Source organism: Streptomyces sp. CB01580 (assembly GCF_001905795.1).
GTDB lineage: Bacteria > Actinomycetota > Actinomycetes > Streptomycetales > Streptomycetaceae > Streptomyces.
The window spans coordinates 1-56,984 of record NZ_LIXJ01000036.1; the positions used below are offsets into that span (position 1 = coordinate 1).

The following is a 56,984-nucleotide window of genomic DNA, read 5'->3' on the forward strand; positions in this document are numbered from 1 at the left end:
CCGCGGACCTCGGCGACCATGCGCACCGCACGTCGGCGCAGCTCAAGCGGGTAACGGGAAGCTCGTCAATAACAACTCGAACTGACACAAGCCGGATCACGAGACACTAGTGCCGAGCAGAGCCATACTCTTTCCCCTCTGCGCACAACAGTTCTTCTCCGGGTGCACAGCAAGGCCGCGAGCTCTGTCCGGGACGCGGGTCGGCGTCGGCGTCGGCGTCGGAAGGAGCTCGGTGGCTTCCCGGCCCGGCGCCCGAGGCTTCGCCGGCCGGTCGGCGGTCAGCTGCCGGACATCTGTCGGGGGCGGGAGGATGTCGAGGACCGCCATCATGCCCATGTCCTCGTGGTTGAGGATGTGGCAGTGCAGAACGGTCCTGCCTATGAAGTGCGTGAAGTGGACGCGGATGACGATGGAGCCGCGCCTGGGGATGTTCACCGTGTCGTACACGCTGTGGGAGGGGTCCTGCAGGTGGAAGCTGTGGTCCTCGTCGCTGTCGTTGCGAATGGTCCACTCCTCGACGGTGCCGAGAGTCGAGGTGAAGTCGGTCCGGTTCGCATCGAACGTCCGGCCGTTGATGTAAAAGACCGTGCCCGCCGCGTTCTCCGTGTAGACCATCGTCTTGCCTGCGGAGATCGTCGCGCGACTCAGGTCCTCCTGTGGGGCGAAACGGCTCGGGATCGTCGCCCGGCGCATGGGTGTTCCGCCGGTGATGAGGGTCGCGAGGTCGGCCCGGGGGAATTGGTTGCCTGCCGGGCCGGTGTTGTACGGAAGCGTTTCCAGGCGGGCGGTGCCGGGAGCGCCGCCCTGGACCAGGACATCGAAGCGTGCGGCGGCGGGGATGAGCCGCGTGTCCTCGGCGTGGATCCTGCGGACCGGAACGCCGTCCTGGGCGATCACGTGGAAGCGGGTGCCTGGCAAGTGGAGCTTGTAGTAGATGTTGGCGCCGATGTTGGCCAGACGCCACAGCTGGGTCTCGCCCGGCCGGATGCGGATCACGGGGTTGTGCTGGCCGTCGACGGTGCGGTTGGTGGGGGCACCGATGCTCAGGGGATGGGTCTTGATCGCGTCGCCCTCGACCTGGAAGTCCTTGAGCGCGATGGTGTGCTCGGTGACGTGGCGCAATGACGGGGGCAGGTGTCGGTTCAGGCCGTCGACGACGATGATGCCCGATTCGCCGCCGTCGACCTGGGCGGCGGAGAGCATGTCGGCGTGTGAGTGGTACCAGTAGGTGCCGGTGGGGTGGTCACGCGGGAGCTGGTAGGCGTAGTGGTAGGACTGCCCGTACTTGATGGAGATGAAGATGTCGTCGGCGGGGGCGCGGGGCGAGACCACGAGTCCGTGCGTGTGCAGGTTGGTGTACTTGTCGGTCTTGTTGGTCATGGTGAGGTCGATGCGGTCGCCCGGTCGCACGCGCAGCGTGGGCGGCATGTAGGCGCCGTTGTAGGTCGTCGCGTACAATTGCCGGTCGCCGACCTGGACCTTGCGCCGCTCCACGACGATGGTCGCCCGGAGCACGCCGCTGCGGCTGACGAGCTCCGGCGGATCCCGGAGCAGGGGGCCGACGCCCTCCGGGGAGGGGTCGCCCTTCGCCGCGAGACCGTACGCGGCACGTGAGTGCTCTCTCGGCGTGTGCCCCACGTCGGCGGACAGTCCGGCCACCGTCAGCGCCAGGCCGAGCACCGACGAGGTCAGGGGGAAACGGATGTTGGTCCGAGTCACGTCGCTCCCAGGGAATCCGTGCGACCGTGCGGGGTGACTGCCCGGCCGAGATCAGTGTCGGAGTACGGACAGTCCGCGGAATCCGAATCGTACGAGTGACGGATGGGCCGACAAGGCGGGCGGGCCGCATCCGGACGGTGCCGCCCTCCACTCGAACGCCCCGCAGCAGCCCCCACCCTGAACAGGGCTCCAGTCCTCCGGGAAAGCAGGGGACGGCCACGACGGTTTCGTCCTCGGCTCTCTCCCCCGCCTTCCGTGTCCGGGTTCGGGACGGCGCCCCGGCATCGCCAGGTCCAGGGCTGGAACGCCAGTCTTTTCAGTCGGCGAAGGGCTGTCACCTCCAGGCGCGCGGAAGGGTGAATCGTGGCGCTGGTCGTTCGAGCCGGCTTCAGGTCGTGCGCTGCGGGCCTCCCGGCGCACCGGGCGTCGGCCGCGTTACGGACGGCCCGCGGCCGAGACGGGGATGGTGACGCGCCGCCTCCCGTGCTCTCCGTGGCGCACGTCCTGCTGGAATCCCGGCCTCGCACTCCCCCTGAAGCCGGGATGTCCGCCCTAGCGGGCCAGTCGTAGTGGCGACGTGAGGAGACCTACGTACGCTTGGTCGCGGAGGAGGACAGACTTCCTGCTCCGAGGGGGCTACTGCGCAGTGCTTTCACAAGGAGACCGACGTGCCAGTTCCCCCCGAGGGTTCCCGACGTCCGGAGACCGACGCCACTGGATTCACGGCCTCGCCGCAGTTGACCAGATCGTTGCAGCAGATCGTGGTGGATCTCGTCGAGCTGCACCTCCAAGGCAAGCAGGCCCACTGGAACGTGGTCGGTCACAACTTCCGGGACCTGCACCTGCAACTCGATCAAATCGTTGACGATGCACGCGAGTCGGCCGACGTCATCGCCGAACGCATGCGCGCTCTCGCGGCCTGGCCGGACGGCCGCTCCGACACGGTGGCGGCGAGCACCACACTTCCCGGGTTCCCGGAGGGGGAACTGAGTGTGAGCGCCGTCGTCGATCTCGTCACCACGCGCCTGCGCGCCGCCGTCGATACGGTGCGCACCCATCACGATCAGGTCGACAGCGAGGACCCCTCGACCGCCGACCTGCTGCACACGATCATCGACTCCCTCGAGAAGCACGCCTGGATGGTCAGCGCGGAGAACCGGACCCCCTGACACCGTTCACCGCATCGCCCCCGGAGACGGAGGCGAGCTACCGGGAGAAATACGATACCCATCGATCCGACGGCAACCTCGATCACCGAGGTGGTGCAGAAGACCTTCGAAGGCGCGGAGGACGAACGCGTCAAGGAGTTGTTCATCCGCCTGGTGCAGCACCTGCACGACTTCACGAGGGAAGTGCGGCTGACCGGTGAGGAGTGGTTCAAGGCGGTGGACTTCCTCGAGCGTGTGGGCAAGACCTGCACTCCCACTCGCCAGGAATACGTCCTCCTGTCCGACATCCTGGGCGTGAGTGTCCTGGTGGACCTGATCCACCGTCCGGATGGTGGATCGGTGACGGATTCGACGCTGCTGGGCCCCTTCTACGTGGAAGGCCGGCCGAAGGCGGAGAACGGATCGGACATCTCCGGTGAGGTCACAGGGACTCCGATGTTCTTCAACGGCCGGGTGCTCGACTCGGACGGCACCCCCGTGGCCGGTGCCAGGGTGGACACCTGGCACAGCGACGGGGAGGGCTCCTACGACGTGCAGATGCAGGACAGGCTGCAAGGTGAGCCGGCCATGCGTGCCCTGCTCACCACCGACCACGACGGCCGGTTCTGGTTCCGGTCCGTGTCCCCGCGGTATTACCCGGTCCCGGACGACGGGCCGTGCGGGGAGATCCTGCGCGCCGCGAACCGGTCGCCGATGCGCCCGGAACACTTGCACTTCTGGCTGCATGCCGAGGGCTTCGAGCCTCTGATCAGCATGCTGGTCCGCGGTGACGACCCCTATGTGGAGCGGGACGCGGTCTTCGGGGTCAGGCGGTCGCTGGTGGTGGACTTCGTCCGGCACCCAGCGGGGGAAACCGCTCCGGACGGCACCCGTGTGGACGAGCCGTTCCAGACGGTGGAGCGGACATTCGTGCTGGCTCGCAAGGAGCGGTGAAGGTGCCCCGCGTCCCGCCTGGTCCCGTCGAGTCGGTCGGCCCCGCCGCCCATGACGGTCACCACGCGGAGTCAGCGCCCGGCAAGCGCGCATCCGTCAAGACCCTCGTCGTCGACTCTCAGGTGCCCCTGGACCTGGTGGCCCTCGGCGGTGTGGCCGGACGGCCCGCCCGGAGCACCGGGCCGAGTTCCCACCTGTTCGCCACCGACGACCGCGTAGTCCCTCTCCCGGGCCGTGTCCCGCACGCGCGCGAGCGCTGTTCCCGGGGCGCGCCCGCGCATTGCCCGCCCGGCGCGCCGATGTCCCGGACGGTGAATTCCTTCGCGGGTGCTCGGACTCCCACGCAGGTGCAGGCGTCACGCAACGCATCTGCCGGGAACTCGGTCACTCCCCCGCACGCGGGACGAGGCACAGAGGTGCGGTCGTGAAGCAATGGACCAGGCGCGAGGACGAGCGGCTGCTCACCGGGCGGGGCCGTTATGTCGCCGACATCGAGGTACCGGGGTGTCTGGACGCTGTGTTCGTGCGCAGCGACGTGGGCCATGGCACGGTGCGGGACGTGGATTGCCGCGCCGCTCGTGAGATGCCGGGGGTGGTGGGAGCCTGGTCGGCCGCGGACCTGTCGGCGTTGCCCTCGTGCGGGCCGACCGCAGCCCACCTCCGGGATCTGCCTCCGGTTCCGTACACGCTGCTGGCCGGGCTGTCCACGGCAAAGGCCGTGGCCGGGCGGGAGTGGCCGCCCCTGGTGAAAGAGCGGGTCCGGTATGCCGGCGAGGCCGTGGCGGTGGTCCTGGGAGAGGACCGCTACCGGGCGGAGGACGGGGCTGCGGCGGTGTCGGTCCGGATCGATCGGCTGCCCACAGTGGCGACGCCGTCCGCCGCGGCGGACGACTCGGTCCGGCTGTTCGACGGCCTGAGCAACATCGTCTTCCTCGGCGAGGCCGGGAAACCGATCGAGGAGTCGGTGTGGCGGGAGGCCGCCGTGGTGGTGGAGGGCCGCTATCGTCAGCAGCTGCTGATGCCCACGCCGATGGAGTGCCGGACGATCCTCGCCGTGCCCGACGGGGACGGGCTGACCGTGTGGTCGGGGCATCAGATGCCGCATCGGCTGCGGCGCGAGCTGGCCGAGCTGCTCCGGTGGCCGGTCGGCCGGGTGCGTGTGGTGGTTCCGGACACCGGCGGGGCGTTCGGGTCGAAGAGCGCGACGTTCCCGGAGTTCGTCGTGGTCGTCTTCCTGGCGGTGAAGCTGGGCCGGCCCGTGCGGTGGACCGAGGACCGGATGGAGTCCATGCAGGCCGCGACCCGGGGGCGGGGGCAGGACCAACGGGTCCGGCTCGCCGCCGACGCCGATGGGCGCCTGCTCGGATACGAGTTGACGATCGACGCCGACGTGGGCGCCTACCCGCACCTCGGGGCGGGGTTGCCGATGCAGACCGCCTGGATGGCGACGGGCCCGTACCTCACTCCGAAGGTGCACGCGACCGTCCGCTCGGTGCTGACCAACACGATGGTGACGTATCCCTACCGCGGTGCCGGGCGGCCGGAGGCGACGATCGCACTGGAGCGGGCGATGGACGTGATGGCCCGTCGACTGGGAATCGATCCGGCGGAACTGCGGCGACGCAACTTCGTCCCGCCCGAGAGCTTCCCCTACGAGACGCCCACCGGCCGGTGCTACGACAGCGGGAACTACGCCGCCGCGCTCGACCTGGCGCTCGAGACCCTGGACTACGGCGCGTGGCGGGTCGAGCAGGCCCGGCGCCGGGCCGACCCGCACGCCCTGCCGCTGGGTATCGGCCTGTCCTGCTACGTGGAACGCTCCGGCGGAGAGGCGGGAGGGCTGCACGAGTTCGGCAGCATCGAGGCCGGGGCCGACGGCATGGTCACGGCCCTGTGCGGCGCGGCCTCCAGCGGTCAGGGGCACGAGACTGTCTTCCCGGCGCTGGTCGCCGATGTCCTGGGAGTGGACGAGGACCGGGTCCGGCTGATTGAGGGTGATACCGGCCGGCAGCCGGAGGGCGTGGGTTCCTTCGCCAGCCGTACCGCCCAGGTGGTCGGCGCGATGCTGCGGCACACCGCTCAGCTGCTCATCGAGGAGGCCCGGGTCCGGGCCGCTCGGCTGTGGAATGCGCCGGTCGGCGAGGTGACGTGGTCGGGTGGCGCCGTGCACCTCACCACGGACGCTTCGACGTCCTTGGACCTGGCCGAGCTGGTACGGGCCACCGGTCCACTGCGAGTGGGCGACCGGTTCGAGGCTGGGATGGCCTTTCCGTTCGGCGCCCACGCGGTGGTGGCCGAGGTCGATCCGGAGCTGGGCACCGTACGTCTGTTGCGGATGGTGGCCGTGGATGACTGCGGAGTGGTGCTCAACCCGACGATCGTGCGCGGGCAGGCCCTGGGATCGGCGGTACAGGGCATCGGCCAGGCACTGTACGAAGGAATCCCTTACGACGGCGAGGGTGTGCCGGTGCTGGCCTCGGGGCTGCTGGACTACCTGCTGCCGACGTTCACCGAAGTCCCGCCCATCGAGGTCAAGGACACCTGCACGCCGAGCCCGAGTACCCCGCTGGGCGCGAAGGGCGCGGGCGAGTCGGGGTGCATCGGTACTCCGGCCGCGATCGTCAACGCCGTGGCCGACGCCCTGCGAATCGCCGACCCCGACCTGCTGCAGATGCCGCTCACCCCGGATGTGGTCTGGCGGGCGGCCCGCGCCCCGAAACCGGAGGAGGTCCGATGAAACCAGCCGCCTTCGACTACATCGTTCCGCGCACGGTGCCCGAGGCCGTCGAGGCGCTCGGCTCCGCCGACGGGAGGGCCCAGATCCTCGCCGGCGGGCAGAGCCTGATTCTCGACATGCGCCTGCAACGACTCCGCCCCGAGCTGGTGGTCGACATCAACCGCATCGCCGGGCTCGACCGGATGAGCACGGACGGCAGCACGCTGCGGGTGGGCGCCCTGGTACGGCACGACGCCTTCGTATCGGCGCGTTCCGTGCCGGGGCCGCTCGGCGCGCTGTTCGCCCGGGCCGCGCCCCACATCGCCCACCCGCCCATCCGCTCCCGCGGCACGATGGTGGGCAGCTTCGCCTGGGCGCACCCCGCCTCGGAGTGGTGCGCCATCGGCGCCGCCCTGGACGCCGACGTCGAGTTGCGCGGCCCGGAGGGCAGGCGCGCTGTCCCGGCCCGGGACTACTTCCACGGCAGGCATCTGACCGCGCGCCGACCGGACGAAATGCTCACCGGAGTGCGGTTCCCGCTCCTCGGCGACAGCACCGGAGTCGGCTTCATCGAGCACCGGCGCACACACTTCTGCTTCGCCCAGGTGGCCGTCGCCGCCGCACTGACCGTGCGTGACGGGGTGATCAGCGAAGCGCGCATCGGCCTGGTCAACTGCGCCGACCGGCCGGTGCGCGCCCACGCGGCCGAGCAGGTGCTGATCGGTGCCGGGGCATGGGCGTCGGTGGACCGGCGACCGTTGGCCGACGGACACCCGTTCGCCCGGGCGGGCCGGATCGCTGCGGAGCAGGACGCCGCGCCCCGGCCGGAACCGTACGCCGATGTCGAGTACAAGCGGCACACCGTAGCGGTCCTGGTCACCAGGACGCTGTGCCAGGCGGTGCGGGATCGACGATCACGCCTCGCCGGACCGGAAGGGGAACCTGTATGAGGATCAGCCTCACCGTGAACGGCGAGGAGCGCCGGCTGGACGTGGAGCCCCGCCGCGTCCTTGCCGACGCGCTGCGGGAGGATTGCCGGCTGACCGGCACTCATCTGGGCTGTGAACACGGCGTGTGCGGGGCGTGCACCGTACTGGTGGACGGCGAGGCGGTCCGATCCTGCCTCGTGTTCGCCGTGCAGTGCCACGGCAGCTCGGTGCAGACCGTGGAAGGCCTCGCAGGGCCCGGCGGTGAGCCCCATCCCCTCCAGCGCGCGTTCTCCGCGGAACACGCCCTGCAGTGCGGCTTCTGCACCCCGGGATTCCTCATGCTGGCCGCCGGCGCCTTGGCGGCCGACCCCGGCGTCGCCGATGCCCCGGAGCGCGTCGACGCCCTGGTCGGCTCCAACCTCTGCCGGTGCACCGGCTACGAGCCCATCCGCCGTGCAATCCTGCGGGCCGCTCGCGAGCAGGCGGGGGCGAAGAGCGAGTGACACCCTGGGCCGCCCGGAGCGCGGCGACCGCTGATGTCCGCCCCGCGCGGTCCCGTGCGGCCTGGTCCTGCCCCCATATGTCTTTTTCGCGGTCCTGCAAGAGAGCCGCGAAAAAGACAACGGGGCCGGCCCGGCAGACGCCCGGCTCCCGCCACGGGCCGCCGCCGGGCCGGAACCAGATGCCGTTGTCCGGGTCTCGCGCGACGTCGAGTGCGGCCGTTGACCGTCGATACACTTACTCCGCCGTCCGCACAGTGCAGCGGCAAGAACCCCTCGCAGGAGGCCGTCAAGGTGCCCACAAGGCCGGTCGGCGGAGGTGGTGGTGCAGTTCCCGGGTGCCCGCATCGGCGAGACCCACACCGCCTGCTGATCGACATCCGATGACGAACCGTCACGGCCAACTACCCCTGGTGGGCCACAGGACGCAGCGCCAGTGCCATCGGTCGACGCCCGCCATGAGACCTCCTCGCAGGCCGGTCACACCACGACGCCACACCCTGACCGGGCGGCGGTCCGCTTCGGCCTGGCGTCCGGGAACGGCAGATGCACGGGGCCCGGCATGAAACCTGATCGGGTGGCGGCCCGCCACTCGCGCGGCGAGACCCCGTAGGCGGCCCGGAACGCCCGGCTGAAGTGACTGGCGCTCACAAATCCCCAACGGGCCGCGACCGCGGCCACGGTCCCCCTGCCCGCCGTCAGGCGGGCGAGGTCCCGCCGACACATGTCCAGACGCTGACGCTGGATCCAGCGGGTCACCGTCTCGCCCTCGAAGCGGAAGAGTTTGTGCAGGTACCGCACCGACAAGTGGTGGGCGGCCGCGATCCGCTCGGGCGAGAGGCCGGGGTCGCCGAGGTTGCGCAGGATGTGGTCCTTCACCCGGGCCAGGGTGGCGAGGGCCGCCTCCGGTGCCTCCGGGGCTGGCCGGCCGCGGCGCTCGTGGGCAAGCGCCGCAAGCAGGCCCAGCGCCGTGGTGGCGAGCCGGGATGCCTGGCGCGGCTCCAGCGAGCCGGCCGACCGGGAGAGAGACTCCAGATAGGCGGCCACGAGCCGACCGGTGCCGGTAGCGGTGTCGAAGGCCGTCGCGGTAAGCAGCTGCAGGTCCTCCTCCGAGACGCCCACGGCAGGTCGCGGCCAGTGGAAGGCCGTAAAGGCGAAAGGCTCCGGAAGCTCCATGACGAACGGCCGCCCGGCGTCGCAGAGCGCGAAGTCGCCAGGCCCCAGCTCCACCCGGCGACCGTCCTGGGCCAGCCGGGCCGTGCCGCGGTGCTGGAGCGTCAGCGTGAGGTGCTCATCCCCGCCGCAGGCAATCAGGCCGGCACTGCGCTCGACCCTCTGCGGGCCGGCCTGTACCAGGGAGACCTTCAGGGCACCCAGACGGTGGCTGGTGATGGTGGCGGGGGCGGGCAGATCCTCGAGCAAGGACACGTCCAGCGGTACGAACGTGCGGGAGACGGCCTCGTGCCAGTACTCGGCACGCTCGGCGGGTGATACCTCGGCGGTGTTCAGAAGGGCGGGCATCAGCACTCTCGGTCAGTCGGCGGGGATCATCGGGAACGGAGGTGCGAAGTGAGGTGTCGACGGCCTCGAACGACGCAGTGCGTTGGGTGCGCGGGCACGTCGAGCGGAAGGGCCTCATGTGCGGCCCCCCGGTAGTACATCGCCGGCACCGGCACACCCGCCTGACGGAATCCGGCCGCTGAGGCATCGCCCTCGTTCCGCACCACGCCAACCTCGACGGTGGCCACCTGCGCCGGGGGAAGCCCGGCGAGCCGGTCCATGGCGCGTGCAGGAACGGGGCAAGCCCCCCGCCTCTGCTGCGGCCCCGGGCCGCTGGTCGTCCCCGCACCGGCGCGTGTGGTCGCGGTGCGGGCAGCCGGGCCCGGACCAGCCGGCCGGAACGGATGCCGTGGTGGCTTCTCGGCGCGCGGATTCGCCCCGTCGGGCGGGCGGTTCGCGGCTCGTCAGCCGCCGCCGGTGGTCCGAAGCGCGCGCCACTCACGCGGCGAGACACCGTAGGCGGCACGGAAGGCCCGGCTGAAATGAGCCGGGTTGACGAAGCCCCATCGCTGCGCGACAGCCGACACGCTCGGCACGGTGCGGCCACGACGGCCCAGCTCGCGGGCGCACGCCTCCAGGCGGCGCTGCTGGACGAGGCGACCCACCGTCACCCCCTCGCTCTCGAAGAGCCGGTGCAGGTACCGCACGGAAATGTGATGGGCACGCGCGATCCTCTCGGGCCTCAGCTCCGGATCAGCCAGGTGGTTGTCGATGTACTCTCGCACCCGCCGGACCAGGTGCTCGTTCGGGGCGACCGGCTCGTCCGCCTTCCGTCCCGCGGCCTGCTGGGAGACGAGCACGCTCAGCAGGTCGGCGACGCTCCCGGCCAGTCGGTCGCCGACCGGAGCGGAAACGGAGCGCGCCGATGCTGCGAGGACGCCGAGGAAGGGCAGCAGCACCGGCCCGCACCCCTCCGTGGGGCCGACGGCCGTGCCCGCCACACACCGCAGGTCGCTCTCGGGCGCACCCAGCAGCCGCCGCGGCAGATGGAACAGGTGGGTGCGGAAGCGCTCCGGGTAGTCGACGGAGTACGGCCGCGCCGTGTCGTACAGTACGAGACCGCCCGGAGCCACCTCCGCCCGGCGCCCGTCCTGCTCGAGCACGGCCCGGCCCGACACCTGCACCCCGACCCCGACCTGCTGCTCGGTCCGCGGACCCCTCGAGATCAGCGCCGCAGTGCGCGAGACCCTGACCGCGTCCGCCTCCAGCGTCGAGAGGCGCACGTACCCGATCCGGTACGACTCCAAGTGAACCGCTCCGTATCGGGTGGAGACTCGATTCCGTGAAAGGACTGAGTCATGGCACGTCCAGCGCTCCCCATGGCCTATGGGCGGTGCACATCGGGGGCGCACCAGTGCGGTGCCCGGGTTCGTATCGGGCGCGACAGGCAGAGAACGGCGCATCGTTCGCCCCAGCAACGCGGTGGAGTGCCGCATCCATATCAGGGTGCGCATTGCGAAGCGCATCCGCACCGCCGATGCGGTTTTGGCGAGGGCGGGGCTGGTGGGACTGCTCAGCGAGAAAACAGCGTAGCCCGGCCGCTTGGAGCCGCTTGCGCTACTCGCGGAGCTCCTTCTTCTTCTGCGCCTCCGCCTTCGGCACCGGCTCCTGTCAGCAGTTCGCCGGACTACTCCGAGTGCGCCTGGACACCCCGGCCCCGCGGAATATCAGCTGCCCAGGCACCAGCCCCTCGGCCGGGCTCATTCCTCGGCCCGTTGGGTGATGGGCGCCTCGGTACGGTCGCCCAGGAATTCGTACCACCGGCGCTCCAGACAGACGTAACGCACATCGGCTTCGACCAGGCTGAGGAATCCGGCCACAGTTTCGGACAGACGTTGCTGCAGCCCCGGGTCGATCAGCGTTCCGTCCTCCGCGAAGGCCTGGTAGCTGTTGGCAAGGCTGAACATGTCCGGGTAGACACGGGTACCGAGGTGCTCCAGGGGGACCCTCAACGCCCACAGCCCTCGGTTGCCGCCGACCAGGGACGGCGAGGCGGAGACAAGCATCGCGTGCTTGGTCTTGAACGGCTGTGGCCGCACACGCGAGACCCAGTCGATCGCGTTCTTCAGCAGGCCCGGCACGGAGGCGTTGTACTCGGGGGAGGAAATGACGAAGGCGTCGGCCTGCTCGATCCTGTCGCGCAGCAAAAGAGCGCCGTCCGGCAGCCCTTCCGCGGCCTCCGCGTCACCGTCGTACAAAGGCATGCCGAAATCGTGCATGGCAGCGTGGTCGACGCTGGCGCCTGTGTCGGAAATCAGCCGGGCCACGAGCGACGCGAGGCGGGCGTTGGATGAATCGGCCCGCAGTGCGGCGCCGAAGACAAGCACCCGCAGCGGGCCTGGCTGGGCCTCCGTCGGCATGTGGTACGTCCTTTCGTCGCAGGGGCCCGTGCTTGGCCCGGGCACCACGCGGACCATTGGTTCCATGCTGAGGCCTTCACTATCCAGGGGCCGGAAGAGCTCGCCCGAAGGAAGGAGGAGCTTCAGCCGGTTGATAAGTCGCTCGACGGTCTCGCGATCACGGTAAAGACCGGCGTCGAAAGTGACGGGACGACCGCCGGCTGCCCTTCCTCTTGCGGTTGGCCACCTGGCCCTTCTTCTCCGGGATAACCGCCTTGGTGCGGTGTCTATGCAGGTGGACGGCGATTGGCACGGGACGAGTACGCCTTGCCCGCGGCGACCCAGACGGCCCCGGACCGTCGCGGAGGTCCTGTCGCCCCCGGACGACCTCCCCCTCTTCTGCGGCATGTCGGCCGGGTTCGAAGACGTCACAGCGGGCGACGCCCGCATAGGCCGGGCGCCGCTCGACGAAACGGTCACGTTCGTCGACGGTCTCTGACACCGTCCCTCTTCGGCCCATCAACGAGCCGTTTCATGCCGCACCCACATAGCGTTTCATATGCCACATTGCGCACGTAATTCCAATGAAAGGCATGTCATGAAGATCGCAGTCATCGGCGGTACCGGACTGATCGGGGCGCAGGTCGTCAAGACTTGAACGCCACCGGACACGAGGCGGTACCGCACTCGCAGTCCACCGGAGTCGACGTCATCAGCGGCCAGGGACTGGACGAGGCGGTGGCGGGAGCCGACGTCGTCGTCAACCTGACGAACTCCCCGACCTTCGACGAAGCATCCCCGGCCTTCTTCCGGACCTCGATGGACAACCTCCTGGCCGCGGCTCACAAGGGCGGCGTCGGCCACTTCGTCATCCTCTCGATCGTCGGCACCGACCGGGTTCCGGAGCTGGACTACTACCGGGCCAAGACGCTCCAAGAGAACATCCTCGCGGCCGGGCCGATCCCCTACTCGATCGTCCGAGCCACGCAATTCATGGAGTTCATGGACGCCGTCCTGTCCTGGACCACCGACGGCGACACCGTCCGGCTGCCCGCCACGCCGATCCAGCCGATCGCGTCCAAGGACGTGGCCAGCGCAGTGGCGGAGGTCGCCGTCGGCGCCCCGCTGAACGGCAGGCGCAACATCGCAGGCCCCGAGATCTTCAACCTGGACGAGCTGGGCCGGGTCGCCCTCTCCCACAAGGGCGACAACCGCACCGTCGTCACCGACCCCACCGCCGGCATGTTCGCCGCCGTCAAGGGCGACGTCCTCACCGACAAGAACGCGCACCTCGCCCCCACCCGCTACACCGACTGGCTCTCCTGACATCCCCGCCTCCCGCGTGTCCTGTCCCAGCCCGGCGGTCTTCTCGTTGCGCGCGCCGGGTGCCGCGGCTTGAGCCGGATGGGGATCCGGCTGCGGTCCCCCGATCCCAGGTCAGGCGGAGGGGGAATCGCATGCAGCCATTCGGTCCCGCCGAGCCACGGCTCTCGGGGTGGGACGGGCCTGTGGACGTCGAGACGGTCGCCCGCCGGCCTGGTGCTGGATGCGCCAGTTTCCGGTGGGCCCAGCGGTCCCGGATTGTCACTGACTGGACAGGTGGAGCAGATGCGGGAGGCAGACAATCTTGGATGTCTATGAGGCGGTCACGAGCCGGCGGGCTGTGCGCGGGTTCAGCGACCGGCCCGTTACGAGGCAGGTGCTGGAGCGGGTCCTGTCCGCCGCGGCTTGGGCGCCGTCTGGATCGAACGTCCAGCCGTGGTGCGCCTACGTGGTGACCGGTAGGCCGCTGGCCGAGCTCAAGAGGCGCGCCGGTGAGCGCGTGGCGGCAGCCGACCCCTGGGACGAGATGCCGATGAACTCGCGGAGCGCTGCGTTGGTCAGCGCCTCGGAGGGGGTGCTCCGGTGAGGTCACCGCTCTGGAGGTCGATCCCCAGATTCCGGTACCGGTCCCGCAGCCCTCGAGTAGTCCTCGCCCATCACCTCGGGCAGGAACTCCAGCTCGATGTCGTCGCCGATCTCCGCGACGTGCGGTTCCTTGTTGAGCGGCGAAGGTCTTCCCTGACATGAAGGCTCCCTGGGCATACCTCAGGTCTCAGCTCCGTCACAGACCCCGTACCCATTACAACCACGATCCTGAAGACTGACAGTCTCACCACGTGGAGATAGCTGAACTCGTTCTGGAGTACGTGAAGACTCTGGTGTGGCCCGTGGTCACACTCACCCTGGTGTGGGGCCTGCGTGCACACATTCAGTACGCATTCACGCGCATGACCAGATTGGAGACGCCAGCAGGCGCAATCGAGTTCGAGGCTGACGCGCGGGAGGTCCGACAGAACGCAGAAGAACTGTCCACGAACTCCGCCTCCGACAATCCGACCTCTGCGGGATCTGATGAACCAGTGCCTGAACAGGAAGAGAGTCCACAAGTTCCATCTCCACAGGATGCCCAGCAGGAATTCGACATTTACGAGTCTGCGAGAATCACAGCTATCCGTTCCCCTGCACTTTCCGTTATCCGCAGCTGGGACTTCCTCCAGGAGGATCTCACCCATGCCTTGAATCAGCGCCGAATCCCCGACCCTCCGAACGGCGATCGATGGCACCCTTGGGATATTTCATGGGAGCACCTGCACAGACTGGGCCTTGAGCCCGGAGCAGTGAGCGTTTACATGTCACTGAAAGACCTATGGGACAGAGCAGCACACACTCGCACCGTGGTCACTCCGCAAGCCGCGAATAACTTCATCGCCAGCTGCCGCGACCTTTCGCACCAGGTGAACGTCAGATACCACACGTAGCACTCAACGGCTGCCGCCTGTCTACTCATGCCAAAGAGCTTCGCGCAGCGACTGGGTGAGGAGATTGTTGGTCGCGTCGGCAAACCGGCACCGTTGTCACGGATTCAGTTATCCATCAGTGGTAGACCGGGCAGCACCTTCTCGATGGTGATGGGGAAGTCGCGCACGCGTACGCCGGTGGCGTTGAACACCGCGTTGGCGACCGACGCACCGGCCCCGCAGATGCCCAGCTCGCCGACGCCTTTCGCGCCCAGGACGTTGGCCTTGTCGTCGTACCCGTCAAGGACGACCGCGTCGATGTCGGGGACGTCGGCGTGGACCGGCACCAGGTATTGCGCGAAGTCCCGGTTGACGAAGGCGCCGGATCGCAGGTCGACCACGGCCTCTTCTTCGAGGGCCGCGCCGACTCCCCAGATCATGCCGCCGATCAGCTGCGAGCGGGCCGTCTTCGCGTTGAGTACGCGGCCCACCGAGAACACGCCGAGCATCCGCCGCAGACGGATTTCGGCGGTGTCCGCGTCGACCCCCACTTCGGCGAAATGGGCCCCGTAGGTGTTGATCGAGTAGTCCGTGTAGTTCGGATCATCGCCCATGAAGCGGGTACCGCCCTCCGCCTCGAACCCTTCTGGATGGTTGCGTGCGATGATCTCGCTCAGCGCCTCGGACGCTCTGCCAACAACCACGTTGCCATTCGAGAACACGGCGTCTGCCGGGTCCAGGCCATGCAGCGGAGAGCGCGTGTCGCCGCGCGCCTCGGCCAGAAGCTGCTCGCGCAGGGCCATGCACGCACCGTGCACCGCATTGCTCGAGCTGGCGGCGCCCCACGAGCCGCCGGACCCCCAGCTGGTGGGAAACTCGGAACGCCCGAGCTCGATCCGCACCCGATCGGGCGGCAGTCCGAGCCCGTCGGACGCGACCTGAGTCAGGACGGTGTACGTGCCCGTGCCGAGATCGGTCATGTCCGTCTGGACGACGGCGGTGCCGTCAGCCTCCAACCGCACCCGCGCTGCTGCCGGCCCTTGGAAGTGCCCGCGGATGGCGGCCGACATGCCGTAGCCGACCAGCCACCGCCCGTCGCGCACACTCGCCGGGGTGGCGGGGCGGTGCTCCCAGCCGAACCGGCGCGCGCCTTCGCGCAGGCACTCGACCAGGTGCCGGTCGCTGTACGGTACGTCTCGCTCGGGGTCGACGGTGGGCTCGTTGAGGATCCGCAGCTCGACCGGGTCCATCCCCAGCGCATGGGCCAGCTCGTCCATCGCCGACTCGACCGCCAGCATGCCCGGCGCTTCGCCCGGCGCGCGTACGTCCGTCCCAGGCGGCAGATCGAGCGGCGCAAGCCGGTGGCTGGTCAACCGGTGGGGTGCGGCGTAGAGACTGCGGGTCGTGGCGGCGGTCTGCTCGGCGTACTCCACGTCGGGGTTGGTGTGCATGGTGACGTCATGGGCGATCGCGGTCAGCCGTCCGTCCTGCTCCGCGCCCAGTCGAACCCGCTGGCTGGATGTGGGACGGTTGCCTACGAGCTGGAAGATCTGCTGCCTGGTCATCGCGACCTTGACCGGTTGGCGCAATTCGCGAGCGGCGAGCGCCGCCAGGATCGTCTCGGAATGGATGCCCAGCTTGGAGCCGAATCCCCCGCCGACGAAGGGGGTGACGATGTGGACCCGCTCCGGGTCGATCCGAAGCGTGCCGGCGACCGAGGCCCGCGCCGCGTCGACGATCTGGCAGCTGACGTAGACGACCAGGTCCTCGTCGCGCGGTTCCACCAGACACGCGTGCGGTTCCATCGGCATCGAGAGCTCGTACGGCGTCGTGTACTGCTGGTCGACCTTCACCGCCGCACTGTCGAACCCGGCATCGAAATCGCCGACCGCAGTGTCGGTGGGGATACCGGCGTTGACCACCTTCGGGATGTACACCTCGTCTTCCTGCTCGGCAAAGTTGAAACGTCCGCGCACGCCGGTGTATCTGACTTCGACCAGATCGGCCGCCGCTCGGGCCTGTTCGAGGGATGTGGCGACGACGAGCGCCACCGGCTCGCCGTAATAGTGGATGTCGGGACCGGTCAGTACCGGCTGGGCGCGCCAGTACTCGGACGGAACGGACTCATCACGGACCCCCTGGGCGGGGGCATTGTGATAGGTCATCACCATCTTTACGCCAGGTGCGCGTTCGGCGCTCTCGGTGTCGATCCGGGTGATGCGGCCTTTGCCGATCGTTGCGCCGACGATGAACCCGTAGAGAGGTTGGCCGGCCCCCCACTGCTCGTAGGCGTATGTGGCCCGGCCGGAGACCTTCAACGGGCCGTCGACGCGGTTCAGTGCTTGCCCGATCATCTCGTCTCCTCAGCTTGCCTGAGCCGCTTGCGCCAGCGTGCGGCACAGCGTGCGTTTGGCCAGCTCGATCTTGAAGTCGTTGTGCCCCTGCCCCACGGCGTCGCACATCGCGGCCTCGGCTGCGGCGCGATAGGTGACCATCGTGGCGGGACGACCGGTCAACGCGGCCTCCGCCTCGATGGACCGCCAGGGCTTGTGCGCCACACCGCCGAAAGCCACCCGCGCCTCACTGATCGCTCCCTGATCGGTCGAGACGACAGCCGCCACGGAGACCAGCGCGAACTCGTACGACGCCCGGTCTCGCACCTTGCGGTAGGTCTGCCGGCCCGACGGGGGTGGGGGAAGGAGCACGCTCGTGATCATCTCGCGAGGGCGCAGCACGGTCTCGATGTGCGGCGTATCGCCCGGCAGCCGGTAGAGGTCTGCGATGGCGACACGGCGTACCGACCCGTCGGCGTCGAGCAGCTCGATCTCCGCCTCCAGCACGGTCATCGCGACGGCCATGTCCGAGGGGTGGGTGGCGATGCAGGAGTCGCTGACGCCGAGGAGGGCGTGAATCCGGTTGAACCCTCCGATCGCCGAGCATCCGGAACCGGGATCCCGTTTGTTGCAGCCCGCAGCTGTGTCGTAGAAGTAGGGGCAGCGAGTGCGCTGCAACAGATTTCCCCCGGTGGACGCCTTGTTGCGCAGTTGGCCCGAGGCTCCGGCCACCAGTGCCTCCGACAGCACCGGGTAGCGGGTACGCACTCGGGCATCGGCGGCCACATCGGAATTCGCAGCCTGGGCCCCGATAAGCAGTCCGCCGTCCGGGAGCTCCTCGATGTCCCGCAACGGAAGCCGACTGATGTCGACCAGATGGCTGGGCTTCTCGATATCGAGCTTCATCAGGTCGAGCAGGTTGGTGCCGCCGCTGATGAACTTCGCGCCGGTTCTGGACACCGCAGCGACGGCGGCCTGTGCGTCGGTCGCTCGCTCGTACGTGAAGGATCTCATTCCGGGCCTCCCACCGCGATGCCACGGATGGCCGCGACGATGTTCGGATAGGCGGCGCACCGACAGATGTTGCCGCTCATCCGCTCGCGGATCTCCTCATCGGTCAACGCGATCCGCGGCGAGGTCAGGTCAGCGGTGGCATAGCTGGGCCAGCCTGCCTCCACCTCGGCGAGCATGCCGACAGCCGAACAGATCTGGCCGGGAGTGCAGTAGCCGCATTGGAAGCCGTCACGCTCGACGAAGGCACGTTGCATGGGGTGCAGATCATCGGGATCGCCCAGGCCTTCGATCGTCACGATCTCGTCGTCCTCATGCATCACGGCGAGCGTCAAACAAGAATTGACGCGTCGGCCGTTGATCAGCACCGTGCAGGCGCCGCACTGCCCGTGATCACACCCCTTCTTGGTCCCGCTCAGGCGCAGGTGCTCGCGCAGCGCGTCGAGCAGCGAGGTCCGTGGATCCACCTCAAGCCGTTGCACCTGATCGTTGACGTTCAACCCGATCGCCGAGAGTTGGGCCATCTCGCCCTGGCTCCGCCCTGCGGCGCCCGTATCCGAATCACTCATCACAGCCCGCCTTCCTCGCTGGGTGCGGGTGTCACCCTGGATATGCGTCGCCACTGTGGGGCGCGAAACGTGGCCCGCCTGGGGCCATGCCCGCCCATCATCCAGCCGATGGGCGGGCCAGGACGGACGACACCGTCACGGGTTCACCTGGACGGGTGCTGTACCTCAAGCCCGGGGGGGACTGGGGAGCGGGAGGACCCGTTCGGTCAGCTGCCCGGCGAGCTGGGCATCGTATGGGCGGCTTCGATGAGTCGGTCCGCCGCGGTCAGCTGGCCGACCAGGTGCTGCGGCTCGCCGCGACCTACCGGGACCCTGGTGGCGAGAGCGTGGAGGGTGATGCCCTTGCCGCCGGGACCGAGGCGTCCCGACGCGTCGGTCTGGGTGGCCAGCGTCAGGGCGAGCAGCCGGGTGCCCGCGGTGGCCCTGGCCTTGTGGAGCTTCTTGTTCGAGACGACTTTCTGGGCCCAGCCGGAGCGCTTGGGCCGTATCTTCTTGCCGAACGTGAACGGGCCCGTCCCGTCCTTGTAGGGCACCAGGGAGGGGACGGTGATCGCGGTGGGGTTCTCCGGCCGGGAGGCAAGCAGGCCGCCGGGCGATTCAGCAGGTCGGCTCCGCCGACGCAGCACGGCGCGCCGTCGGCGACGGCGTCGAGGTCGTCGTCGCTCAGGGCTGGGAGGCGGGCGGGCACAACTACGGCGGTCTGCCCACCATGGTCGGTGTGCCCGCCGTCGTGGATGCCGTGGGCGAGCACGCGCTGGTACTCGCCGCCGGTGGAATCACCGACGGACGCCAGGTCGCCGCGGCCCTGTGCCTGGGCACCGACGGCGTACGGGTGGGCACCCGCCTGGTCGCCTCGCACGAGGCCCAGGTCCATCCCGAGCACCACCGCAGGCTGATCGCCTCGCTGGGCGAGGACAGGGTACGCACTGGGATCTTCGGCCCGGAGTGGCCCGACTTCAATCCGATGCGGGTGCAGCGCGACCGTGTGGTGGCCGAGTGGAGCGACCGGCTGGCTGAGGTACCGCCCTACCGTGACGAACTCGAACAGGTCGGCACCACGGTCTTCCAGGGCGAAGAGACCGTGCTGCGCAAGTTCAACGTGCTGCCACCCGTACCCGCGACCGAGGCCGACTGGGAGGAGATGCCCTGGCTCATGGGGCAGGGCGTCGGCCTCGTCCACGACATCCGGCCCGCGCAGGAAAAATCGGGAGCCTGATCCGCCTGATCCGGCAAGCAGCGATCAACGCGATCCCCGACGGCACCGAACAGATCACCGAGCAAAGTCTCGACACGATCCGCCTGGACCACCTCGCCGCCGGCCTGGAAGCCGTACACGGTCGTTGACCGCACTCTTTTCACGGGACAGAATCCCGCTTCCTCGGGTCTACTCGCCAAAGAGATGGTGAAGGCTCTGTCCTGACCGAGAGGAATTTCAAATGCCCTCCACGACAGGAGTCAGTCACGATACGCGACCGGCTCCAGGATCACCGGAGTCCACCACGTCTCCTCAACTGTCCGCAACCTGGAGGACAGTCTGGACTGGTATCAGCGGCTGCTCAGCGCCGAGTGTGGGGTCCGAGGCCAAGGATCAGGCACCGGACACGCCGTCACCGACCATGGAGAGTGGATCGACTACGACATCGAACGTCTTTTCGTCGACGTGTCCGCTTGCCAGCGCGGCCTCTTTGAGGGTCTGGTTGTTGGCGAGCGCAGACTCGGCGATGTGCGCGGCGTTCTGGTAGCCGATGACGGGACTCAGCGCCGTGACCAGCATGAGGCTCTCGTTTACATATTGTGCGATCTTCTTTCGATTCAGTTCGGTGCCGTTGACGGAGAATGTTCGGAACTTATCCATCCCGTCGGCAAGAATGCGTGCCGAGTGCAAGAAATTCTTGATGATCACCGGGCGCATCGCGTTCAGTTCGAAGTTGCCCTGGCTTCCGGCGAACGCCACTGCAGAGTCGTTGCCGAGCACCTGGATCGCGATCATGACGATGGCTTCGCACTGGGTCGGGTTGACTTTGCCGGGCATGATCGAGGAGCCGGGTTCGTTCTGGGGAAGCAGTAGCTCGGCGAAGCCGGTGCGCGGGCCTGAGGCCAGCCATCGCATGTCGTTGGCGATCTTCATCACGGCAACGGCCAGTCCGCGCAGTGCTCCGTGTGCTCGCACCATGGGGTCCAGCGACCCCTGCGCCATGAACTTGTTTTCGGCGGTAACGAACGGCTTGCCAGTCAGTTTGGCGATCTGCGCCGCGACGTCACGGCTGAAGTTCTTCGGCGCGTTCAGCCCTGTTCCGACGGCGGTGCCGCCCAGGGCCAGCGCGAGCAGTTCCTTGCGGGTGTGCTCGATCTCCTCGATGCAGGCGCGTAGTTGGGCGGCGTAACCTGACCACTCTTGTCCCACGGTAAGTGGGACAGCGTCTTCGAGGTGCGTGCGGCCGATCTTCACGACCGTGTTCCACTCTTTGGCTTTTGCCTCAAGGACCGCGGCGAGGTCTCGGGCCTGGGGCAGGAGGTGGTCGTCGATCTCCTGAACCGCGGCAATGTGCATCGCGGACGGGAAGCTGTCGTTGCTGGACTGCCCCATATTGACGTCGTCGTTTGGGCCGACCGGCTTCTGGCTCCCGAGCGTGCCGCCGAGCAACTGTGACGCACGGTTGGCGATGACCTCGTTGACGTTCATGTTGCTTTGGGTGCCTGACCCTGTCTGCCAGACGAAGAGGGGAAAGTGGTCGTCGAGCTCGCCCTGGATGACTTCCTCCGCGGCTCGTACGATCGCCTGTTTCTTCCATTCGGGCAGCCGGTTGGCGGCGGCGTTCACCAGCGCTGCCGCCTTCTTCACGTAGCCGTAGGCGTGGTAGACCTCCTTGGGCATCCGGTCGCCACCGATGGAGAAGTGGATCAGCGACCGTTGCGTCTGCGCACCCCAGTAGCGGTCCGCTGGCACCTCGACCGTGCCCATGCTGTCAAATTCTTCGCGCTGTCCATCGGCCTGGATCCCGATCGGTACTTCCTGCATCTCGGGGACCGACTGGTCGCCCTGGCTCACTTCGCGTGCTCCACATCGCTCGTGGGATAGACCGGCTGCCACATCGCGTCCTGCACCGCTTGAATGAGGTTTTCGTGCGTCTTCGTCGCGACCCCATCCTGTGCAGCGGCGCGGGCGACGGCAACGGCGACTGTGGCCGAAGACGCCCTCAGGTTGGCAACCGGCGGCAGGAGTGAGGCCCCCGGATGGGACACATCGACCTGGCCGGCCACGGCTTCGGCAGCGGCGAGCAACATGCCGTCGGTCACGTGACGGGCGCCCGAAACGATCGTGCCGAGGCCGAGTCCGGGATAAAGGAGCGCGTTGTTGGCCTGTCCGATCTCGTATGAGATGCCGTTGTAGTCCACCGGTCCGACCGGGATGCCCACCGCCATCAGCGCTCTGCCCTCCGACCAGGTAATCGCGTTAGAGGGCATGACCTCGATGCGACTCGTCGGATTTGACAGCGGCAGGAGGACCGGACGGTCCACTCCCTCGGCCAGCGCGCGCACGACGTCCTCGGTGAAGGCGTTATGGACGGTCGACGTACCGATGAGGATGGTGGGTTTGACGTGCTTGATGGTGGTCAATAGCTCGATCTCACCGTCTGCCCACGCGCTCACCTCGGACTTCGGCCTCGCGTACGCCCGCTGGTAGTCAGGCAGGTCCACCATGTCGTCGGTCACGAGGCCATGGACGTCGATGAGCCAGATGTTGCTCTTGGCCTCTGCGGGGGTCGCGCCGTCACGCACCATCGCAGCGTGGATCTGGTCGGCCATGCCAGTGCCAGCGGTTCCCGCCCCGAAGACCACCAGTCGCTGCTCGGACCAGCGTGCCCCTGTGACCTTCAGGGCAGAGAACACCGACGCCATGACGATCGCCCCGGTGCCCTGCATGTCGTCATTGAAGATCCGGTACTTGTCCGCGTTCTCCACCAAGATCCGCCGGGCGTTCGACGGCCCGAAGTCCTCGAAGTGCAGCAGCGCGTTCGGGAACAACTCGGACACGGTCCGGAGATAGAGGGCGATGAAGTCGTCGTACCGCTTACCGGTCACCCGGGCATGCCGGTTGCCCAGGTAGGGCGGGCTGTTGAGCAGCTGCTCGTTGTCTGTCCCGACATCAAGGTTCACGGCGATGACCCGGTTCGGGTCGATGCCAGCTGCGGCCGTATAAACGGCGAGCTTACCGATAGAGATGTCGGTCCCGTTGACGCCCCAGTCCCCGATTCCCAAAATCTCCTGAGCATCGGAGACAACGATCAGATCGACGTCGTCTGCACCAAGGCCGAGCGACTCGAATGATACTTTCACGTCCTCGGGGCGGTTAATTGACAGGTATACCGCGCGTGAGTCGCGGTAGTCCACGGACCATTGCTGGATCGCGTCACCCACGGTTGGGTCATACACAACGGGCAGCAACTCGTCGAGGTGGTCGGCGAGCAGCTTGAAGTACAGCACCTGGTTCCGGTCGTGAATCTCATTGAGGTAGATGTACTTCTGCAGATCGGACGATTTCTGCTTGAGCTGTGCGTAGGCCCGGTTGGCCTGTCCCTCGAGGGTCTCGACGGCGGCTGGCAGCCGTCCGGTGATCCCGAGTTCCGCCCGCTCCTCCAGTGTGTAAGCGGTGCCGCGGTTTCGGTAGCGATCCTGCAGGACGGTCGGTTCGACAGGCATGGATGCCCCTTCGGCAGGTTTCGAGCATTGACGCTGTGCGCTGGCCCGGGCAGGGCTCTGCAGGGCTGCCCCTAATATCGGGCGACCTCTTCTGTCTTCACCCCGCCCTGTCCAACGCCTGCTGCTACGTGAGAGCAGGCGAAAAGTTCGCTATGCCCGGGCACAAGCGCGATGACGAGGCGCCCGTTGGCTGTGTACGACTCCAGCACTCGGGAAGAACGCTCGCGATCGCACGGAAAGGAATCAGCTTGTGACGAGGGTCTCGGGCTGCATCTCGTAGGAGTGCTGGATGGCTTGATGCCGCGTCCCGAGGCCATCCGTAACCTTGCGCTCCCAGGGGGCCTGCTGGAGTTGCTTGGTCTCTTCGAGCATCGACGCTGGTTCCAGATTCCGGAAGCGGTCGACCTCTCCGGCCGCGACAGCGGTCAACGTCGCATAGACCGCTTCAGGATCGAACTGCGCTCGGGGGAAGGCGAGCTTGGAGTAGTCGAAGAGCCGCTGCGAGGGGTCGTCCTCCCAGCTTTCCCAGGTCTGGAACATGCGGTCGTTGAAGCCGGTCAAGAACGGCCCCGGGTTCACGGTGGCGACCTCGATGTTGTGCTCCTGCAGCTCGTAGGCCATGGTTTCGGCGATCGCCTCGACCGCATGCTTGGAAGCGGAATAGATGCCGGTGAAGGGGTTGACGTTCAGGCCCTCTCGGGATGAGACCCACACGATTCTGCCGGCGCCGCGCTTGACCATCTGCTTGGCGATTCCCTGGGTGAGGAGCAGCGGGCCGGTGACGTTGACCTCGAACTGGTGACGGATGTTCGATGCGGGAATGTCGACCGTGGAGCCGCCTTCGCCGACTCCTGCGTTATTCACCAGGATCTCCACACCCCAGTCGAGAGCCTTGCGACGATCACCGTCGTTTGTGACATCAAGCTTCTCGACCTGCAGGCTCACCCCTCGCCCAGCCGCCTGCCGCTTCAGGGTCTGAACTTGAGCGTAAATCTCCACCGCGGCGATCACGTCGAATCCCTTTTCCGCCAAGCGCATGGCGGATTCATATCCAAAGCCAGTACCTGCTCCGGTGATGAGCACCTTCTTCAGAGCACGATTCACCATACAGATGTTCCCTTCGACTCTTCCCTATCCACCGTCGAACCCGGAGCGTCGAATTTATTCCACGTGTAGTCGGTCGAGGCAGGCGACGCGCCGCCTTTGCGGAAATACATTCCCTGCACGGCAGCAATCCAGACCGCTGAATTCGAGGCCACATGGAGACTGCGCTCCGATCTCGATGCCACGGTGCCACGCACTCCGCCGACCCGCGATCCGACCACAGTCCGGCCGGACCGTGGTCTTGCATCGCACGCCCCATGTAGCGCACCCTTCAGGGGTCTTGAGGAAGCGGGACGCCGGGCCCGCATCCGCCGCGGAAGCCGGCCTCAGCGATCGGATGATCATCGGCTGACGCCGACCATCCGCCAGGGGAATCGCCGACCCGGCGCCACCCGAATGGACTTCACGCCGTGGTTGTAGCCCTGGTGCGAAGTGGCCGTCCCGAACCCATTGTTGATCAACAACGACGTGTACTAATCCTGTCCCCCGCGCCCCGTGTCAGGGGCGGGCGACAGGCGTATGCCGGATGCGTCCGCGGCAATCCAGCCGATTACGCAAGACCGGGACAACGACAGGCCGGCTCCTATCCCAGACCGGGTGGCTGTGTTCCACAGGATGAAGGCACACGAATATTCCAGCCCGGAAAATCAATACGCGAATCAGGCATCATTTGCCGATTCTACGAGCTTGCCCTCCAGTTCCTCAGGAGTCAGTTCGTCGAACCTTCTGAGGACCTCACCAGTCACAGGACTCGTCGTTGCGATATGCATGAATCGACGACATGACCGCACGATAGAGGCCAAATTCACCTATTTACCCCCTCGCCCGCCTCGCGACGCGGCGCGCCGACCGGCGGGAGCTGCGCCTTCCAGGTCAGCCGGAACCCCGCGGCCCGTCAGCGGCCACCACGCCTGCTGCCGCTCACCCAGCACGGCACCGGATGCACGGCGAGCACAGACACGCCAACATATGACCCACGGCGTACGGCAGAACGCGGCCCGTCACGAATTCCGCGCCGGGGGACTCCCGTCCGAGTTCGTGCAGCCGAGGCCAAGTTCACCTTGTAACTTCGAAGGAAGTGGATGCACATGGCCGCCTCTGGGATCTTGAAATCAGGCGAGGGCAGATTGGCCTTCGGGGTGGCGGTGCTCTCCGCCCTGGCCCTGGTGCCGGCATACTCCGCACACGACCCCGGCAGGGCCCCGGGGGACCAGAAGCCGACCGTGGTGCTCGTGCACGGAGCATTCGCCGACGGGTCCAGCTGGAACGCAGTGGTGCAGCGCCTGCAGCGGGGCGGCTATCAGGTCATCGCGCCACCCAACACGCTGCGTGGCATACCCCAGGACTCGGCGTACCTGAACAGCCTCCTGAAAACCATCAAGGGGCCGATCGTCCTCGTCGGACACTCCTACGGCGGCGAGGTGATCTCGCAGGCGGCCGCTGGGCTCGACAACGTCAAGGCACTCGTGTACGTCAACGCGATCATGCCGGACAAGGGCGAATCGTTCGCCAGCCTCTCCAGCAAGTTCCCGGCCGCCCCGATCACCAAGGCGTTCAGGCAAGTGCCGTTCCGCAATGGCGACGGCACCACGGGCACGGACGTATACATCCAGGCCGCCAAGCTCCACGCGACCTTCGCCCAGGACCTCCCGCAGCAGCAAGCATCCATCATGGCGTCGACGCAGCGCCCGATCGCACAGTCGGCGTTCACCGACAAGATCACCGCAGCGGCTTGGCGGGACAAACCGGTCTACGTACTCGTCGGCAGGCAGGACCGGGCCATAGACCCGAGCCTCGAGCGGTACGGGGCCAAGCGCGCACACGCGCGCAAGACGGTGGAGATCAACTCCTCGCACGTGTCCCTGGTCTCCCACCCCCAAACGGTCACGGATCTCATCGTGAGCGCGGCCCGCGAATCCGGTCACCAGTAGACGAACGGGCATGACCTGCCACAGCCGTGGACGGCTGTGAGGGCGTGGCAGTCGGCCGCAAGAACGTCGAACGGCTCACGCGCCAGGATCCGATGGGTACTCGCCCGCCATCGACCGCTGGTGGATCACCAGCCGGACTCTCTCAACCAGCGTCGGCCCCTGCACCCGACCACCACGTCCCGGCCCGTCGACCGACGGGCCCAGGAGGAGCGCACCGTCTGCTGCCGCGCCACGAGGACATATACCCACCCTGGGCGGCGAGCCCTGCCGCCTGGGCACCGGCTGCGTCGGGCCCAACGGCCGGAACGAGCCGCCTCGTCACTGACCTGGTAAACGGATTGCATCACGGCGTACGGCGTGACGTCACAGGTATCAGCCAAATATGATGGATTTGTCTTCTTTTGCGGTAAATGAGAGGCCATGTCATGGATGGAATTGCCGACATGGGAGGCACCCAGGGCTGGGGACGCGTTCATCCACCGGATCGCGAGGAGCGCGTTTTCGCACAGGACTGGGAGCGCAAGGCATTCGCGCTGGCCATTCTCTCCAGCCGCGTTGCCTGCGGCGGCGTCAACACGGACGCCTTCCGGCACGCATTGGAGCGCCTGGACCGCGCCGCCTACCTGGACGACGGTTACTTCGGGCGATGGCTCAACGCCGGAGAACTGATGCTCACCGAACAGTCCGTCCTGGCGACCGGTGCGGTCGAAGCCCGCGCCCGCAACCTGCACGGCGAACACGTGGAGGAGCCACCGGTCACGGAACCTGCCCTGCCCCGGTACACACCCACCACCGAAGGCTCACTGCGGTCCGTGGAGACCTCACCGAAATTCGACGTAGGCGAATGTGTACGCGCCAGGAACATGTCCGTGCCCGGGCACACTCGACTGCCGCGCTACGTCCGGGGCCACAGCGGAGTCGTCGAGATCATCCAGCCCGCCCATGTGCTGCCGGACACCAATGCACACTTCATGGGAGAGAACCCCCAACACGTCTACTCGGTGCGGTTCGACTCACGCGAACTATGGGGCGCCGACGCCGAACCCTTCACCGTCACCGTGGACATGTACGAGAGCTATCTGGAGACCACCCCATGACCACCACCGGCGGCTCTGAGGAGAGCCCTTCAGTGGCGCTGCGCACCGAGGCGCTCGAACAACTGCTCACCGAGCGCGGCCTGATCGACCCGAAGGCCATGGACGCGATCATCACCCGCTATGAGACGAGCGTGGGTCCACTTAACGGTGCCAAGGTCGTCGCCAGGGCGTGGACGGACCCCGACTATCGGCGGCGTCTGCTCGAAGACGGCACCGCTTCCATCAAGGAACTCGGCTTCTCGGGACAGCAGGGCGAGCACATCGTCGTGGTCGAGAACACCCCGACCACCCACAACGTCGTGGTGTGCACGCTGTGCTCGTGCTACCCGTGGCCGGTCCTCGGCCTGCCGCCGAGCTGGTACAAGGACCCCGCCTACCGCGCGCGCGTGGTCAGGGAGCCGCGCACGGTGCTGGCCGAGATGGGACTCACGCTCGACGACGACGTGCAGATCATCGTCCGGGACTCCACCAGCGAGGTGCGCTGGCTCGTACTGCCCGAGCGTCCACCCGGCACCGAGCACCTCACGGAAGAAGAACTCGTGCCCCTGATCACCCGGGATGCGATGGTCGGCGTAGCCAAGGTGGCGACACCGTGAGCACGCCACTGGACATCGAGGGCCCGGCAGCACCGCCCCGCTCCAACGGCGAGCTGGTGTTCGCCGAGCCGTGGGAAAGCCGCGCCTTCGGCATGGCCGTCACCCTGTACGAGGCGGGCGTCTTCAGCTGGCCGGAATTCCAGACCGCGCTGATCGCCCGGATCACCGCCTGGACAGCCTCACAGGAGCACGGCGAGTCATACCACTACTACCGACTATGGCTGGGCGCCCTGGAGGACGTACTCGCCGACCTCAGCGCCGTGTCCACGGACGAGGTCATCACACGCGCCCAAGCCCTGGCACAACGCTCCCCAGGTCACGACCACCGCGACCACGCGCGTTAACTCCGACACCTTCGGAGCAGACTTCACTGTCGGCGAGCTGGTCCTCCGGGAGTTTTCGGGACGAGTGAACGCAAAGGCTCCGCTCGGGGCCACCGAAGTCGCCACCCACGCGAGTGGCCAGCAGCCCGGCACGAGGACATGCGGCGACCGACCGTCCACCCCGGCGTCATCTCCTGGAGCAAGGACGGAACCCCGCCCCGCTCCTCGCGTTCACCGTCGCCGACGGCCACATCGCCGAGATCACCGCCGTGGTCGACCCGGCCGAACCCGCGGTCAACAACCTGCCGGACCCGGTGCGACCCCCTACCAGCAGAGGCCGCGCACACTCGAAGTCGTCCAAGCCTGATCCACGCAGAGACGTTGAACTCAGCCTCTGAGAAGACCACAGCACCGCGCGACCGCTCATCGAGGCAGGCCACGGGGCTCCGTGCAGCGCCGCATCAACCGCGGTCACTCAGCGTGCCCTGGGGGCGATGATTGCGTCTATCGCCGCTGCCCGAGACCTCGACTTCGCGGCAAATCGCGATCACGAACCGCGGTACGAATCACACCTCGGCGCCGATACGCCGTGTCGGATCGCGCGAAGCGTTGACCTGCGTGGTCGCGATTTGCCGAAGAGTCGAGTGGCATGGGAGGCAGCGGCGGGTCAGGATTGGCGGCAACCGGAGGTCGCCGTCGGCGTCACCGGGGGTCAGGCGCAGAGCAACAAGGGGTTGCCGTCACAGTGATCGACACGGACGAGCTAGCCAAGCGGAACGCCGGGTTCGCCGACGGCGGGTCATTCGCCAACCTCAAGCTCATGCCGAGTGGCAGTCTGACAGTCATCGGATGCGTCGACCCTCGTGTCGACCCGTCCGACGTGCTCGGGCTCAAGCTCGGCGAGGCAGCGATGATCCGCAACGTCGGAGGGCGGGTCACGCCCGCGACACTCCGGACGCTGGAGATGCTCTCGAAGGTCGTCCAGGCCCGCACGGGCGGCCCTCGCCCGGGCGACGTCCACTATGCGGTTCTGCACCACACCGACTGCGGGATCACGGACCTGGCCGCGTTCCCCGAGCTGCTGGCCGATTACTTCGAAGCTCCGGCCGGAGACCTGGACGCCAAGGCGGTCACCGACCCGGTCGCCGCCGTCCGCGTCGACGTCGAAATCCTCAAGCAGAAGCTTCCGGCCGGAGCCTTCGTCTCAGGGCTCGTGTACGACGTGGCCACCGGCCACATCGACGTCGTCGTCCCGCCCACGCGAGTGGAACATGACGCCGCACGGCGCCTGCGGCCGGCGCGACCGCCGTGGGCCCGCGGCTTGTACCGAGAACTGCATTCCTGGCCGGTCGTATCGACCGGGAGGCACTTTCTGGCATGCGCGACGACCACGGGCACTCGGCGGCCGAGGCGGCGTGGTCAGCGCCTCGCGCCGCGGAGGGACCGGCTGTCGACCCGGTGAGGCTGCCCGAGATCGACGAGGTCAGGGCCACGACGGTGGTCGACAACACCTTCGACGCCCTACTGGCCCTGCCGAAGGCGTCACCCGGGCGCCGGGCGGACCGCCGCGCGGCAGTTCGCCAGCGGCGGGGCCCTCGCGGGGCTGCGTGCCGAGCACGGCTTCTCGGCCCTGGTCACCGTCCACAGCGGGAACGCGAGCAGCACGCTGCTGTTCGATACCCGCGCGTCGCCGGACGGGCCGGCTGTGTCGCCGAGCGTCTCGGCATCGATGTCGGTGGCCTCCAGGGCGTGCTCAGCCACGGACACTTCGACCACACGGGCGGCTTCGACGGCCTGGCCCTGCTGCGCGGGCGCTCCGGCCTGCCGCTGACCGTCCACCCCGCGGTCTGGACCCGCCGCCGCCTGGCACTCCCGCCGGCCAGGGTCTGGAGATGCCCACGCTGTCACGGGGTGCCCTGGAACGCGAAGGGTTCGAGGTGATCGAGCGGCGGCAGCCGTCGCTGCTGGCCGACGACACCCTGATCACCGGCGAGGTGGACCGCGTCACCGAGTTCGAGCACGGCATCCCGTCGGCACACCAACCCTGGGACGGGAACGGTTGGCGACACGACCCCGCCGATAACAACAACCAGGCACTCGTCATCAACCTGCGCGGCCGGGGACTCGTCATCATCACCGGGTGCGGCCACGCCGGAGTGGTCAACATATCCGGCACGCCATGAGACTGACCGGCGTCAGCAAATTGCTGGCCCTCATCGGCGGCTTCCACCTGAGCGGCCCCGCCTTCGAGCCGGTCATCGGCCCGACGGTGGCCGCGCTCACCGAACTCGTACCCGAGCTGATCGTCCCCGGTCACTGCACCGGCGGGCGTGCCCAGCACACCCTCGCCGCAGCCCTCCCGGACGCGTGGGGCGTGCCCAGCACACCCTCGCCGCAGCCCTCCCGGACGCGTGGGGCGTGCCCAGCACACCCTCGCCGCAGCCCTCCCGGACGCGTGGGTGCAGACCAGCGTCGGAACCACCTACACACTCAGCGCCCCACAGGCGGGTAAAGCCTGATCCGGCTCAGCAGTCCCGGTTCAAACGGTGCAACAGGAAGTGCAGGGTCGGCGGTACGCGAACGGGCTGTTGGGGGTACCTCGGATGGCACCCGGGGCCGTGGAAGCCGGCCGGCTCCCGAGTGTGCGGCGAATCGGGAAGGACGAGACCGGCAGTCTCTCGTCCAGGCGAGTCCGGCTGACGAGTAGACGGCCGGGCTGCGCAGAACCAGTCGTCGATGTCCGGGGCTTCCGGCGATGTCGCCGTGGCGGTGGTGGTGCCGTCCGGGTCAGCAGCCAGAGCAGTCCGTCCAGCGGGCCGCCTATGAGCGCGGTGTAGGTCTGCTGGTCCTGGCCATACACGCGGCCGCGCAGCAGCTGCTCATCGCCGTTCATCCGTCCAGCGTTCCAGCCGCCACCGACAACAGAGGCCGCACGGCGACGGGCCCGGCCTGGACGGAGGAGGCAGGGCTGGCTGTCCGCCGCCCAGGACAATTCCTGCCACCGGCCGCTGCCCCCACGGGCCCGACGGAGTACGGAGCCTGCTGACAGCGTTGTCGCGCACCCGTCGTTCCCTGCCCGGTCGCCGCGGTTTGCCCGGCGCGCTGGAGTGGGGCTTTGCGGGTAGCGTGATTGATACGACGTGCTCATCGGCCGCTTCCGCTGCCGGCCTCTCCGTCGCCTTTCCGCTGCTGGTCGTGGCGTGACATTCCCATTGCGGCCCGGGTGCTGAATTCTCATGAAGCGTCAACTTCGGACAAGTTTGGAGGGGCGATCATGGCCTTCGCCACTGCCAAGGACGGCACGCAGATCTATTTCAAGGACTGGGGTTCGGGTCGGCCGGTGGTCTTCTCCCACGGCTGGCCGCTGATCGCGGACGCGTGGGATCCGCAGCTGATGCTGATGGCGGACAACGGCTACCGGGTCGTGGCCCACGACCGGCGCGGGGGCGGACGCTCGGGCCAGCCCTGGAAGGGGAACGACCTCAACACGTACGCCGAAGATCTCGCCTCCGTCATCGAGGCCCTCGACCTCCGCAACATGATCCTGGTCGGTCACTCGACCGGTGGCGGAGAGGTCACGCGCTACATCGGCCGGCACGGCACAAGCCGTGTCGCCAAGGCGGTCCTGCTGGGTGCGATCCCCCCGTTGATGCTCAAGACGGATGCGAATCCGGAGGGGCTGCCGATCGAAGTCTTCGACGAAATCAGGAAAGGCGTGCTGACAGACCGTTCCCAGTTCTACAAGGACCTCAGTGCCCCCTTCTACGGCGCCAACCGCGAAGGAACGACCGTCTCCCAGGCGACCCGCGACGAGTTCTGGCTCTGGAGCATGACGGTCGGCATCAAGGCCGCCTACGACTGCGTCAAGGCGTTCTCGGAGACCGACCTCACCGAGGACCTGAAGACGTTCGACATTCCCACGCTGATCATTCACGGCGACGACGACCAGATCGTTCCCATCGTGGCCTCCGCGGAGAAATCGTCACAGCTCGTCAAGGACGTGACCTTCAAGGTCTACTCGGGTGCTCCACACGGTCTGTCGATGGTTCCCGAGTTCGCGGATCAGTTCAATGCCGACCTCCTCGAATTCGCCCGCGGCTGACCAGGTGGTTCGTGGTCTACGGCGCGCTCTCGACCCATCGGCAGACCGATCCTACAGCGCTGACGATCCCGCTGCAGGCACGCTCGGTCATCTACGAGACGAAAGCGGTCCGTGGCTTCTGGCTGAACCGCTGGTTCGGCACCGCCTCACCCGAGATTGCGCTGCGCGCGCTGTCCCGGGTTCGCGGTCTCGTTGCCGATGAGGTGCTGAGCATCCCCCGGGGCCGGCCGTTCCCGCTCGAACGCTTCGCTGAAGCCGTCTCGCTCGCAGAAGCGCCCGCGCACGGCACCAAACCACTCTTCGTCTTCGAAGACGGCTGGGGCGAAGGCGACAGGTAGCCGGGCCCAGCCTTCGGCGTCACGGCGGATGCCGGCTGATGGGCGGCACCGCGAGGGACGCGGCGAAGGCCGGCGCCGCGCACGCCCTGGCGGTGACGGACACGATCGATGCGTTCCGCCAGTCGCCGCCGCTGGTGACGAAGCCCGTGGCCCCCCGCAGCACTCACCCAGTCCCCGAGCGGGTGCTGCTGGTTTGGCCGCGGAGGTTGGGGCATCTGCGGGGGTGGGAGACCGGAGTGGCGCTCCGGTCGCGGGCACGTTCACGACCCCGGCCAGTGGCAGTCTGCGCGCGGATGCGGCCCGAGGATCAGGTGCCGGTGTTGTTCGTGGAGGTCGACAACCACACCGAGCCCAAAGCGGTCGTCGCGGCGAAGATCGACTGGTACCGACGCTTCTTCGGCCGACAGGCCAAGGACCACGACGGCGGTGACGTCGCGTTGTGGTCGACGTTGTGGGATGACTCCGGCCGCGGCGGCTTCCCGCCAGTCGCCCTGGTCTTCACGAAGGACGCCGGGGCGCAGGCCCGGATGAACCGCATCAAGACCATCCGCGACCCGTCCCGCACCTGTTGGCAGCCACGCTGGCAGAACCCACACGGCTGGTCCCCCAGGGACACCGAGGAAGACGGCTGGCGGGGCTTCACCGGCACCGTCCCCGTCATCGCCACCCACCACCTCGACCAGCTACGCACCCAACGCGATGGCCGAGGCGCTGAACGGCACGTTCAAGGCCGAGCTGATCGAGATGCAGGGCCCTCTGGAAGGGCGTCGACCAGGTCGAGCGGGCGATCTTCCAGTGGATCACGTGGTACAACGAGGAACGACTCCACTCCGCCCTCGACTACGTACCGCCCGCCGAGTACGAACACGACTACTTGCGGAACCAGGAACAAGTCCCGCAGTCCGCCTGAACCATCAAGATTGGTCGGGTGGCCCGGGGGAATCGCACCCCCGGGCTCCCACAGAACGGAGCGTGACAATCTCTTGTCACTCCGCTCTTGCCATCCTGATCACCAGGCTACGGCGGCCTCCGTTGCGATCTTCCAGTACGCGAACAGCCGGGGGTACCGCTTGGCAATTCCCTACATGCACTCGATTGCTTTCCTCAGCCTCGCGAGCCGCTTGTACTTTCTGCGGATCCATCGCGCCAGGTAGGCGTTGATGCGCGCCAGGAGGGGATACAACGCTGACCGATAGAACCGGCCGTAGTAGTTGATCCAGCCCGCCACAATCGGATTGATCTCTGGTGGACGAGGTGGCAGTCCGGTGGCCGGGACGCAATTCTGTCCCGCCCGCGCGGCCGCCACGTGGGCGAGCATCAGGCACTGTCCGAAGCCGAGCAGGCCACATCGGCAGGTACGAAAGCACCGGGCCGCCCCGAGTCGGCCGAACGGCCGACGCCGGGCCAGGTCCCGGACCGCCGGTGGCCGGGTGGCTCTTGCCGTCCTTCGTTCAGTGGTGGGCCACGGATGCGTCTGCTTCGGGCCGAGCTTCCTGGCCTTCGGGTTTTCCACCGGGGTTTGTCCTCGGGCCAGGCCTGACGCGAGGTCCGTGGTCATGAACCGCATGAAGAAGAACGGTTCCTGACCGTTGAGGACGCTCCATACGGCCACCACACCCCGGGCCGCCTTACTCAGGCGCGGAGCAGCGGGCGTCCACCAGGTGTTCGGCCAGGAAACAGGGCTGGAGCCCGTCCGCGCGGATGACCTGCCAGACCGACAGGTCGTCGGGGCCCTCGTCGCTCAGCCCGGCGGCGCGGGTGCCCGCCGGACCATCGGAGATCCGGCCGCACGGGAAGACCGCAGGAGCCGTCCTGAAGGGGCGCGGGCCTCAGCGGCTGGTGCAGGGCCTCGCGGTTCACGAGCTCGGGAACAGGGGCCCGCCCGCCATGAGGCCACCGTCGACGGTCAGGACATGGCCGCTGACGTATTTCGCCTTGTCGGACCCCAGGTACTGGACGGCCTCGGCAATCTCCTCCGGAGTGCCCGCCCGGTGCATAGGCAGTACCGAATCGACCGCGTCACGTACCGAGTCGTCGCCGGTGAACCGCTCGTACATGCCGGTCCGGGTGAAGCCGGGCGCGACCGCATTGACCCGGATACCGTGAGCGGCTCCTTCGAGTGCGGCCGCCTTGGTGATACCGACGACGGCGTGCTTGCTCCCGACGTACAAGGCTGCCCCGGGATAACCCATCAGGCCGAAGACAGAGCCGACGTTGACGATGCTGCCGCTCCCCTGTTCCCTCATGACCCGGAACTCGTGCTTCAGACACAGCAGAGTCCCCTTGACGTTGGTATCGAAAGTGGCCTGGTAACCCTCGTCGGTCACCTCGGTGACAGGACCGGTCGTTCCCTCGGTGCCGGCGTTGTTGAAGGCCACATCGATCCGCCCGAACCGAGCGACCGCACGCTCGACCAGGTTCTTCACGTCAGCTTCGAAGCGGACGTCGGCACGCACGAACTCGGTCGGGGCGCCGAGGCCGGAGAGCTCCCTGGCAAACGGTTCACCCACGTCCTCGTGGCGGCCGGAGACCACAAGGTTCGCGCCTTGACGGGCGTAAGCCAGGGCGGTGGCGCGGCCGATACCGGTGAGCGCACCCGTGATGAGGACTACGGGATCAGACACGTAGAGAGTCCTTCCTGCTGCCACAGGGGTGAACGGCGGACAAGGGGTACGGAGCCCGCACCGCGGCGGGTTCCTCTTCGGGCAGGGTGTATCCCCGGATCCCGCAAGAGGTTCCCCAGCCGTACGACAGCCGCATCGGACCCGACAGCCGCATCCATCGAACGGCGCCACTTGATGACCCAGACGGCCCTCGGACTGCAACCGGGACAGACGATCCGAAGGCTCACGCGGGCGGGAGGCAACCCGTGGCTTTGGACGAACGCCGCCATGGGGACGCGGATCGGGGAACGGCCCGCGTGCGTGAGCTCCGCTCGCCGGGCAATCGTCCCTCCCTCATACGCCTCGATGCCCGCGCGATCCGGGTGTGTCGCCGGACCAGCCCCAACGGTGCCGGTCACCGGGGGCGGGTCGCGCAGGGCCTGGCCGCCGGGGCGAGGCCCTGCACGAGTCCGGTCGTCAGCGCGACGCCGGTCTGGATCTCGTCCGCCGTCCAGCCGGTGATGTCGAGCAGCAGGCTGTCCAGCGGGCCGCCGCCCAGTTCGGCGTGGTCCCGGTCCGGCCGGGCCCGAGTGGTCGTGGTCGGCGCCGTAGATCCGGCGGCGCGGCGGCTGCTCGTCATCACGGTCCATCCGTTCAGCGTCGCAGCCGCCACTGACAGCCGGGGCCGTCGTGTCATCTGCGGAAGCGGGAGCACCAGGCTCCGTTGGTCTTCTCCTCGGGCATGGCCTGCCCCTGCTCTTCATGCCGGTGCGCGCCTGGCCAGGCTCGGTGTAGGGCGGTGACGAACCGCTGGTCGCAGTCCTCCCACAGCGACGGGCGGGGCTCTTGGGGAACGCCCCAGCCGACGCGCTCAATCACCTTCCACCGTTCGTCAGGCCGCTGCTTCGAGGTTCAGCAGGGCGGTCTTGGCTTCGAGGCCGCCGATGTAGCCGCCGAGGGTGCCGTCGGTGCGCAGGACGCGGTGGCAGGGGACGACGACGGGCAGGGGGTTGGTGGCGCAGGCGGTGCCGACGGCGCAGACGGCCCTGGGGTTGCCGACGAGTTCGGCGACCTGGCGGTAGCTGCGGGTCTGGCCGTAGCCGATCTCGGGGAGGTGGCGCTGGACGGTCTGGCGGAAGCCGTGGGAGAGGGAGAGGTCGAGAGGAAGATCGAAGGTCTTGCGGCGACGGGTGAAGTACTCGTCGAGTTCGCGGGCTGCGTCGTCCAGGCGCCAGGGGACGCGCAGGATTCGGGGGCTGAGTTTGCGGCCGAGGGTGTCCAGGACCTGGTCGTGGTCCTCGCTGGCGTAGGCGACGCGGACCAGGCCCTTGGGAGTGGCGGCGAGCAGCAGGCTGCCGAGCGGGCAGTCGACGGTGGTGTAGGCGACATCGACGAGGCCGGCGCCGTCGGTCTCGGCTTCGAGGCGCCGGTGCAGCCGCTGAAGGATCGCGGCGTCCTGGGGGGTCGAGAGCATGGCGATGACGTTTGCGGTACCCCGTTCCCTGCGCCGCGTCGACGAGGCCGTGCCGCAGGGGCACATGAACCACGTCGACGCCTGGGAGCGGCTGCGCTTCGGCACCACGCTCGTCGGCGACGGCCGACAGGGCACCGACTCCTGGCGCGCCTACGAGCAGTGCTTCACCCGATTCGGGGTCGAGGTCGTTTGCTCCCCCTGCACTGACGGCGTCTCCAGCACCCCGCTGCGCTCCCGTCCGCAACACACCTCCACCGCCCGAACGAACCCAGCACCGGACCCCAGCGGCCCGAGCACGTTCATCCGTACCTGGCGCCGCGACCGGCAACGTTTGCCCCGTCGCATCGCCCGGCCGCAAGGGCGTCCGACGCGACGTCCGAATGCCGCCAGCACTGGACCCGCCCAGGGGCGACGATCGCACCGCCGGCCGCGAACGCCCCGCCCGGCACGCACGCCTCCGGGCATGAGACCTGTCACCCTCCGCTCGCCGAAAGACTTCCCGTGAACGACACCCTCTTCACCACCGCCGTCGCCCCGGTCCCCACCGGTGCCGTGCCCGTCGAAGGCTCGCGCGTCCTGCCCGCACTCGCCGCGGTCGACTGGCAGGACGTGCGGGAGCAGCTGGACCGGGACGGCGTCGCGCTCACCGGGCCCCTGCTGTCGCCCGCCCAGTGCCGGGTGATCGCCGACACCTTCGACGACGCGGACCTGTTCCGCTCCACCGTGGTGATGCAGCGCTACGGCTTCGGCCGAGGCACTTACCGCTACTACGCCGACCCGGCCGCCTTGCCGGTGCTGGACGCCCTGCGTGAGCGGCTGTATCCGCCGCTGGCGCGGATCGCCAACCAGTGGGCGGCCCGGCTGGGCGAACGCACCTACCCTGCCACCCTCGCCGAACTGCACGCCGAGTGCGCCGCCGCCGGGCAGCACCGCCCCACCCCGCTGATCCTGCGCTACGGCCCAGGCGACTACGCCTGTCTGCACCAGGACGTCTACGGCGACCTCGTCTTCCCACTGCAGGCCACGATCATGCTGGAGCTGCCCGGCGAGGACTTCACCGGCGGGGAGAACGTCTTCGTCGAGCAGCAGCCCCGCTCCCAGTCCCGCGCCATCGTCGCGCGGCCGCAGCTCGGCCAGGCCGTGATCTTCCCCGTCCGTCACCGCCCCGCCCCGGGCAGCCGCGGATACCGGCGCCACTCGATGCGCCACGGCACCAACGCCGTCCAGTCCGGCCGGCGCACCACTCTCGGAGTGATCTTCCACAACGCCCGCTGACCACGAGCCCCGGCCATGCGTCCGCTTCCCACCAGCCCCCTCCCCACCACAGGCGCCATGAGCGCCGTGATGGCCGAGGACAACCGCCACCAGGCGGTGTGCTGCCGCGACGCGCGGTTCGACGGCGAGTTCTTCTTCGCCGTCACCACCACGGGCATCTTCTGCCGGCCCAGCTGCTCGGCAACCACGCCACAGCGACAGAATGTGTCCTTCCACCGCAGCGGCCGCGCAGCACGCCGGGTTCCGCGGCTGCCGGCCTGGCGCCGCGCGGGTACTGCTGCAGACCACCGCGATGCCCGCCTCCGAAATCGCCTTCGCCGCGGGCTTCTCCAGTATCCGCCAGTTCAACGACACCGTCCGGGAGATCTACGCCTGCACCCTGGGGCAGCTGCGCACCGGCCCTCGCGACCGCGCACCGCACACCACCTCCGATGCCCCTGCGGGCGTCCCGCTGCGCCTGGCCTACCGCGGCGCCCACGCCACCGGCGCGCTGTTCGACTACCTTGCCGCCCGCGCGATCGACGGCGTTGAGGAGATCACCGGCACCGCACGCGCGCGAACCTACCGGCGCACTCTCGACCTGCCGCCCGCCGCCGGCATCGCCGAGGTCGCCGAGGCCGGCGGCGGGCCCTGGCTGGAATGCCGCCTGCACCTCGACGACCTGCGCGACCTGGCCTGCGCCCCCCGGCGGATGCGCCGCCTGTTCGACCTTGACGCCGAGCCCGGGCTGCGCGCCCCCAGCACCTGCGACCCGCACGAGATCGCGATCCGCACGATCCTCGGCCAGCAGGTCACCCTCGCGAAAGCCACCGCGACCGCCCCGAACGAGTAGTCCGAATACCGCCAGCACCATCCACCAAGGAAGGGCAAAGTGGCCGACAGAAGCATCATCTGACGGACAGCCGAGAAGGCAAGCATGGCCATGGAACCAGCGACCGCCCTGTTCGTCCCGGCCGAAAGCCCGCCCGGCAACCTGCTGCCGACCGGCGAACCCGAACCCGGCACCCGCCCCGGGGCGGCAGCCGACCACCGTGCCGACGGCCAGCCAGTACACCGCCCACATCAATGGCGTCTTCACCGCCTTCTGCATCGAGTGCAGCACCCGCGGCACCGGCTTCCACCACCACGACCGGGCCACCCCGCAGAACGCCCTTACGGCGCCACCACTACCTGACTCCGCCGCCCACCCCCGCAGGACGACCCGCAGGACGACCCGCACCCAAGGACACCACCATGAAGACCCAGACCGCCAACCACCCGACCACCGCCCGTGTCCCAAACGCCGACTGGACCGCCCTGACCGCCGAACTCGATGCCCACGGCTGCGCCCTGACCCCTCGCCTGCTCAACCCCGCGCAGTGCCGGGAGATCGCCGCCCTCTACGACAGGCCCGAACTGTTCCGCACCACCGTCGACATGGCCCGCCACCGCTTCGGCTCCGGCCAGTACCGGTACTTCACCCACGACCTGCCCGAACCTGTCGCCGCCCTGCGCGAAGCCCTCTACCCGCATCTGCTCACCATCGCCCGCGCCTGGGCCGACAAGCTCCACCGCCCCGCCCCCTGGCCCGACACTCTCACCGAGTGGACCGCCATGTGCCACGCCGCCGGCCAGGACAAAAGCTCCCAGATCCTGCTGCGTTACGGCCCCGGCGACTGGAACGCCCTGCACCGCGACATCTTCGGCGACCTCGTCTTCCCCCTCCAGGTCGTCATCGGCCTCGACGCCTACGGCACCGACTACACCGGCGGTGAGTTCCTCCTCGTCGAACAGCGCCCCCGCGCCCAGTCCCGCGGCACCGCCACCGCCCTCCCCCAGGGCCACGGCCTGGTCTTCACCACCCGCGACCGCCCCGTCCCCTCCGCCCGCGGTCACCGCGCCGGCCCCGTCCGCCACGGCGTCAGCACCGTACGCACCGGCCGCCGCCATGCCCTCGGCCTCGTCTTCCACGGCGCCTGACCCCTCACAGCCATGCCCGCCACCCCCATACCCGCCACCGGCGGACCCGCCGACCGCCGCGACGACCGCACCTCTCCCGCCCCACGCCTCTACACCCTGACCGGACCAGACAAACAGCCCTACTCCAGCACCACGCCCGGCACCCTCGGCGGCTACCGCCGAGGCCGCCTCTACGGCCGCCTCGACTGCCCCTCCGCCCTGCGCACCATCGCCGCCAGCGGCTACGTGCGCCACCGCGTCTTCTTCGCCGACGAAGCCACCGCGATCACCGCCGGCTACCGGCCCTGCGCGATATGCCTGCCCGAGAAGTACCGGCAGTGGAAAGCCCTCCGAAGGACCCGCACCCCATGAACCCTCGCCGCGCACCCGCCCGCTCGCCCCTGCTGTCCGCACCCGAGCGCATCGCCTACGGCGACCTGCCCATACCCACCCCACACACCGCCCACGAACTCGCCGCCTGCTGCGCCTGCTCACCGACCACCGCCACCCGCGCCTGCACAGCATCGCCATCGGTCACAGCCGCGACGACGCCTCCCGCGACGACGCCGCGGCGTTCGCCGACGCCTGGCACGCCACCGACGGCGCCATCCTCACCGTCGTCGACTGGCCCGAACAGGCCGCTTCCTGGCTGCGGCCCGCCCACCACCTCACCGCCCAGGAACCCGACGCCCTCGTCATCGCAGCCGCCCCGCTCGGCTGGACGCAACTTGCCCGGCGCCTGCGCCACAGCACCCCATGGCGACCGAACCGCACGTTCGGCTTCGCATCCCTCGCCGAACCGGCAGTCGCCGCGCTCGCCGGAACCGGCGTCCTCGACGGCGTGCGCGGCGCGAGCGCAGACGGCGGCACCTGGCGCATCGACCACGGCGGCTGCCGCATCAACCACAACCCACAGCTACCGTGGTCCTTCCTCACCCACACCGGCCTGACCATCCACCCACCACACCCACCGAACTTACGAAAAGATCAGTAGTACGGCGGACTTCCCCCCACCCAATCAGCACGATCGGCGGATCGCACGTGCTGGCCGCCGATGGCTGCCCCGACCGGGTGAAACGGCCCAGTGCCGCGCCCCGCACGCGGGTTCCGGTCGGCGGGCGTCGTGTCTCCTCGTCACCGCGTGGTCGGCCCCGGCTCAGCGACGACGTCCCGAGGCCGTGTGCCGGTGGCCGAGGGCGAGGAAGCATCGTTGGCCGCATCTCCACTGGTCGGTGACGCTGAGGGCAAGGTCCTCGGCGATCCTGTGGAGTGCCGGTGCTCCCAGACGTGCCCAGGGGAACGGCGGACCTTCGTGGCCATGGCTGTCCTCGAATCGGGCGGTGCAGCGTTCCTCGACGTCGTCGAGGTCGACCTCGACGAGGAGAAGACCCGCCGGGGCGGTGACCTGGTTGCAGCGGTACAGCAGGGCTCGCGGGTCACCGCCGATACCGATGTTGCCGTCGATGAGCAGGACGGTCTCCCAGACTCCCTCGGCCGGTACCCGGTCGAACACCGATTGGCGCAGCGCGATTCCGCCGAGAGCGACGGTGTGGGCCACCGCGCGGGGAGCCACATCGACGCCGAGCGCGAAGGCTCCGCGACCCAGGAGTGCCCTGCACAGCCGGCCGGGCCCGCAGCCGACGTCGAGAACGGGGCCGACGCACCGATTGAGCACGGATTCGTCGGCCACCGTGGGGTGTGCGTACCAGCGATCCACCGGCATCCGGATCCGGCGTCCGTCCGCCAGCCGCAGGTACACCAGTTCGCGGCCACTGCGCAGGGCCAGTGCGTAGGGGTCCGCGTCGGCGCAGGGCGACCGCTCCTCGCCGGGCGTCATGACGCGGCGTCGTGACCCGATGCGGGTCGTTCCTCGTCGGCGCGGGCGGCCCGCCGGAGGCGGCGAAGCTTGAGGGCGAAGGCAAGGGCGGAGGCGCCGAAGAGCACGGCGGTGATGGCCAGCCATCGGCCGAGGTAGACGCCTTCGGACAGTCGTGCGGCATCGGGGTAGGGGATCGCGAGGTCGAGGATGAGGGGGAACCAGACGAGCAGGAGCACGCCGGAGAGGAGAGCGGGCACCCGCAGGTAGTTGATCCACGGCGGTTGCGGCAGGCGGGGGGCGCGATGCCGCAGGACGGCTTGAGCCGACAGATCGGCGAGTGAGTACAGGGGGAGCAGGAACAGGTCGTGGACGATCGCCGCGCCTACGAACCAGATCGCGACCTCGATCGGGCGGACGGCGAACAGCCGCACCAGGGCGTAACCGGTGAGGGCGAACGAGGCGATCAGAACGAGAAGATGGAGGGGGCCGGAGCCGTACCAACGGACGAAGCGCGCCATGGTCACGTCCTGAAGGTGAGCCGGCGCACCCACTTGGTGTTGTTCACGCCGGGATTGGCCGGGACGATGACGCGGGCCGGGTGGCCGTGGTCGAGCGAGAGGCCCGCGCCATTGACCCGCAGGGCGAGCAGCGATCGGAGATCGTGAATCTGGTTGCCCCGCAGTACCACCGAGCTGTAGGGGCCGCGGGGCTGGACGGACTCCACCAGGACGCTTCCGGCGTCGGGGAGGCCTGCCAGGGCGGCGAGGTCGGTCAGCCGAAGGCCGCTCCAGTCCTGGTCGTCGGTGGACCACCCCTCCACGCAGGCGATCGGCAGCGCGGCGGCATGCTGGTGCATCGCGAGGAGTTGTGCGCGGGTGAAGACGAGCGTCGGCCCGTGGCCGCGGACCTCCAGCCGCCAGTCCGGCCCGACAAGGGCGGGGGTGACGCCGACGGAAGCGGCCGTCTTGTTGACCTGGAAGTCCTTCGGGCCGCCGCCCGGGTCACGGTTGTGCGGCGCGAGAAGGGCGGTCATTCGCAGTCGGCCGCCGATGCTCTGTCCCGCGGTGACCACCAGGAGGAGCAGCGACCCAGCCCCCACCATGGCGAGTGCGCCGCGCCGGGACATGGTCGGCGCCGCGGGTTCGAGCGCGACCAGACCGTCCGGGTCGGGTGACTCCGGCTGGGTGCCGGCGAGCCCGGTGCGCAGCTCCGTCAGCAGGTTGCGGGAGCGCAGGGAGCGGGTCATCCGGCCGAGTTTCAGGCTCACATGGACGACGAACGCGGCGATGAACACCCAGGCGCCGTAGAAGTGCAGGGTGTAGAAGGAGCCCGGGAAGACGTAGTAGAGCTGGATGTTGAGGATCCCGGTGACGAACTCGAAGACGACCCCGCCCACCAGGGCCAGCAGCGACAGCCGCTCCAGCGCGTGGGCGGCGCTGCGGACCGGCAGCCACTCGAACAGCTTCGGGATCACCGACCACAGTTTGGCCAGCACCACCGGCACCAGGACCACGCCGAGCGTCACGTGCACGCCCTGGGTGAGCCGGTACAGCCAGTAGGGGTGCGTGGGCCAGTCGAACAGGTAGAAGCCCAGCAGGCCCTTGTCCGGGGTCTGGTCGTTGAGTGCGCCGAGGCCGGGGTTGTAGGCGGCGTAGGACAGCGCGCCGGTCACGAAGAGCAGGGGGATGCCGATCAGCAGCACCAGGCCGAACACGGACGTCAGCCAGGGCCCGCGGAGGGGACTGCGCCAGAAGCCGGGACGGAACGGCCCCGGGGGCGGAGGAGTCCGCTCGACCCGCCGTACAAGGGCCCGGGTACGAGCGGCCCCCTTGGTGGCCCGCGCCGCCGCGGCAGCGCGAACGCGCTCCAGGCGCCCCGGCGCGTGGTCCTCGTCCGGTCCCGGGTGCTGCGGCCCACCGGAGTCGGGTGCCGAGTGCCGTCTGCCACTGCCCACCGGCCGCCTCCTCCGCCTGCGTGCCGGCTCTCCGAGGGGTGGATCGAATCCCGCCGCGCCGTCAGTGTCTGCCGAGTCGTCAGCTGCAAACTGGCACAGATCGGGGTGTCCTTCCGCGCCCGGCGCGCATGCGGGTGTCCGTTGCCAGCCGAGTGGCCGAACCGGCGCTCCGCACGGCTCGACGGGTCGCCCGGTGGCCTCATGATGGTGGGGTGCGACGCCTTGGCACACAGCGCAGCGCCTCCACCCGGCCCGGCCGCACCGCGCTGACCAGGGAAGCGTTCTGGTTCGTCGTGATCGGTGTCGCCTCCACGGCGGCCCAGGCCCTGCTGTACTGGGTTCTGCGCCACTGGTCGCCGCCCGTCCTGGCCAATTTCGCCTCCCTTCTCGCCGTCACCGTCCTCAACACGGAGGCCAACCGCCGGCTGACCTTTCGCGGGTCCCCGGTCCGGGTCTTCCAGGCGCATCTGGCCGCAGGGTGCCTTTTCGTCCTGGCGTACCTGGTCACCTCGGGCGCTGTCCTGCTCTTCCGCCACTACCGGCCCACCGCCTCGCCGGCGGCGGAGACCCTGGTGCTCGCGCCGAGCTTCGCCCTGGTGACCGTGGTGCGCTTCGCCGTCCTGCGGATGGTCGTCTTCAGGCGCCGCCACCGATGACCCCCTCGCGCCCGATGCGGCCCGCACGCCTGCCCTCCCGCACCGTCCCGCCGCCTGTCTCCGCCGCCACGCGCCCGCGCCCGGACGAGTACACCGGCGAGCACCGTCGCAGCGGCCGTCCCGTATGCGGCTGCCTGGACGCCGGGCCAGTGCAGTTCGTTCGCGACATACAGCACGGTGCCCGCGGCGGCGACGGTGAGCCACTCCCCTGGGCCGCCCATGGCCACGAGTGCCACGACGAGCAGCGCGTACCAGTAGTACGCGGGCGAGGTGAGCAGCAGCGCGGTGCCTGTGACCAGCAGCGATCCATGCCACGGCCGCTCCGGATCGCCGTGCCGCAGGACGTACCAGGCGGTGAGCGCAATCAGTACGGCAGCGGCCGGACCGGCCCACGCGTCCGGCAGCACCAGCCGCAGCAGCGCGAACCGGCCGACGTCGCCCGGCTCGTACCCCTCCTCCCGCAGATAGCCGGGGAGATACCCCAGGACCGCGGAACCGGACGTCAGCAGGTAGGGGAAATAGACGAGCGCCACGACGCCAACGGCGGCGAGCAGCACGCTCGCCGCCTCCCGCAGCCGGGTACGCGGGCTGCGCCCGGGGGCCAGCACCCCCGACAGTGCGCCCGGAAGGGTGAGTGCGGGCAGCAGCTTGGCGGCGATTGCAGCCCCGAGCAGCGCTCCACGGCGTGCTCCTGCGGCCGTGCCCAGCGCGGCCACCGTGAGCAGCACTCCGACGGTGTCCACATGGGCGTCGTTGACCGCGGCGAAAGGCACCGCCGGACACCATGCCCACAGCGCCACCCGCCGCATGTCACCACACGCACGCCGCCGCACCAGCAGCAGCGCCACCGTCGTGGCGACGGAGAGCACCGCACCGGCGAGTTGCAGGGGCTTGTGCCGCCCGCCCGCCGGGGAGACGGCGTGCACCAGCAAGAACCATCCCTCGGCCACGGGCGGATAGATCGTGGGTTCGGACGGCCTGTTGATGTGCGTGCACACACCCGCCACCGAGCGGAGATCCCACCCGCGGCACGCGGTCCCGGCGGGGAAGAGCCACGGATCACGCAACCGGGCGAGCTGTGGCGCGTCCGGCGGGTAGGCATACGGGGAGATCCCCGCGGCCTGCACGCGACCGTCCCACGCGTAGCGGTACATGTCATCGCTGGTGCGCGGTGGAGCCGAGAGCGCCGCCGCGCACAGGGCGATCCCGCCGGCCAGGATCAGCGCCACGGCGGTGCGCACCGGCACGCGCTGCACGGTCCACGCCGCTCCGGCGAACAGCACCCACGCGGCGGCGTACCAGTACAGCAGCGCGGCCGGATGGCCGAGATCACCGCCCAGGCGGACCGTCGCGGCGACGACGGCGACGAGGGCGGCGAGCAGTGCCGTGGCGCAGAGCGTGCGTACTCCCACACCCGCCATCGTGGCAGCCGCGAGCACGGCGGACGGCCTCGCAGCGCCGCGTGTCGGATCCGCCCGTAGCCTCGAAGGCATGCTGGTGCTTGTCACAGGAGGGGCCGGGTTCATCGGCTCCCACGTCGTCGGTGCTCTGGTCGGGGCAGGACATGAGGTGCGCGTGCTGGACGCGGTGCTGCCCGCGGCGCACGGCGCGGCGGCCTCCCCTCCCCCGCGGCCGCCCGGTTTGGCGTTCGTGCGCGGCGACGTGCGGGACCGGGCGGTGGTCGAGGAGGCGCTGCACGCGGTGGACGCGGTCTGCCACCAGGCGGCGATGGTCGGCCTGAGCCGGGACTTCGACGACGCGCCCGCCTACGTGGGGTGCAACGACCTGGGCACCGCCGTCCTGCTCGCGGCCATGGCCCGGCTGCGGGTGAGAGAGCTCGTCCTGGCCGGCTCGATGGTCTACTACGGCGAGGGCCGCTACGCATGCGCCCGCCACGGGGCCGTCCGGCCCTGCCCGCGCAGGGTCGCCGACCTGGACGCCGGACGGTTCGAGCCCGTCTGCCGGCGCTGCGGCGATCCGCTCACCCCCGGCCTGGTGCCGGAGGACGCGCCGCCCGACCCGCGCAACGTCTACGCGGCGACGAAAGTCGCCCAGGAGCACCTGGCCGCCGCCTGGGCGCGGGCCACCGGCGGCCGGGCGGTCGCCCTGCGCTACCACAACGTCTACGGACTGGGAATGCCACGCGACACCCCCTACGCCGGAGTGGCCTCGCTCTTCCGTTCCGCGCTCGCCCGCGGCGAGCCGCCGCGGGTCTTCGAGGACGGCGGTCAGCGCCGGGACTTCGTCCACGTCGCCGACGTGGCCGCCGCCAACCTGGCAGCGCTCGGCGCGGTCGGCGCCGCGATCCCGGACGGCACACTGCGCGCCTACAACGTGGGCAGCGGAAGCCCGCACACTGTCGGGGAGATGGCCGCCGCGCTCTCCGCGGCCCACGGCGGGCCCGCGCCGGTGGTGACCGGTGAGTACCGGCTGGGCGACGTCCGCCATATCACCGCCTCCTCGTCACGGCTGCGCGAGGAACTCGGCTGGCTGCCCCGGGTGCCGTTCACCGACGGCGTGCGGGAGTTCGCCGGAGCCCCCCTGCGCGGCCGGGCGTCGAAGCCTCGGTGACGCGCGTGCGGGAGACGGCCTCGAACCCGGGGCCCCGGAACCGTCGCGGCCCGCACCGGTCCGAGGCGCCCGCCGCCCGGACCCCGTGCCGCCGTCGAAGAGGGCGACGGCACCCGCCCACGCCATACGGCGACGGCGGACCGCATCAGATAGTCCGGACGCATCACCCCATTTCCGCCCATGCATGGATATCCGTACGCTGAAAGACATGACCGAGAGGCATCGGCCCCTTGTGGACGTCGTGCTGCCATGTCTTGACGAAGCGGCCGCCCTTCCCTGGGTGCTGGAGCGGATACCGCCCGGGTGGGGCGCCGTGGTCGTCGACAACGGCTCGACCGACGGCTCCGCCGAACTCGCCGCGTCGCTGGGCGCGCACGTCGTGAGCGAACCGGTGCGCGGCTTCGGCGCAGCCTGTGCGGCCGGGCTGCGCGCCGCCACCGCGCCCGTGGTCTGTCTCTGCGACTGCGACGCCTCCCTCGACCCGGCGCTGCTGCCGTCGCTGGCCCACGCCGTCCTGGATGACGAGGCGGACCTGGTGCTCGGGCGGCGCAGGCCGACGACACGCCGCGCCTGGCCGGTGCACGCCCGGCTCGCCAACCGCGAGCTGGCCCGGCTGATCCGCCGCCGCACCGGTCTGCGCCTGCACGACCTCGGCCCGATGCGGGTGGCCCGCCGGGAGGCCCTGCTCGACCTGGACCTGACCGACCGCAGGTCGGGCTACTCGTTGCAGATGGTCATCCGCGCCGCCGACGCCGGATGGCGGGTGCGCGAGGTCGACGTTCCCTACCGCCCACGCGCCGGCCGCTCCAAGGTCACGGGCACCTGGCGTGGTACCTGGCACGCGGTGCGCGACATGCGCGCGGTCCTCGGCGAGCCGCCCCGCCGTCCGGCGGGAGCCCCCCGGTGAGCGGCCCGGCCGGACCGACCGCGCTGCTGGTGATAGCCAAGGAACCACGGCCTGGACACGTCAAGACTCGGCTCGCACCGCCGTTCACCCCCGCCCAGGCCGCCGCCCTCGCGAAGGCGGCGCTCGCCGACACCCTGGAGACCGTGCTGCGCTGCCCGGCCCGCCGTCGGATGCTCGTCCTGGACGGCGCGCCCGGACCCTGGCTGCCGCCCGGCATCGAGGTGATCCCGCAGGCGTCCGGCGGCCTGGACGAGCGGCTGGCCGCGGCCTTCGCCGCTGTGCCGGACGGCCCCGCCCTACTGGTCGGCATGGACACCCCACAGCTCACCCCGAAGCTCCTCGCCCCCGCACTGGAACCCGGCGCGTGGCTGGAGTGCGACGCGTGGTTCGGCCCGGCGGAGGACGGCGGGTTCTGGGCGCTCGGCCTCGCCGCGCCCGCCCCGGCGCTGCTGCGAGGCGTCCCGATGTCCACCGCGTACACCGGCGCCGCCCAGCGCGACCGCCTCACCGGGGCAGGCCTCCGGGTGCGCGACCTGCCGCTCCTGCGCGACGTGGACACAGCGCCCGACGCCGCCGCGGTGGCGGCCGCGGCGCCGGGATCGAGGTTCGCCACCCTCGTGAAGCGCTGCTCGCCCGGCCTTGTCCCGTGACACGCGCGCGAGCGTCGGTGACCTCGCTCCCGCGAGCAGACCGCCGATACCGGCAGCCCCCGCCCGGGACCGCGTGCGCCTTCAGCGCGGTCAGCGGGTCGGCGATCCGTCAGAAGGCCCGGCGCTCATGCCGGAAGGCCCGGCTGTCACGGCAGTCGAAGGCGCTCCGCCGTAGGTCGGCCCCGGCACTTCCCCGCAGCAGCTCGATCCCCGAGAGCGGTTCGTGCACGGCGCTCGTCGTAAAGCCGCACAGGATCAGCCCCGGTCCCGGACCCGGCCCCGCACCGGGCCGGGCGCCCCGCCGAGCACGGCCGACCCCGTCAGCGCGCCGCCTTGAGTCACGTCTTCTCCCTTTTGATGGTTGAATCCGGGCAGACACCAGTTTCCGGCTGGCCGAGCACCTGGACGGGCGTTGTCACGTTGGGGTGTTGATCGGTTGAGGGCGCGTCAGGGTGTGGGGGTCGGGCGGGGGCTGCCCGGTCGCCGCCGCGGTTGAGGCGGTGGCGGTGGGTGCGGCCGGAGGAGGCCGGGATCGGCGCGACCCCGGCCAGGTGCGCGCATGCGCTCGGGGTTGTCCCCGGCCGACGCCAGCAGTTGGCCGGCGGTCTCGGGACCGACTCCGAACAGCTCCAGCAGCTGCGGGGCGGCCTGCCTGACCAGTGGGCCGATCTCCGTGTCCAGCTCGGTGATCTCCTCCTCCAGCGCCTGGTGGCGTCGAGCGAGCCGCCGCAGCGGTGCCCTCGTGGCCGCCAGCGGGCGAGACAGGTCATCACCGGGCCGCAACCGGGCCGGCGTCCGTATCAGCGCGGCCCTGTCCAGGCCGGCGACCTGCTCGCGCAGCATCGCGGGGGCCGCCACCAACAGGCTGCGGATCTGGTTCATCGCCTGGGTACGGGCCTTGACCTCGCTGCGGCGGGCGATCCGCAGCACCCGCACCGCCTCGACCACGCCGTCCCGGCTCTTGGGGACGCCGGTGGCCCGGCCGGAAAGCACAGCCGTCGCGGCGGCGTAGGCGCCGATCGGGTCCGACTTGCCCTTCATCCGCCGCGTCTTGCGGTCCGGGCGGTCCACATCGACGACCGTGACGCCGGCGGCGGTCAGCACCCGGGCGAGCTCGGCTCCGTAGGCGCCGGTGCCCTCCACTCCCACCGCGACCAGCGCGCCGTGCGTACGCATCCAGTCCAGCAGGTCCCGGTAGCCGCGGATGGTGGCGGGGAACTCCCGGTCGGCCAGGTGCCGCCCGACCGCGTCGATCACGGCCGCGTGATGGGTCAGGCCGTGGGTGTCGACTCCGCCGGTGATCTGCGGGCCGTCGTGCGTCATGCTGGTCATGTCCGTCCTTGCGCGTGCGTACCGACGAGGGCGGCACGCGCCGGTCGGGCGGGTGGACAAGACAGTGACGGGGCTTCTGGACCAAGCTCCTGACTTGTTGAATCGACCCCAGACGCTAGGTCTGCAGCCGTAGCGTCCAGGGTGTCGGTAGGCACGGGCCGACAAATCCCAAACAGGACAGTCGAGACGTCAGTCAGTCGGAGGGTCAGACCCACCCACAGCGTCACCACGAACATCATCACTGTCAGTCGTCGATGTGCACGGTGACGTACAGGTCCCCCGCCTCGCCGCCGCCCCTTCCCTGCCCGCCGATCCCGCGGGGGCGGATCTTTTGCCTGTCCCGGACTCCGGCAGGCATGCGAACGCGGTACTCGCGGACATCCTTGACCTGTCCGGTGCCTTCGCATGGCACGCATCCGTCCGATCCCGCCCGCGGCGCAATACACCGCCCACGACGGGTAGCCCACCGGGTCCCAGACCCGGGCAGCGTGCGCGGCCAGGACCCGGGCCGCGAGAACGCCGACGGCGCGCCGGACGTCCTCCCGCGCCTTCCGCAGCCCGGCCGTCACCTCACGGGCCCGCGCCGCGCTCAGCGGCGGCAGCACCGGCCCGGCATCATCCCGGTCGCGCGGTTTGACGGGCGACCTGCCAGCCTGCCCGCTCGGCCCGGTGCGCTTCGGCCGCGTACGCATCGCTCAGCTGCAGGTAGGCATGGTGCGAGGAAACGGGGCCTGGAGGTTCGGGGGCGGGCTCCTCGAAGTAGGCCAGGGGGAGGCGGGGAAGCTCTTCGCGGAAGCGGGCGCGCAGATGGGAGTTGGGCAGGAGCTCCTCGACGGCGCCCGGCGGGAACCACTCTTCCTCGGCGGAAGTCGGCCCCCTGACCAACAGTCAGGCACCACACCCTCACCGTATCCGGATCACGGTGAGGGTGCCGTGACGCCCTCCCCCTCACGTTCGTCTCCGAAGCCGCCTCCGTGGGCGACACGTCAAAGAACGCACGCAATCTGATCAGCGTCTCGTGCACCAGCTCCGGGGATCTGCCCGTAGGCATCTCCGCCATGAACTCCTAGGAACGCAACTACGTCGGCGAAACGTGCATCGGGCCCGGTTTCGGCCGGATCAACACACGGGTGACCCTTTCGCCGAGCAAGGACACCTTCACCGCGTCTCTCACCGCCGACAAGTTCCCTGCGTGGGAGGTCCTGCGACCTCCACTTCGTTCAGGGCGCACCCCTCGGTGAGGCCAGGATCATAGGCTTCCGCGACCAGACCGAGATCGGGGACCTCAGCAGCGGACAGCAGTCCACCTGCACCAGCAAGGGACCCGAGACCCTGCAGTTCACCAACCCCACGTCCTGCTGACCCACAGCACAACAAGGCGTTCGCCCCGCTGCAACAGGGCGAGGCACCAGGGCAATCTCCCAGCCCGGACCTGCCCGTCCCTGCGGACGGGACCGGGGCGGGGCATTGGGCCCTACAGCGGGGCGAGGCGGGAGACGCGGTCCAGAGCACGCAGCAACTCGGGCCTGCGGCCGGGGATGTCGTAGGCGAGCAGACCGGCACCTGGAACCCTCCGCACCTGTCCTGTGTCCCGCAGGCCCGAGCCTGCCGGGACCGCTGGCCGCAGGAGCTGCAAGATCTCATCACGCACCGCCCCATCGGCTTCGCCGAGGACGGGTGATCATGCTCCTCGGCACCAACCGTCTGAAAGCCGCCGAGGAGGCTGTCCGCGCCGCACGGACCGGCGACCGGATCACCGTGGTCGTCACGACGGCGGACCCGGCCGAGACCGGCCGCCTCAGACAGCTGAGGGTTGGTGACCTCGCCCGGTGCCTGCGGCGCGTGTTCGAACCGGCGCCTGGCCACGCCTCCGCCTCGTCCTGGACGAGCGCGGTCTGCCAGCGTCGGCCGTCGGTGTACCGGATGCCGACGACGTCACCGAGTACGCGGTACGCGTGCAGCACGGCACAATCGTCACCCGAGCCCAAGGACCCCGCGCCGCCCATGGAGCGGCCACCTTCGATCTCACGACCGCAGATGTCTCCCACACCGCACCCGATGGGGCCGCGCCATGACCCAGCCTGTATCATCCCACGCGACCAGCACCGACCTGCTGGTGCTTCACACCCTCCGCTGCATCGGCTTCTCCGGCCTCTCCGGGGTGGCCAGGGCGTCGGGACTCCCCGAGTCCGACGTCGAATCGGAACTGATCGACCTCGCCGTGGCCGGACTCGTCACCCATACCGCCGGCGACTTCGGCGGATGGGGCCTTACTGAGGAGGGCCGAGCCGCAGACGCCGAGCAGATCGCCGACGAGTTGGAGGAAGCCGGAGCCCGGGCCCGACTGACCGCGGCGTTCGACCGGTTCCTGGTGCTCAACCCCGAACTGCTCGATCTCTGCACGGCATGGCAGACCCGCACCGTAGACGGCTCCATGACGATGAACGACCACAGCGACCCCTCCTACGACGCCCAGGTGCTCGACCGGTTCATGGAGTTCCACCAGCGTGCCGACCCCCTCTACGCCGAGCTGTCCGAGGCGCTGCTCCGTTTCCAGCGCTACCCCGTCCGGCTCGCCGACGCGCTCGCCCGGGCGAGGGCCGGCGCTCTGGAGTACGTGACGGACAGCACGTCCTCGTATCACACCGTGTGGTTCCAGCTGCACGAGGACCTGCTGGCCACCCTCGGCATCCCGCGCCATTGAATCCGCCACCCGCCGCCCCGCGCACGGCGCAGACCCCACAGCCGAACCAGCAGAGGCGACGCAGAGAGGACCATGCGATGACCTGGATTCACCCGATTTCGGCCGAGGTCGAGGAGACGGCGGAAGTCCTCGGCGGCAAGGCACTCGGTCTCGTCGTGCTCCGCCGTCTGGGACTGCCCGTGCCGCCGGGCTTCGTCATCAGCACGGAGGCGTGCCGCGCCTTCCTCCGTACCGGACGGCTGCCCAGCGGCCTCGCCGCCGAACTGGCGGCCGCCGTCGACGGCCTCGAAGCCACCACGCACCGCAGGCTCGGCGGTCCACAGCGGCCGCTTGCGGTGTCCGTCCGCTCCGGCGGCAGCGTGTCGATGCCCGGCATGATGAGCACCGTCCTCAACCTCGGGCTCACCACCGAGGCGACCACCACCCTGGCCGACGAGACGGGCGACCTGCGGTTCGCACTCGACTCACGGCTGAGGTTTCTGACCAGCTTCGCCTCCGAGGTCGCCGGCGTGGGCCCGGAGAGCCTGGCGGTCATCCACCGTGCGCTCGCCGGACAGGACGCCGACACGAGCCGCCTCGCCGAGGCGATCCAGAACGTCGAGCAGCTCATCGCAGAACGCAGCGGCGACAACGCGCCCGAGGACGCCACCCGCCAGTTGGAGCTCGCCGTCGAGGCAGTGTTCTCGTCGTGGAACACACCGCGCGCGAAGACCTACCGCGAACTGCACGGCATCCCGCACGACCTCGGCACCGCCGTGATCGTACAGGCGATGGTGTTCGGCAATCGTGACCAACGCAGCGGGACGGGCGTCGCGTTCAGCCGTGATCCCAACACCGGCGAGCATGTCCCGTTCGGTGAGGCCCTGTTCGGCCGCCAAGGCGAAGACGTCGTCTCGGGCTCGTCACTGGCCGAGCCCCTGAGCGAACTGGCCGACCGGGAACCCGAGGTGTGGACCCGTCTGCTGTCCGCCCTGACCCGGCTCGAGGAGAACTACCGCGACGCGTGCTACGTCGAGTTCACCTTCGAGGCGGGCGAACTGTGGATCCTGCAGGTGCGCCGCGGGCGGTTCGTCGGGCGTGCCGCAGTCCGGGTCGCGGTCGACCTGGCCGACGCGGGAACGATCGGGCGCGACGAGGCGCTGCTCCGCGTTTCACCGCAGCACCTCACCCACGTACGTACGCCCCGGATCACGGCGATCGAACCCCGCGACCTGTTCACCCGAGGGCTGGGCGCCTCCCCGGGAGTCGCTGTCGGCCAAGTGGCGACCACCGCCGACAGCGCGGCCCGGCTCGCCGCGGGAGGGCCGGTCGTCCTGCTGCGCCCCGAAACCTCCCCGCTCGACATGCACGGCCTGGCCGCCGCCGCCGGGGTGGTCACCGCTCGCGGCGGCCCGACAAGTCATGCGGCCGTGGTGGCACGTTCGATGGGGAAACCCGCCGTCGTGGGTGCCGCGAACCTCACCGTCGACGCCGCCGACGGCTGCGTCCGGGCAGGCGGACGCCCCCTGCCCGAAGGCACCCTCATCGCCGTTGACGGAACGGGCGGAGAGGTCGTCGTCGGCGAGCCCCGCATCGCCGCGTCCTCGACCGACCCACAGCTGCACCGGCTGCTGGGCTGGGCCGACGACGTCGCGGGCGACAGGACCACGGGCCGCAACGAAGCCGAACGCCTCACCTCGGCACAGGCCGCCCTCCGGCGGACCGGCGACGGACCGGCGAACTGACGGCGTTCATGCGGGGCGCGCGACTCGGCGCGAACGTCCTTCACCACCAGTAGACGAAGAGCGTTCTTGTTTCCTGCACCCTGGTCTTCTGAGTCTGGAGTTCTGTTCAAATATGAGGCGAGACGCTCGAGGATCTCGTCGGCGGTCTTGGTCCCGACGCAGGGTCTGGGATCGGTGTTCCAGACGGCGATCCGGTCGCGGAGCCGCGGCGGTGCACGTGAGCCTTGACCGACCCGGACGGCGCTGTCACGTTGTTGAGTGTGTGCGTGCCTGACGGTGTGTCGGGTGTGGTGGGGCCGGGTTCCGGTTCCGTGCTCAGGCCGCAGCAGGCAGGCCGGCGACGCCGGTGATCTGATCCCAGATAGCGAAGCGGTGATCATCTCGGTGCGGTAGTGGGCGACGGTCATCAGGTGGCGGCGGGGCCTGAAGTGGGGTGAGATACCGCTGAACGCGGCCAGGCACTGCTGGGCTCCGCCGACGCTGCGGAAGCCTTTCATTGCGCGTTCGTGCTGCCGGGTGGGCTGATGACTGTTCTCGGCCCGGTTGTTCAGGCCCTTGTGGGAACGGTGCTCGACGGAGGGCATGACCTCGCGGTGGGCCGCGCCGTAGGAGCGGAGCTTGTGGTGACGATCACCCGCGGCACCGAGCATGTATTCTTGAGCAGTTTGCGGAAGAAGCGCCGGGCTGAGGCCTTGTCCCTTCGGCCCTGGAGAAGGATGTCGAGCACGTTGCCGTCGGCGTCGACGGCCCGCCACAAGTACTTCAGCTCACCGTTGATCTTCACGAAGACCTCGTCCAGGTGCCATTTGGCCCCGGGACGGGGCCGCCTCCGGCACAGGGAGTTGGCATAGGCCTGCCCGAACTTCGCGCACCAGCGGCGGACCGTCTCGTGAGAGACGATCACACCGCGCTCGAGCATCAGCTCCTCGACCTCCCGGAAGCTGAGCGGGAAGCGGAAGTACAGCCACACGCAGTGGGAGATGATCTCTACCGGGTATCGGTGCCCCTTGTACGACGGCGGCGCGGACGAAACGAGCGAACCCCTCCCGGCACGATCAACCACAAGATCATCTCAGGCGGTCAGCCAACGTGACAATGCCCGTCCAGATACTTCGGTCGTCGCGGCGGGGCGGAGACCCGGTTTGGGAAATCGTTCGCAAGGCCCCGGTAACCGTCGTCCACCTCTGCCTTCACGCCGGGGTGGAAGCGGAACTGCTCGGCGATGCCCTCGGTGCGCACGCAGGTCTGGTCATGCATCCGGCCCGGACGTACCGCTCCGGACCACAGGGTCCGGCCCTGCCCATCGCTGATCGTGGTCGTCTTGACCGTGTTCTGCTTGCGCTTGCCCGACACAAACGCACGTCGGCCGGGACGGTGTGCTTTGGGGCGCCTCACCTGGGTCTCCATCCCGTCGATCCGCAGGGTCACCCCCTCGGCCTCGGTATAGGCGAACACGCCCTCCAATGTGCGCAGCCGCAGCCCGGGGCGCTGCTGCACCGCGAACCCGCGGGCCGCGAGTAGTGGCCTCACCTCTGCCACCGCCCGGCCGATCGTCGACTTGCCCACCTGGTAGATGACGCCCAGCGCCTCATAGGTGAGCCCGGTCCGCAGGTGCACCAGCGTGGCCAGCAGCCGGTCGGTGAACACCAGCTCGTACTTCGGCCCGGCCCCCGCCTCACGTCGGCGCGAACCCTGACGACGGCCATGGCGTTCGGACTCGCAGCGGGCCTCCCAGCGCGCAGCGAGCTCCGTGACCAGCTCGCCCAAGAGCCACTCCGGGACACCGCAGAGGGCGGGATGCGCCATCACAACCCGGATGACTCGCACCAACACCCCGATGTCCCCAGCCGTGACGAAGATCATCAATCGCGGAAGGGCCCGTAAATCCAGGTGTCCCCTCCCGACCGCCCCGGTAGCGTGCGCAAGCATGACATCGGAACTGGAACGCCCCCCGCTCCAAGCGGACGAACGCACCGCGCTCATCGGCTGGCTGGACCTGCAGCGGCAGATCCTGCGCTGGAAATGCGAGGGGCTGAGCGATGAGGACGCGCACCGCCCGGCCATCCCGACCTCACCGGCCATGACGATGGCCGGTCTCATTTCCCACATGCGCTGGACCGAGCACATGTGGCTGGAGGTGCTGTTCCTCGGCGGCGACAAGAAGCAGAACCCGTCGTTCGACGAGTCGAGCGAGGACGCCGACTGGCACACCGACGGCCGCCCCCTCGCCGAGCTCCTCGCGGAGTACGAGGCCCAGTGCGCCCGCAGCAACGAGATCGTCGCCGCGGCCTCCCTGGACGACGTCGGCCGACACCCCGACTTCCGCTCCGGCAGCGCCAACCTCCGCTGGATGCTGATCCACCTCGTCGAGGAGACGGGGCGGCACGCGGGACACGCGGACATCGTCCGAGAGCTACTCGACGGCACGAAGGGCTATTACTAGTGCCGTGACCGGCAAGGTTTGCCCCGTCGCACCGCCCGGCACGCACGCTCGCGGCGTTGGCCGAAAGCCCACGTAGCCCGCTACGAGGGCTTTCGACCGCCTTGCGATCGCACGCACCCGACGACGCTCCTTCCGGGCAAACCTTGCCGGTCACGGCACTAGCGCGACTCCACGTAGCGGGCCC

The 56,984-nt window shown here is 69.3% G+C and carries 51 protein-coding genes and 8 pseudogenes; 30 read left to right on the forward strand and 29 right to left on the reverse strand.

The features are described from left to right. Positions 1–96: 96 nt before the first annotated feature. Complete coding sequence (locus AMK22_RS32875; protein WP_073791044.1) at positions 97–1,719, reverse strand: multicopper oxidase family protein; 1,623 nt, start codon at positions 1,717–1,719, stop codon at positions 97–99. 668 nt (positions 1,720–2,387) lie between these two features. Between AMK22_RS32875 and AMK22_RS32880 the strand changes: the two genes are divergently transcribed. From AMK22_RS32880 to AMK22_RS32900, 5 genes are all read left to right on the forward strand, one after another. Beyond that, entirely contained in the window at positions 2,388–2,888 is a 501-nt protein-coding gene (locus AMK22_RS32880; RefSeq protein WP_073791045.1) for a Dps family protein, read from the forward strand. Between the two features lie 90 nt (positions 2,889–2,978). Beyond that, positions 2,979–3,821 carry a dioxygenase family protein gene (locus AMK22_RS32885; RefSeq protein ID WP_242434251.1) on the forward strand — a complete coding sequence of 281 codons (843 nt, stop codon included), beginning with the start codon at positions 2,979–2,981 and terminating at the stop codon, positions 3,819–3,821. Positions 3,822–4,245: 424 nt separating this feature from the next. Continuing rightward, positions 4,246–6,558 (forward strand): xanthine dehydrogenase family protein molybdopterin-binding subunit, encoded by a 2,313-nt coding sequence (locus AMK22_RS32890; protein ID WP_073791047.1) that lies wholly within the window; start codon positions 4,246–4,248, stop codon positions 6,556–6,558. Beyond that, positions 6,555–7,487, forward strand: a complete 933-nt coding sequence (locus AMK22_RS32895) for an FAD binding domain-containing protein (protein ID WP_073791048.1) — start codon at positions 6,555–6,557, stop codon at positions 7,485–7,487. The genes AMK22_RS32890 and AMK22_RS32895 overlap by 4 nt, the downstream gene beginning before the upstream one ends. Continuing rightward, on the forward strand, positions 7,484–7,969 hold the full coding sequence (locus AMK22_RS32900; protein ID WP_073791049.1) for a (2Fe-2S)-binding protein: 486 nt from the start codon (positions 7,484–7,486) through the stop codon (positions 7,967–7,969). The genes AMK22_RS32895 and AMK22_RS32900 overlap by 4 nt, the downstream gene beginning before the upstream one ends. Before the next feature lie 477 nt (positions 7,970–8,446). Here the strand turns inward: AMK22_RS32900 and AMK22_RS32905 are convergent, their stop codons facing one another. The 5 genes and pseudogenes from AMK22_RS32905 to AMK22_RS41445 form a co-directional block, all read right to left on the reverse strand. Next, positions 8,447–9,487 (reverse strand): helix-turn-helix domain-containing protein, encoded by a 1,041-nt coding sequence (locus AMK22_RS32905; RefSeq protein WP_079186535.1) that lies wholly within the window; start codon positions 9,485–9,487, stop codon positions 8,447–8,449. Between the two features lie 26 nt (positions 9,488–9,513). Next, a pseudogene (locus AMK22_RS42490) lies at positions 9,514–9,771 on the reverse strand (alpha/beta hydrolase fold domain-containing protein); the annotation flags it as partial. Between the two features lie 159 nt (positions 9,772–9,930). Then, on the reverse strand, positions 9,931–10,773 hold the full coding sequence (locus AMK22_RS32915) for a helix-turn-helix domain-containing protein (RefSeq protein WP_073791052.1): 843 nt from the start codon (positions 10,771–10,773) through the stop codon (positions 9,931–9,933). Between the two features lie 453 nt (positions 10,774–11,226). Continuing rightward, positions 11,227–11,886: an NADPH-dependent FMN reductase gene (locus AMK22_RS32920; RefSeq protein ID WP_073791101.1), complete on the reverse strand. Its 660-nt coding sequence runs from the start codon at positions 11,884–11,886 to the stop codon at positions 11,227–11,229. 120 nt (positions 11,887–12,006) lie between these two features. Further along, positions 12,007–12,233 (reverse strand): annotated as a pseudogene (locus AMK22_RS41445) (IS5/IS1182 family transposase); the annotation flags it as partial. A 230-nt stretch (positions 12,234–12,463) separates the two neighbouring features. Here AMK22_RS41445 and AMK22_RS32935 point away from each other — a divergent pair. From AMK22_RS32935 to AMK22_RS39275, 3 genes and pseudogenes are all read left to right on the forward strand, one after another. Continuing rightward, positions 12,464–13,191 (forward strand): annotated as a pseudogene (locus AMK22_RS32935) (SDR family oxidoreductase). Positions 13,192–13,492: 301 nt separating this feature from the next. Beyond that, positions 13,493–13,750 (forward strand): annotated as a pseudogene (locus tag AMK22_RS32940) (nitroreductase family protein); the annotation flags it as partial. A 274-nt stretch (positions 13,751–14,024) separates the two neighbouring features. Continuing rightward, complete coding sequence (locus AMK22_RS39275) at positions 14,025–14,666, forward strand: hypothetical protein (RefSeq protein WP_143203628.1); 642 nt, start codon at positions 14,025–14,027, stop codon at positions 14,664–14,666. A gap of 104 nt (positions 14,667–14,770) precedes the next feature. Here AMK22_RS39275 and AMK22_RS32945 read toward each other — a convergent pair whose 3' ends face one another. The 4 genes from AMK22_RS32945 to AMK22_RS32960 all read right to left on the reverse strand — a co-directional run bounded on the left by AMK22_RS32945 (position 14,771) and on the right by AMK22_RS32960 (position 19,184). Beyond that, positions 14,771–16,999 (reverse strand): xanthine dehydrogenase family protein molybdopterin-binding subunit, encoded by a 2,229-nt coding sequence (locus tag AMK22_RS32945; RefSeq protein WP_073791053.1) that lies wholly within the window; start codon positions 16,997–16,999, stop codon positions 14,771–14,773. A gap of 9 nt (positions 17,000–17,008) precedes the next feature. Beyond that, the gene (locus tag AMK22_RS32950; protein WP_073791054.1) at positions 17,009–17,992 is read right to left on the reverse strand and encodes an FAD binding domain-containing protein; all 984 of its coding nucleotides are present in this window, start codon (positions 17,990–17,992) and stop codon (positions 17,009–17,011) included. Further along, positions 17,989–18,558, reverse strand: a complete 570-nt coding sequence (locus AMK22_RS32955) for a 2Fe-2S iron-sulfur cluster-binding protein (protein WP_073791055.1) — start codon at positions 18,556–18,558, stop codon at positions 17,989–17,991. Before AMK22_RS32955 ends, AMK22_RS32950 begins: the two co-directional genes overlap by 4 nt. Before the next feature lie 206 nt (positions 18,559–18,764). Then, positions 18,765–19,184 (reverse strand): hypothetical protein, encoded by a 420-nt coding sequence (locus AMK22_RS32960; RefSeq protein ID WP_199883376.1) that lies wholly within the window; start codon positions 19,182–19,184, stop codon positions 18,765–18,767. Between AMK22_RS32960 and AMK22_RS32965 the strand changes: the two genes are divergently transcribed. Beyond that, positions 19,154–19,774 carry an NAD(P)H-dependent flavin oxidoreductase gene (locus tag AMK22_RS32965; protein ID WP_242434257.1) on the forward strand — a complete coding sequence of 207 codons (621 nt, stop codon included), beginning with the start codon at positions 19,154–19,156 and terminating at the stop codon, positions 19,772–19,774. The two genes, AMK22_RS32960 and AMK22_RS32965, sit on opposite strands and share 31 nt — an antisense overlap. 372 nt (positions 19,775–20,146) lie before the next feature. On the opposite strand, the gene fumC is transcribed toward AMK22_RS32965, so the two are convergent. From fumC to AMK22_RS32980, 3 genes are all read right to left on the reverse strand, one after another. Continuing rightward, on the reverse strand, positions 20,147–21,577 hold the full coding sequence (gene fumC, locus AMK22_RS32970; RefSeq protein WP_073791103.1) for a class II fumarate hydratase: 1,431 nt from the start codon (positions 21,575–21,577) through the stop codon (positions 20,147–20,149). A 26-nt stretch (positions 21,578–21,603) separates the two neighbouring features. Beyond that, positions 21,604–23,259, reverse strand: coding sequence for an NAD-dependent malic enzyme (locus AMK22_RS32975; protein ID WP_073791057.1), 1,656 nt, complete (start codon positions 23,257–23,259; stop codon positions 21,604–21,606). Between the two features lie 243 nt (positions 23,260–23,502). Next, a complete protein-coding gene (locus AMK22_RS32980; RefSeq protein ID WP_073791058.1) occupies positions 23,503–24,366 on the reverse strand; it encodes an SDR family oxidoreductase in 864 nt (287 codons plus the stop codon). Positions 24,367–25,451: 1,085 nt separating this feature from the next. Between AMK22_RS32980 and AMK22_RS32985 the strand changes: the two genes are divergently transcribed. From AMK22_RS32985 to AMK22_RS38875, 5 genes are all read left to right on the forward strand, one after another. Next, positions 25,452–26,294: an alpha/beta fold hydrolase gene (locus AMK22_RS32985; RefSeq protein ID WP_073791059.1), complete on the forward strand. Its 843-nt coding sequence runs from the start codon at positions 25,452–25,454 to the stop codon at positions 26,292–26,294. 425 nt (positions 26,295–26,719) lie between these two features. Then, positions 26,720–27,391 carry a nitrile hydratase subunit beta gene (gene nthB, locus AMK22_RS32990; RefSeq protein ID WP_073791060.1) on the forward strand — a complete coding sequence of 224 codons (672 nt, stop codon included), beginning with the start codon at positions 26,720–26,722 and terminating at the stop codon, positions 27,389–27,391. Continuing rightward, complete coding sequence (nthA, locus tag AMK22_RS32995) at positions 27,388–27,987, forward strand: nitrile hydratase subunit alpha (RefSeq protein ID WP_073791061.1); 600 nt, start codon at positions 27,388–27,390, stop codon at positions 27,985–27,987. Before nthB ends, nthA begins: the two co-directional genes overlap by 4 nt. Beyond that, a complete protein-coding gene (locus AMK22_RS33000; protein ID WP_073791062.1) occupies positions 27,984–28,331 on the forward strand; it encodes a nitrile hydratase accessory protein in 348 nt (115 codons plus the stop codon). The genes nthA and AMK22_RS33000 overlap by 4 nt, the downstream gene beginning before the upstream one ends. Before the next feature lie 724 nt (positions 28,332–29,055). After that, entirely contained in the window at positions 29,056–29,772 is a 717-nt protein-coding gene (locus AMK22_RS38875; protein WP_242434253.1) for a carbonic anhydrase, read from the forward strand. Between the two features lie 80 nt (positions 29,773–29,852). Here AMK22_RS38875 and AMK22_RS40290 read toward each other — a convergent pair whose 3' ends face one another. Next, complete coding sequence (locus AMK22_RS40290; protein ID WP_073791063.1) at positions 29,853–30,149, reverse strand: hypothetical protein; 297 nt, start codon at positions 30,147–30,149, stop codon at positions 29,853–29,855. A gap of 53 nt (positions 30,150–30,202) precedes the next feature. On the opposite strand from AMK22_RS40290, the gene AMK22_RS40295 reads away from it, so the two are divergent. From AMK22_RS40295 to AMK22_RS33030, 4 genes are all read left to right on the forward strand, one after another. Continuing rightward, positions 30,203–30,493, forward strand: a complete 291-nt coding sequence (locus AMK22_RS40295; protein ID WP_073791064.1) for a hypothetical protein — start codon at positions 30,203–30,205, stop codon at positions 30,491–30,493. Then, a complete protein-coding gene (locus AMK22_RS40300) occupies positions 30,490–30,822 on the forward strand; it encodes a hypothetical protein (protein ID WP_199883377.1) in 333 nt (110 codons plus the stop codon). The genes AMK22_RS40295 and AMK22_RS40300 overlap by 4 nt, the downstream gene beginning before the upstream one ends. A 762-nt stretch (positions 30,823–31,584) precedes the next feature. Beyond that, positions 31,585–32,412 (forward strand): alpha/beta fold hydrolase, encoded by an 828-nt coding sequence (locus tag AMK22_RS33025; RefSeq protein WP_073791065.1) that lies wholly within the window; start codon positions 31,585–31,587, stop codon positions 32,410–32,412. Positions 32,413–32,423: 11 nt separating this feature from the next. After that, positions 32,424–32,750 (forward strand): hypothetical protein, encoded by a 327-nt coding sequence (locus AMK22_RS33030; protein WP_073791066.1) that lies wholly within the window; start codon positions 32,424–32,426, stop codon positions 32,748–32,750. 260 nt (positions 32,751–33,010) lie between these two features. On the opposite strand, the gene AMK22_RS39750 is transcribed toward AMK22_RS33030, so the two are convergent. Then, positions 33,011–33,346: a hypothetical protein gene (locus tag AMK22_RS39750; protein WP_158072108.1), complete on the reverse strand. Its 336-nt coding sequence runs from the start codon at positions 33,344–33,346 to the stop codon at positions 33,011–33,013. Positions 33,347–33,549: 203 nt separating this feature from the next. On the opposite strand from AMK22_RS39750, the gene AMK22_RS42495 reads away from it, so the two are divergent. After that, the gene (locus tag AMK22_RS42495; protein ID WP_443333335.1) at positions 33,550–33,660 is read left to right on the forward strand and encodes a hypothetical protein; all 111 of its coding nucleotides are present in this window, start codon (positions 33,550–33,552) and stop codon (positions 33,658–33,660) included. A 171-nt stretch (positions 33,661–33,831) separates the two neighbouring features. Here the strand turns inward: AMK22_RS42495 and AMK22_RS37870 are convergent, their stop codons facing one another. The 4 genes from AMK22_RS37870 to AMK22_RS33065 form a co-directional block, all read right to left on the reverse strand. Further along, on the reverse strand, positions 33,832–34,365 hold the full coding sequence (locus AMK22_RS37870; protein ID WP_242434254.1) for a group II intron maturase-specific domain-containing protein: 534 nt from the start codon (positions 34,363–34,365) through the stop codon (positions 33,832–33,834). Positions 34,366–34,606: 241 nt separating this feature from the next. Further along, positions 34,607–35,374 (reverse strand): SDR family NAD(P)-dependent oxidoreductase, encoded by a 768-nt coding sequence (locus AMK22_RS33055; protein ID WP_073791069.1) that lies wholly within the window; start codon positions 35,372–35,374, stop codon positions 34,607–34,609. A 394-nt stretch (positions 35,375–35,768) separates the two neighbouring features. Continuing rightward, positions 35,769–35,993, reverse strand: coding sequence for a hypothetical protein (locus AMK22_RS33060; RefSeq protein ID WP_242434255.1), 225 nt, complete (start codon positions 35,991–35,993; stop codon positions 35,769–35,771). A gap of 252 nt (positions 35,994–36,245) precedes the next feature. After that, positions 36,246–36,827, reverse strand: a complete 582-nt coding sequence (locus AMK22_RS33065) for a methylated-DNA--[protein]-cysteine S-methyltransferase (protein ID WP_073791104.1) — start codon at positions 36,825–36,827, stop codon at positions 36,246–36,248. A gap of 501 nt (positions 36,828–37,328) precedes the next feature. On the opposite strand from AMK22_RS33065, the gene AMK22_RS33070 reads away from it, so the two are divergent. The 4 genes and pseudogenes from AMK22_RS33070 to AMK22_RS33090 all read left to right on the forward strand — a co-directional run bounded on the left by AMK22_RS33070 (position 37,329) and on the right by AMK22_RS33090 (position 40,412). Further along, positions 37,329–38,102, forward strand: coding sequence for a 2OG-Fe(II) oxygenase (locus AMK22_RS33070; RefSeq protein WP_079186533.1), 774 nt, complete (start codon positions 37,329–37,331; stop codon positions 38,100–38,102). 69 nt (positions 38,103–38,171) lie between these two features. After that, a pseudogene (locus AMK22_RS33080) lies at positions 38,172–38,904 on the forward strand (Ada metal-binding domain-containing protein); the annotation flags it as partial. A gap of 431 nt (positions 38,905–39,335) precedes the next feature. After that, the gene (locus AMK22_RS33085; RefSeq protein WP_073791072.1) at positions 39,336–40,061 is read left to right on the forward strand and encodes a 2OG-Fe(II) oxygenase; all 726 of its coding nucleotides are present in this window, start codon (positions 39,336–39,338) and stop codon (positions 40,059–40,061) included. 12 nt (positions 40,062–40,073) lie between these two features. Beyond that, positions 40,074–40,412 carry an Ada metal-binding domain-containing protein gene (locus tag AMK22_RS33090; RefSeq protein ID WP_107430697.1) on the forward strand — a complete coding sequence of 113 codons (339 nt, stop codon included), beginning with the start codon at positions 40,074–40,076 and terminating at the stop codon, positions 40,410–40,412. A 55-nt stretch (positions 40,413–40,467) separates the two neighbouring features. On the opposite strand, the gene AMK22_RS39755 is transcribed toward AMK22_RS33090, so the two are convergent. The 4 genes from AMK22_RS39755 to AMK22_RS33110 form a co-directional block, all read right to left on the reverse strand. Beyond that, positions 40,468–40,947, reverse strand: a complete 480-nt coding sequence (locus AMK22_RS39755; RefSeq protein WP_158072109.1) for a hypothetical protein — start codon at positions 40,945–40,947, stop codon at positions 40,468–40,470. A gap of 249 nt (positions 40,948–41,196) precedes the next feature. Then, positions 41,197–41,877, reverse strand: a complete 681-nt coding sequence (locus AMK22_RS33100) for a class I SAM-dependent methyltransferase (protein WP_073791075.1) — start codon at positions 41,875–41,877, stop codon at positions 41,197–41,199. Beyond that, complete coding sequence (locus AMK22_RS33105) at positions 41,874–42,377, reverse strand: hypothetical protein (protein WP_073791077.1); 504 nt, start codon at positions 42,375–42,377, stop codon at positions 41,874–41,876. The genes AMK22_RS33100 and AMK22_RS33105 overlap by 4 nt, the downstream gene beginning before the upstream one ends. Before the next feature lie 2 nt (positions 42,378–42,379). Continuing rightward, positions 42,380–43,582, reverse strand: coding sequence for a molybdopterin-dependent oxidoreductase (locus AMK22_RS33110; RefSeq protein ID WP_242434258.1), 1,203 nt, complete (start codon positions 43,580–43,582; stop codon positions 42,380–42,382). Positions 43,583–43,941: 359 nt separating this feature from the next. Here AMK22_RS33110 and AMK22_RS41460 point away from each other — a divergent pair. Next, positions 43,942–44,391, forward strand: a pseudogene (locus AMK22_RS41460) (GtrA family protein); the annotation flags it as partial. Here the strand turns inward: AMK22_RS41460 and AMK22_RS33120 are convergent. Further along, positions 44,349–45,890: a glycosyltransferase 87 family protein gene (locus tag AMK22_RS33120; RefSeq protein WP_143203629.1), complete on the reverse strand. Its 1,542-nt coding sequence runs from the start codon at positions 45,888–45,890 to the stop codon at positions 44,349–44,351. The pseudogene AMK22_RS41460 and the gene AMK22_RS33120 overlap by 43 nt on opposite strands. Positions 45,891–45,960: 70 nt before the next feature. Between AMK22_RS33120 and AMK22_RS33125 the strand changes: the two genes are divergently transcribed. The 3 genes from AMK22_RS33125 to AMK22_RS33135 all read left to right on the forward strand — a co-directional run bounded on the left by AMK22_RS33125 (position 45,961) and on the right by AMK22_RS33135 (position 48,597). After that, a complete protein-coding gene (locus tag AMK22_RS33125; RefSeq protein ID WP_073791082.1) occupies positions 45,961–47,040 on the forward strand; it encodes an NAD-dependent epimerase/dehydratase family protein in 1,080 nt (359 codons plus the stop codon). A 208-nt stretch (positions 47,041–47,248) separates the two neighbouring features. Beyond that, on the forward strand, positions 47,249–47,947 hold the full coding sequence (locus AMK22_RS41465; RefSeq protein ID WP_073791084.1) for a glycosyltransferase family 2 protein: 699 nt from the start codon (positions 47,249–47,251) through the stop codon (positions 47,945–47,947). Next, the gene (locus AMK22_RS33135; protein ID WP_073791086.1) at positions 47,944–48,597 is read left to right on the forward strand and encodes a TIGR04282 family arsenosugar biosynthesis glycosyltransferase; all 654 of its coding nucleotides are present in this window, start codon (positions 47,944–47,946) and stop codon (positions 48,595–48,597) included. The genes AMK22_RS41465 and AMK22_RS33135 overlap by 4 nt, the downstream gene beginning before the upstream one ends. Positions 48,598–49,067: 470 nt before the next feature. Here AMK22_RS33135 and AMK22_RS33140 read toward each other — a convergent pair. The 3 genes and pseudogenes from AMK22_RS33140 to AMK22_RS33145 form a co-directional block, all read right to left on the reverse strand. Continuing rightward, positions 49,068–49,929, reverse strand: a pseudogene (locus AMK22_RS33140) (IS110 family transposase); the annotation flags it as partial. Positions 49,930–50,173: 244 nt separating this feature from the next. Beyond that, the gene (locus tag AMK22_RS39760; protein WP_274535461.1) at positions 50,174–50,341 is read right to left on the reverse strand and encodes a DnaJ C-terminal domain-containing protein; all 168 of its coding nucleotides are present in this window, start codon (positions 50,339–50,341) and stop codon (positions 50,174–50,176) included. Positions 50,342–50,544: 203 nt separating this feature from the next. Continuing rightward, the gene (locus tag AMK22_RS33145) at positions 50,545–50,814 is read right to left on the reverse strand and encodes a hypothetical protein (RefSeq protein WP_073791089.1); all 270 of its coding nucleotides are present in this window, start codon (positions 50,812–50,814) and stop codon (positions 50,545–50,547) included. A 1,186-nt stretch (positions 50,815–52,000) separates the two neighbouring features. Between AMK22_RS33145 and AMK22_RS33150 the strand changes: the two genes are divergently transcribed. After that, the gene (locus AMK22_RS33150; protein WP_073791091.1) at positions 52,001–52,633 is read left to right on the forward strand and encodes a transcriptional regulator; all 633 of its coding nucleotides are present in this window, start codon (positions 52,001–52,003) and stop codon (positions 52,631–52,633) included. Positions 52,634–52,710: 77 nt separating this feature from the next. Then, positions 52,711–54,357, forward strand: coding sequence for a pyruvate, phosphate dikinase (locus AMK22_RS33155; protein ID WP_073791092.1), 1,647 nt, complete (start codon positions 52,711–52,713; stop codon positions 54,355–54,357). Between the two features lie 315 nt (positions 54,358–54,672). On the opposite strand, the pseudogene AMK22_RS33160 reads toward AMK22_RS33155, so the two are convergent. Continuing rightward, positions 54,673–55,420 (reverse strand): annotated as a pseudogene (locus AMK22_RS33160) (IS6 family transposase). Between the two features lie 17 nt (positions 55,421–55,437). Further along, complete coding sequence (locus AMK22_RS33165) at positions 55,438–56,163, reverse strand: transposase family protein (protein WP_206780483.1); 726 nt, start codon at positions 56,161–56,163, stop codon at positions 55,438–55,440. A gap of 121 nt (positions 56,164–56,284) precedes the next feature. Between AMK22_RS33165 and AMK22_RS33170 the strand changes: the two genes are divergently transcribed. Continuing rightward, on the forward strand, positions 56,285–56,800 hold the full coding sequence (locus AMK22_RS33170) for a DinB family protein (protein ID WP_073791094.1): 516 nt from the start codon (positions 56,285–56,287) through the stop codon (positions 56,798–56,800). Positions 56,801–56,984: the final 184 nt, after the last annotated feature.

Excerpts from the sequence above, each read along its gene's own strand:
- AMK22_RS32895 (WP_073791048.1), top strand. The coding sequence starts at position 6,555 with ATGAAACCAGCCGCCTTCGACTACATCGTTCCGCGCACGGTGCCCGAG.
- AMK22_RS32900 (WP_073791049.1), top strand. The coding sequence starts at position 7,484 with ATGAGGATCAGCCTCACCGTGAACGGCGAGGAGCGCCGGCTGGACGTG.
- AMK22_RS32905 (WP_079186535.1), bottom strand. The coding sequence starts at position 9,487 with ATGCCCGCCCTTCTGAACACCGCCGAGGTATCACCCGCCGAGCGTGCC.
- AMK22_RS32920 (WP_073791101.1), bottom strand. The coding sequence starts at position 11,886 with ATGCCGACGGAGGCCCAGCCAGGCCCGCTGCGGGTGCTTGTCTTCGGC.
- AMK22_RS32945 (WP_073791053.1), bottom strand. The coding sequence starts at position 16,999 with ATGATCGGGCAAGCACTGAACCGCGTCGACGGCCCGTTGAAGGTCTCC.
- AMK22_RS32950 (WP_073791054.1), bottom strand. The coding sequence starts at position 17,992 with ATGAGATCCTTCACGTACGAGCGAGCGACCGACGCACAGGCCGCCGTC.
- AMK22_RS32955 (WP_073791055.1), bottom strand. The coding sequence starts at position 18,558 with ATGAGTGATTCGGATACGGGCGCCGCAGGGCGGAGCCAGGGCGAGATG.
- fumC (WP_073791103.1), bottom strand. The coding sequence starts at position 21,577 with ATGCAGGAAGTACCGATCGGGATCCAGGCCGATGGACAGCGCGAAGAA.
- AMK22_RS32975 (WP_073791057.1), bottom strand. The coding sequence starts at position 23,259 with ATGCCTGTCGAACCGACCGTCCTGCAGGATCGCTACCGAAACCGCGGC.
- AMK22_RS32980 (WP_073791058.1), bottom strand. The coding sequence starts at position 24,366 with ATGGTGAATCGTGCTCTGAAGAAGGTGCTCATCACCGGAGCAGGTACT.
- AMK22_RS32985 (WP_073791059.1), top strand. The coding sequence starts at position 25,452 with ATGGCCGCCTCTGGGATCTTGAAATCAGGCGAGGGCAGATTGGCCTTC.
- nthB (WP_073791060.1), top strand. The coding sequence starts at position 26,720 with ATGGATGGAATTGCCGACATGGGAGGCACCCAGGGCTGGGGACGCGTT.
- nthA (WP_073791061.1), top strand. The coding sequence starts at position 27,388 with ATGACCACCACCGGCGGCTCTGAGGAGAGCCCTTCAGTGGCGCTGCGC.
- AMK22_RS40295 (WP_073791064.1), top strand. The coding sequence starts at position 30,203 with ATGCCCACGCTGTCACGGGGTGCCCTGGAACGCGAAGGGTTCGAGGTG.
- AMK22_RS40300 (WP_199883377.1), top strand. The coding sequence starts at position 30,490 with ATGAGACTGACCGGCGTCAGCAAATTGCTGGCCCTCATCGGCGGCTTC.
- AMK22_RS33025 (WP_073791065.1), top strand. The coding sequence starts at position 31,585 with ATGGCCTTCGCCACTGCCAAGGACGGCACGCAGATCTATTTCAAGGAC.
- AMK22_RS33060 (WP_242434255.1), bottom strand. The coding sequence starts at position 35,993 with ATGACGAGCAGCCGCCGCGCCGCCGGATCTACGGCGCCGACCACGACC.
- AMK22_RS33065 (WP_073791104.1), bottom strand. The coding sequence starts at position 36,827 with ATGCTCTCGACCCCCCAGGACGCCGCGATCCTTCAGCGGCTGCACCGG.
- AMK22_RS33085 (WP_073791072.1), top strand. The coding sequence starts at position 39,336 with ATGAAGACCCAGACCGCCAACCACCCGACCACCGCCCGTGTCCCAAAC.
- AMK22_RS33090 (WP_107430697.1), top strand. The coding sequence starts at position 40,074 with ATGCCCGCCACCCCCATACCCGCCACCGGCGGACCCGCCGACCGCCGC.
- AMK22_RS33100 (WP_073791075.1), bottom strand. The coding sequence starts at position 41,877 with ATGACGCCCGGCGAGGAGCGGTCGCCCTGCGCCGACGCGGACCCCTAC.
- AMK22_RS33105 (WP_073791077.1), bottom strand. The coding sequence starts at position 42,377 with ATGGCGCGCTTCGTCCGTTGGTACGGCTCCGGCCCCCTCCATCTTCTC.
- AMK22_RS33120 (WP_143203629.1), bottom strand. The coding sequence starts at position 45,890 with ATGGCGGGTGTGGGAGTACGCACGCTCTGCGCCACGGCACTGCTCGCC.
- AMK22_RS33125 (WP_073791082.1), top strand. The coding sequence starts at position 45,961 with ATGCTGGTGCTTGTCACAGGAGGGGCCGGGTTCATCGGCTCCCACGTC.
- AMK22_RS41465 (WP_073791084.1), top strand. The coding sequence starts at position 47,249 with ATGACCGAGAGGCATCGGCCCCTTGTGGACGTCGTGCTGCCATGTCTT.
- AMK22_RS33150 (WP_073791091.1), top strand. The coding sequence starts at position 52,001 with ATGACCCAGCCTGTATCATCCCACGCGACCAGCACCGACCTGCTGGTG.
- AMK22_RS33155 (WP_073791092.1), top strand. The coding sequence starts at position 52,711 with ATGACCTGGATTCACCCGATTTCGGCCGAGGTCGAGGAGACGGCGGAA.
- AMK22_RS33165 (WP_206780483.1), bottom strand. The coding sequence starts at position 56,163 with ATGGCGCATCCCGCCCTCTGCGGTGTCCCGGAGTGGCTCTTGGGCGAG.
- AMK22_RS33170 (WP_073791094.1), top strand. The coding sequence starts at position 56,285 with ATGACATCGGAACTGGAACGCCCCCCGCTCCAAGCGGACGAACGCACC.